The sequence below is a fragment of the Nocardiopsis sp. NPDC050513 genome, assembly GCF_044457925.1.
Lineage (GTDB): Bacteria > Actinomycetota > Actinomycetes > Streptosporangiales > Streptosporangiaceae > Nocardiopsis.
In genome coordinates this window covers 55836-111862 of sequence record NZ_JBITHK010000013.1, presented here as the reverse complement: position 1 = coordinate 111862, position 56027 = coordinate 55836, and the positions used below count along the sequence as shown (strand labels likewise).

At 71.5% G+C, this 56027-nt stretch carries 53 protein-coding genes and 6 tRNA genes (2 of these 59 cut by a window edge); 20 read left to right on the top strand and 39 right to left on the bottom strand.

Annotated elements, in window-relative coordinates; all coding sequences use genetic code 11:
• The 10 genes from ACIBFB_RS21835 to ACIBFB_RS21790 all read right to left on the bottom strand — a co-directional run.
• Positions 1 to 1642, bottom strand: the 5' portion of a protein-coding gene (locus tag ACIBFB_RS21835) for a serine/threonine-protein kinase (RefSeq protein ID WP_397232917.1). 107 nt of this gene lie to the left of the window's left edge; the window shows 1642 of its 1749 coding nt (coding positions 1-1642); the start codon lies at positions 1640 to 1642; the stop codon falls past the left edge of the window.
• 258 nt (positions 1643 to 1900) lie between these two features.
• Complete coding sequence (locus ACIBFB_RS21830) at positions 1901 to 2998, bottom strand: cytochrome P450 (protein WP_397232915.1); 1098 nt, start codon at positions 2996 to 2998, stop codon at positions 1901 to 1903.
• On the bottom strand, positions 2995 to 4281 hold the full coding sequence (locus ACIBFB_RS21825; protein WP_397232913.1) for a cytochrome P450: 1287 nt from the start codon (positions 4279 to 4281) through the stop codon (positions 2995 to 2997). The genes ACIBFB_RS21830 and ACIBFB_RS21825 overlap by 4 nt, the downstream gene beginning before the upstream one ends.
• A gap of 385 nt (positions 4282 to 4666) precedes the next feature.
• Positions 4667 to 6958: a heavy metal translocating P-type ATPase gene (locus ACIBFB_RS21820; protein ID WP_397232911.1), complete on the bottom strand. Its 2292-nt coding sequence runs from the start codon at positions 6956 to 6958 to the stop codon at positions 4667 to 4669.
• 1 nt (position 6959) lies between these two features.
• The gene (locus ACIBFB_RS21815) at positions 6960 to 7166 is read right to left on the bottom strand and encodes a hypothetical protein (RefSeq protein WP_397232909.1); all 207 of its coding nucleotides are present in this window, start codon (positions 7164 to 7166) and stop codon (positions 6960 to 6962) included.
• 1 nt (position 7167) lies between these two features.
• The gene (locus ACIBFB_RS21810; protein ID WP_397232907.1) at positions 7168 to 7383 is read right to left on the bottom strand and encodes a heavy-metal-associated domain-containing protein; all 216 of its coding nucleotides are present in this window, start codon (positions 7381 to 7383) and stop codon (positions 7168 to 7170) included.
• 772 nt (positions 7384 to 8155) lie between these two features.
• Positions 8156 to 8755, bottom strand: a complete 600-nt coding sequence (locus tag ACIBFB_RS21805; protein WP_397232905.1) for a GNAT family N-acetyltransferase — start codon at positions 8753 to 8755, stop codon at positions 8156 to 8158.
• Between the two features lie 216 nt (positions 8756 to 8971).
• A complete protein-coding gene (locus ACIBFB_RS21800) occupies positions 8972 to 10465 on the bottom strand; it encodes an alanine/glycine:cation symporter family protein (RefSeq protein ID WP_397232903.1) in 1494 nt (497 codons plus the stop codon).
• A gap of 167 nt (positions 10466 to 10632) precedes the next feature.
• Entirely contained in the window at positions 10633 to 10920 is a 288-nt protein-coding gene (locus ACIBFB_RS21795) for a GNAT family N-acetyltransferase (protein WP_397232901.1), read from the bottom strand.
• Positions 10921 to 11128: 208 nt separating this feature from the next.
• The gene (locus tag ACIBFB_RS21790; RefSeq protein WP_397233069.1) at positions 11129 to 12067 is read right to left on the bottom strand and encodes a DUF5996 family protein; all 939 of its coding nucleotides are present in this window, start codon (positions 12065 to 12067) and stop codon (positions 11129 to 11131) included.
• Between the two features lie 700 nt (positions 12068 to 12767).
• Here ACIBFB_RS21790 and ACIBFB_RS21785 point away from each other — a divergent pair.
• Positions 12768 to 13973 carry a nitrate/nitrite transporter gene (locus ACIBFB_RS21785; RefSeq protein ID WP_397232899.1) on the top strand — a complete coding sequence of 402 codons (1206 nt, stop codon included), beginning with the start codon at positions 12768 to 12770 and terminating at the stop codon, positions 13971 to 13973.
• Between the two features lie 45 nt (positions 13974 to 14018).
• On the opposite strand, the gene ACIBFB_RS21780 is transcribed toward ACIBFB_RS21785, so the two are convergent.
• Both ACIBFB_RS21780 and ACIBFB_RS21775 read right to left on the bottom strand, forming a co-directional pair.
• Complete coding sequence (locus tag ACIBFB_RS21780) at positions 14019 to 14744, bottom strand: rRNA methyltransferase (RefSeq protein ID WP_397232897.1); 726 nt, start codon at positions 14742 to 14744, stop codon at positions 14019 to 14021.
• Between the two features lie 117 nt (positions 14745 to 14861).
• Positions 14862 to 14936, bottom strand: a tRNA-Asp gene (locus tag ACIBFB_RS21775).
• 96 nt (positions 14937 to 15032) lie between these two features.
• On the opposite strand from ACIBFB_RS21775, the gene ACIBFB_RS21770 reads away from it, so the two are divergent.
• A complete protein-coding gene (locus ACIBFB_RS21770) occupies positions 15033 to 15461 on the top strand; it encodes an RNA-binding S4 domain-containing protein (protein ID WP_397232895.1) in 429 nt (142 codons plus the stop codon).
• Between the two features lie 31 nt (positions 15462 to 15492).
• Here the strand turns inward: ACIBFB_RS21770 and ACIBFB_RS21765 are convergent, their stop codons facing one another.
• The 4 genes from ACIBFB_RS21765 to ACIBFB_RS21750 form a co-directional block, all read right to left on the bottom strand.
• A complete protein-coding gene (locus ACIBFB_RS21765; protein WP_397232893.1) occupies positions 15493 to 16284 on the bottom strand; it encodes an alpha/beta fold hydrolase in 792 nt (263 codons plus the stop codon).
• 83 nt (positions 16285 to 16367) lie between these two features.
• Positions 16368 to 17213 carry an ABC transporter ATP-binding protein gene (locus ACIBFB_RS21760; protein WP_397232891.1) on the bottom strand — a complete coding sequence of 282 codons (846 nt, stop codon included), beginning with the start codon at positions 17211 to 17213 and terminating at the stop codon, positions 16368 to 16370.
• 1 nt (position 17214) lies between these two features.
• Positions 17215 to 18072 carry a FecCD family ABC transporter permease gene (locus ACIBFB_RS21755; protein WP_397232889.1) on the bottom strand — a complete coding sequence of 286 codons (858 nt, stop codon included), beginning with the start codon at positions 18070 to 18072 and terminating at the stop codon, positions 17215 to 17217.
• A gap of 446 nt (positions 18073 to 18518) precedes the next feature.
• Positions 18519 to 19106 (bottom strand): TetR/AcrR family transcriptional regulator, encoded by a 588-nt coding sequence (locus ACIBFB_RS21750; protein WP_397232887.1) that lies wholly within the window; start codon positions 19104 to 19106, stop codon positions 18519 to 18521.
• 453 nt (positions 19107 to 19559) lie between these two features.
• Between ACIBFB_RS21750 and ACIBFB_RS21745 the strand changes: the two genes are divergently transcribed.
• Positions 19560 to 20870, top strand: coding sequence for a lipase family protein (locus ACIBFB_RS21745; protein ID WP_397232885.1), 1311 nt, complete (start codon positions 19560 to 19562; stop codon positions 20868 to 20870).
• A 418-nt stretch (positions 20871 to 21288) separates the two neighbouring features.
• Here the strand turns inward: ACIBFB_RS21745 and ACIBFB_RS21740 are convergent.
• The 4 genes from ACIBFB_RS21740 to ACIBFB_RS21725 all read right to left on the bottom strand — a co-directional run bounded on the left by ACIBFB_RS21740 (position 21289) and on the right by ACIBFB_RS21725 (position 23246).
• Positions 21289 to 21362, bottom strand: a tRNA-Phe gene (locus ACIBFB_RS21740).
• A gap of 28 nt (positions 21363 to 21390) precedes the next feature.
• A tRNA-Asp gene (locus ACIBFB_RS21735) sits at positions 21391 to 21465 on the bottom strand.
• An 89-nt stretch (positions 21466 to 21554) separates the two neighbouring features.
• Positions 21555 to 21627 (bottom strand) — tRNA-Glu (locus ACIBFB_RS21730).
• An 89-nt stretch (positions 21628 to 21716) separates the two neighbouring features.
• Positions 21717 to 23246 carry a metallophosphoesterase gene (locus ACIBFB_RS21725; RefSeq protein ID WP_397232883.1) on the bottom strand — a complete coding sequence of 510 codons (1530 nt, stop codon included), beginning with the start codon at positions 23244 to 23246 and terminating at the stop codon, positions 21717 to 21719.
• 103 nt (positions 23247 to 23349) lie between these two features.
• Between ACIBFB_RS21725 and ACIBFB_RS21720 the strand changes: the two genes are divergently transcribed.
• Positions 23350 to 23691 (top strand): metallopeptidase family protein, encoded by a 342-nt coding sequence (locus ACIBFB_RS21720; protein ID WP_397232881.1) that lies wholly within the window; start codon positions 23350 to 23352, stop codon positions 23689 to 23691.
• A 189-nt stretch (positions 23692 to 23880) separates the two neighbouring features.
• Positions 23881 to 25185, top strand: coding sequence for an MFS transporter (locus ACIBFB_RS21715; RefSeq protein ID WP_397232879.1), 1305 nt, complete (start codon positions 23881 to 23883; stop codon positions 25183 to 25185).
• Between the two features lie 28 nt (positions 25186 to 25213).
• Here the strand turns inward: ACIBFB_RS21715 and ACIBFB_RS21710 are convergent, their stop codons facing one another.
• The gene (locus ACIBFB_RS21710; RefSeq protein WP_397232877.1) at positions 25214 to 26290 is read right to left on the bottom strand and encodes a C45 family autoproteolytic acyltransferase/hydolase; all 1077 of its coding nucleotides are present in this window, start codon (positions 26288 to 26290) and stop codon (positions 25214 to 25216) included.
• A 322-nt stretch (positions 26291 to 26612) separates the two neighbouring features.
• Between ACIBFB_RS21710 and ACIBFB_RS21705 the strand changes: the two genes are divergently transcribed.
• Entirely contained in the window at positions 26613 to 27047 is a 435-nt protein-coding gene (locus ACIBFB_RS21705; protein WP_397232875.1) for a hypothetical protein, read from the top strand.
• Positions 27048 to 27080: 33 nt separating this feature from the next.
• Here ACIBFB_RS21705 and ACIBFB_RS21700 read toward each other — a convergent pair whose 3' ends face one another.
• Together ACIBFB_RS21700 and ACIBFB_RS21695 are read right to left on the bottom strand one after the other, a co-directional pair.
• The gene (locus ACIBFB_RS21700) at positions 27081 to 27857 is read right to left on the bottom strand and encodes an SGNH/GDSL hydrolase family protein (RefSeq protein ID WP_397233067.1); all 777 of its coding nucleotides are present in this window, start codon (positions 27855 to 27857) and stop codon (positions 27081 to 27083) included.
• Between the two features lie 5 nt (positions 27858 to 27862).
• Entirely contained in the window at positions 27863 to 28435 is a 573-nt protein-coding gene (locus ACIBFB_RS21695; RefSeq protein ID WP_397232873.1) for a PadR family transcriptional regulator, read from the bottom strand.
• Positions 28436 to 28541: 106 nt separating this feature from the next.
• On the opposite strand from ACIBFB_RS21695, the gene ACIBFB_RS21690 reads away from it, so the two are divergent.
• Positions 28542 to 28934, top strand: a complete 393-nt coding sequence (locus ACIBFB_RS21690) for a nuclear transport factor 2 family protein (RefSeq protein WP_397232871.1) — start codon at positions 28542 to 28544, stop codon at positions 28932 to 28934.
• Between the two features lie 125 nt (positions 28935 to 29059).
• Positions 29060 to 29542 (top strand): DUF1269 domain-containing protein, encoded by a 483-nt coding sequence (locus ACIBFB_RS21685; protein ID WP_397233065.1) that lies wholly within the window; start codon positions 29060 to 29062, stop codon positions 29540 to 29542.
• Positions 29543 to 29692: 150 nt separating this feature from the next.
• On the opposite strand, the gene ACIBFB_RS21680 is transcribed toward ACIBFB_RS21685, so the two are convergent.
• A complete protein-coding gene (locus ACIBFB_RS21680) occupies positions 29693 to 35146 on the bottom strand; it encodes a carboxyl transferase domain-containing protein (RefSeq protein ID WP_397232869.1) in 5454 nt (1817 codons plus the stop codon).
• A 426-nt stretch (positions 35147 to 35572) separates the two neighbouring features.
• On the opposite strand from ACIBFB_RS21680, the gene ACIBFB_RS21675 reads away from it, so the two are divergent.
• The 3 genes from ACIBFB_RS21675 (at position 35573) to ACIBFB_RS21665 (ending at position 40799) form a co-directional block, all read left to right on the top strand.
• Positions 35573 to 37468, top strand: coding sequence for an alkyl/aryl-sulfatase (locus tag ACIBFB_RS21675; RefSeq protein WP_397232867.1), 1896 nt, complete (start codon positions 35573 to 35575; stop codon positions 37466 to 37468).
• Between the two features lie 203 nt (positions 37469 to 37671).
• Positions 37672 to 39348 carry an FAD-dependent oxidoreductase gene (locus ACIBFB_RS21670; RefSeq protein ID WP_397232865.1) on the top strand — a complete coding sequence of 559 codons (1677 nt, stop codon included), beginning with the start codon at positions 37672 to 37674 and terminating at the stop codon, positions 39346 to 39348.
• On the top strand, positions 39345 to 40799 hold the full coding sequence (locus tag ACIBFB_RS21665) for an ATP-binding protein (RefSeq protein ID WP_397232863.1): 1455 nt from the start codon (positions 39345 to 39347) through the stop codon (positions 40797 to 40799). The genes ACIBFB_RS21670 and ACIBFB_RS21665 overlap by 4 nt, the downstream gene beginning before the upstream one ends.
• Positions 40800 to 40996: 197 nt before the next feature.
• Here the strand turns inward: ACIBFB_RS21665 and ACIBFB_RS21660 are convergent.
• Both ACIBFB_RS21660 and ACIBFB_RS21655 read right to left on the bottom strand, forming a co-directional pair.
• Positions 40997 to 41094, bottom strand: a tRNA-Ser gene (locus ACIBFB_RS21660).
• 371 nt (positions 41095 to 41465) lie between these two features.
• Entirely contained in the window at positions 41466 to 42308 is an 843-nt protein-coding gene (locus ACIBFB_RS21655; protein WP_397232861.1) for an NmrA family NAD(P)-binding protein, read from the bottom strand.
• A 64-nt stretch (positions 42309 to 42372) separates the two neighbouring features.
• Here ACIBFB_RS21655 and ACIBFB_RS21650 point away from each other — a divergent pair, with 64 nt between their 5' ends.
• Positions 42373 to 42714 carry a winged helix-turn-helix transcriptional regulator gene (locus ACIBFB_RS21650; protein ID WP_397232859.1) on the top strand — a complete coding sequence of 114 codons (342 nt, stop codon included), beginning with the start codon at positions 42373 to 42375 and terminating at the stop codon, positions 42712 to 42714.
• A 28-nt stretch (positions 42715 to 42742) separates the two neighbouring features.
• Here ACIBFB_RS21650 and ACIBFB_RS21645 read toward each other — a convergent pair whose 3' ends face one another.
• Positions 42743 to 43624 (bottom strand): SPL family radical SAM protein, encoded by an 882-nt coding sequence (locus ACIBFB_RS21645; protein ID WP_397232857.1) that lies wholly within the window; start codon positions 43622 to 43624, stop codon positions 42743 to 42745.
• A gap of 298 nt (positions 43625 to 43922) precedes the next feature.
• On the opposite strand from ACIBFB_RS21645, the gene ACIBFB_RS21640 reads away from it, so the two are divergent.
• The 4 genes from ACIBFB_RS21640 to ACIBFB_RS21625 all read left to right on the top strand — a co-directional run bounded on the left by ACIBFB_RS21640 (position 43923) and on the right by ACIBFB_RS21625 (position 46067).
• Positions 43923 to 44303, top strand: coding sequence for a VOC family protein (locus tag ACIBFB_RS21640; RefSeq protein WP_397232855.1), 381 nt, complete (start codon positions 43923 to 43925; stop codon positions 44301 to 44303).
• A 49-nt stretch (positions 44304 to 44352) separates the two neighbouring features.
• Positions 44353 to 45135 (top strand): MBL fold metallo-hydrolase, encoded by a 783-nt coding sequence (locus tag ACIBFB_RS21635; protein WP_397232853.1) that lies wholly within the window; start codon positions 44353 to 44355, stop codon positions 45133 to 45135.
• A 38-nt stretch (positions 45136 to 45173) separates the two neighbouring features.
• On the top strand, positions 45174 to 45566 hold the full coding sequence (locus tag ACIBFB_RS21630) for a nuclear transport factor 2 family protein (RefSeq protein WP_397232851.1): 393 nt from the start codon (positions 45174 to 45176) through the stop codon (positions 45564 to 45566).
• A gap of 75 nt (positions 45567 to 45641) precedes the next feature.
• Positions 45642 to 46067 carry a PPOX class F420-dependent oxidoreductase gene (locus tag ACIBFB_RS21625; RefSeq protein ID WP_397232849.1) on the top strand — a complete coding sequence of 142 codons (426 nt, stop codon included), beginning with the start codon at positions 45642 to 45644 and terminating at the stop codon, positions 46065 to 46067.
• Positions 46068 to 46084: 17 nt separating this feature from the next.
• Here the strand turns inward: ACIBFB_RS21625 and ACIBFB_RS21620 are convergent, their stop codons facing one another.
• The 10 genes from ACIBFB_RS21620 to ACIBFB_RS21575 form a co-directional block, all read right to left on the bottom strand.
• Complete coding sequence (locus ACIBFB_RS21620; RefSeq protein ID WP_397232847.1) at positions 46085 to 46585, bottom strand: MarR family winged helix-turn-helix transcriptional regulator; 501 nt, start codon at positions 46583 to 46585, stop codon at positions 46085 to 46087.
• 129 nt (positions 46586 to 46714) lie between these two features.
• On the bottom strand, positions 46715 to 47320 hold the full coding sequence (gene cyaB, locus ACIBFB_RS21615) for a class IV adenylate cyclase (protein ID WP_397232845.1): 606 nt from the start codon (positions 47318 to 47320) through the stop codon (positions 46715 to 46717).
• Between the two features lie 43 nt (positions 47321 to 47363).
• A complete protein-coding gene (locus ACIBFB_RS21610; protein ID WP_397232843.1) occupies positions 47364 to 47819 on the bottom strand; it encodes an NUDIX hydrolase in 456 nt (151 codons plus the stop codon).
• Between the two features lie 72 nt (positions 47820 to 47891).
• Entirely contained in the window at positions 47892 to 48071 is a 180-nt protein-coding gene (locus ACIBFB_RS21605) for a DUF397 domain-containing protein (protein WP_397232841.1), read from the bottom strand.
• A 170-nt stretch (positions 48072 to 48241) separates the two neighbouring features.
• Positions 48242 to 49078, bottom strand: a complete 837-nt coding sequence (locus ACIBFB_RS21600) for a phosphotransferase (protein ID WP_397232839.1) — start codon at positions 49076 to 49078, stop codon at positions 48242 to 48244.
• Positions 49053 to 49964 carry an aldo/keto reductase gene (locus ACIBFB_RS21595; RefSeq protein WP_397232837.1) on the bottom strand — a complete coding sequence of 304 codons (912 nt, stop codon included), beginning with the start codon at positions 49962 to 49964 and terminating at the stop codon, positions 49053 to 49055. The genes ACIBFB_RS21600 and ACIBFB_RS21595 overlap by 26 nt, the downstream gene beginning before the upstream one ends.
• A complete protein-coding gene (locus ACIBFB_RS21590; protein ID WP_397232835.1) occupies positions 49961 to 51145 on the bottom strand; it encodes a cupin domain-containing protein in 1185 nt (394 codons plus the stop codon). Before ACIBFB_RS21590 ends, ACIBFB_RS21595 begins: the two co-directional genes overlap by 4 nt.
• A 19-nt stretch (positions 51146 to 51164) precedes the next feature.
• Positions 51165 to 51323, bottom strand: coding sequence for a hypothetical protein (locus ACIBFB_RS21585; protein WP_397232833.1), 159 nt, complete (start codon positions 51321 to 51323; stop codon positions 51165 to 51167).
• A 137-nt stretch (positions 51324 to 51460) separates the two neighbouring features.
• A complete protein-coding gene (locus tag ACIBFB_RS21580; protein ID WP_397232831.1) occupies positions 51461 to 51877 on the bottom strand; it encodes an ATP-binding protein in 417 nt (138 codons plus the stop codon).
• Positions 51874 to 52137 (bottom strand): hypothetical protein, encoded by a 264-nt coding sequence (locus tag ACIBFB_RS21575; RefSeq protein WP_397232829.1) that lies wholly within the window; start codon positions 52135 to 52137, stop codon positions 51874 to 51876. Before ACIBFB_RS21575 ends, ACIBFB_RS21580 begins: the two co-directional genes overlap by 4 nt.
• A 224-nt stretch (positions 52138 to 52361) precedes the next feature.
• Between ACIBFB_RS21575 and ACIBFB_RS21570 the strand changes: the two genes are divergently transcribed.
• The 3 genes from ACIBFB_RS21570 to ACIBFB_RS21560 all read left to right on the top strand — a co-directional run bounded on the left by ACIBFB_RS21570 (position 52362) and on the right by ACIBFB_RS21560 (position 53680).
• Positions 52362 to 53186, top strand: a complete 825-nt coding sequence (locus tag ACIBFB_RS21570; RefSeq protein ID WP_397232827.1) for a Scr1 family TA system antitoxin-like transcriptional regulator — start codon at positions 52362 to 52364, stop codon at positions 53184 to 53186.
• Positions 53183 to 53359, top strand: coding sequence for a DUF397 domain-containing protein (locus tag ACIBFB_RS21565; protein WP_397232825.1), 177 nt, complete (start codon positions 53183 to 53185; stop codon positions 53357 to 53359). The genes ACIBFB_RS21570 and ACIBFB_RS21565 overlap by 4 nt, the downstream gene beginning before the upstream one ends.
• Before the next feature lie 117 nt (positions 53360 to 53476).
• Positions 53477 to 53680, top strand: a complete 204-nt coding sequence (locus tag ACIBFB_RS21560; RefSeq protein ID WP_397232823.1) for a DUF397 domain-containing protein — start codon at positions 53477 to 53479, stop codon at positions 53678 to 53680.
• A gap of 347 nt (positions 53681 to 54027) precedes the next feature.
• On the opposite strand, the gene ACIBFB_RS21555 is transcribed toward ACIBFB_RS21560, so the two are convergent.
• Positions 54028 to 54100 (bottom strand) — tRNA-Lys (locus tag ACIBFB_RS21555).
• Between the two features lie 176 nt (positions 54101 to 54276).
• The gene (locus ACIBFB_RS21550) at positions 54277 to 55407 is read right to left on the bottom strand and encodes an undecaprenyl-diphosphate phosphatase (protein ID WP_397232821.1); all 1131 of its coding nucleotides are present in this window, start codon (positions 55405 to 55407) and stop codon (positions 54277 to 54279) included.
• A gap of 269 nt (positions 55408 to 55676) precedes the next feature.
• On the opposite strand from ACIBFB_RS21550, the gene ACIBFB_RS21545 reads away from it, so the two are divergent.
• Positions 55677 to 56027 carry the 5' portion of a PPOX class F420-dependent oxidoreductase gene (locus ACIBFB_RS21545; protein WP_397232819.1) on the top strand. The gene runs 42 nt beyond the window's last position, so the window shows 351 of its 393 coding nt (coding positions 1-351); its start codon is at positions 55677 to 55679; the stop codon falls past the right edge of the window.

Here is a 56027-nt window from a genome sequence, read left to right as displayed (position 1 = left end):
TGTGGAAGCCCCGGTTGACGGCGTGCATCCGCCCGCCGCTGCCGTCGTAGGTGAACTCCCAGTCGGCGGCGCTGACGTAGGCGTCGGCCCAGTCGGCCTCGACGTCATCGATGCCCGTGAGCGTGTATCCGGGGAAGTTCCGCCTGCCGACGGGCTCGAAGTCGCGCCAGTCGTCGCCGGCGTCCGGGTTCGGGTCGTCGGTCTGGTCCACCTGGAGGTACCCGCCGTCGGGGTTGCGGAAGAAGACGCTGGAGCCCTGCCGTTCGATCGTCCAGTTCTCGGGGACGTCGACGGAGAAGCCCGTGGAGTCCTCGTGGCGCACGAGGAAGTCCCACTCGTCCTCCTCGGCGTCCGCCTCGTCGTCCCCGCTCTCCTCGTCCTCGCCCTGGGCGGCGGCCTCGTCCGGGGCCCCGGCGTCCGGGTCCTGGGGCTCCACGGTGGCGCCGACGTCCGTGTCGTCGACCGAGCCCTCGGCCAGCCCGGCCGGGTCCTGCGGGCGGTTCATACTGATCAGGACGCTGGCGACCCCGCCGCCGAGCAGGACCACGAGCACGGCGGCGACGACGAGCACGCGCCTGCCCCATCCGGCGCCCGCCGCTGGCGCGCCCCCGGCGGGCCGCGCCTCCGGTGCGGGGACCTGCGCGGAGGACGCGGACCGGTCGGCGGCCCAGGCGACACCCGACGCGTCGCCGGCGGCTCCGGGACCGTCTGCGGTGACGGGGTCCGCGGAGTCCGTGCTCCGCGCCGTCCCCGGCTCCTCCGTGGGACGGGTGGTCGCCAGGGCGGCCGCGCCCCCGAACGCGGCGGCCTCCTCGGTGTCGCGGATCTCCCGCAGGAGGGCGCGCGCCTCGGCGATGGAGAGCCGGTCCTCCGGCTCCTTCGCGCACAGCCCCTCCAGCACCGGGCGGAGCGGGCCGGCGTTCACCGGTTCGGGCAGGTCCTGGGTGCAGATGGCGGTGAGCGTCGCCATCGGCGTGGGCCGGTCGAACGGCAGCGACCCCTCCACCGCCTGGAAGAGGGTGACGCCGAGGGCCCAGGCATCCGAGGCGGGGCTGGCCTGGAACCCCTGCGCGACCTCCGGGGCGAGGTAGCTGGGCGAGCCGATGAGCAGGCCGGTGCTGGTCAGGTGGGTGGAACCGTCCAGGTGGGCGATGCCGAAGTCGGTGAGGACCGCGCGGTCGTCCCCGGCGATGAGCACGTTGCCGGGCTTGATGTCCCGGTGGACGATGCCCCGGCCGTGCGCCTCGGTCAGTCCCGCGCCCATCTGCTCGCCGATGTCGGCGACCCTCCGCACGGAGAGCGTCCCCTCGGACCGGATGAGGTCGCCCAGGGACGGCCCCTGGACCAACTCCATGACGATCCAGGGACGGCCGTCCTCCTCGGCCACGTCGAACACCGTGATGATCGACGGATGGCTCAGCTGCGCGGCGCTGCGGGCCTCGCGGAGCATGCGGGTGCGCAGCACCTCCACCTCCTGCGCGGGGAGGCCGGGGGGCGTCGTCAGTTCCTTGACGGCGACCGGACGGTCCAGGAGGGTGTCGGTGCCCCGCCAGACCCGGCCCATGCCGCCCTCGCCGATGATCTCGTCCAGGCGGTACCGGTTGACCAGGGCACGGCCGGGTTCGGCCGCTGAGCTGTTCATCGTGGCGCGATTCCTCTGAAGGACGAGGGGAGAGGGACAGGGGGACCGCGGAGGCGGGGCGCGGCGAACGTCGGGGGACCCCATGAGTCTAGAGACCCCCGCAGGCGTCGACACCGGCGGCGACGGCTCTCCGAGGGCCACCCCACCGACCGGACGAGGAGGGCACCCCCTCTGAAATGCGACGATCCCGCAGGAAGCGGGGCGAAACCCAATTCCGCGGGATCGTGACGGCCGGGCGTGTCCCACCCTGCGCCACCCTCAGCGCAGGCGCACCGGGAGTTCCTCGACACCGGCGACGACGATCGACGGCAGCGGCCGCAACCGCTCCGGCGGCACGGCCAGGTCGAGCTTCGGGAACCGCTCGAACAGGCGCGGCAGGACCTCGACGGCCTCCATCCGGGCCAGGCTCGCCCCCAGGCAGTAGTGGCGGCCGTGGGAGAAGGCCAGGTGGGAGGTGTCCTCACGGGTGATGTCGAACTCCCCCGCCGTGGGCCCGTAGCGCTCCTCGTCCCGGCCGGCGGCGCCGTATCCGAGCAGCAGCGGTTCGCCCGCGGGGACGCGCACCCCGGCCAGGTCGAGCTCGCGCGTGGTGTAGCGCATGGGGATGTACTCACCCGGCCCGTCCCAGCGCAGGACCTCCTCGACCGCGGTGGACCAAGCCGCGCGGCCGTCCATGAGCAGGTCGAGCTGGTCACGGTGGGTGACCAGGGCGCGCACGGCGTTCGCGATGAGGTTCATCGTGGTCTCGTAGCCCGCGCTGATGATGAGCAGCAGGCTCCACATGAGTTCGCTCTCGCTGAGGCGGTCGTCCTCGTCGCGGGCGGCGATCAGCGCGGTGGTGAGGTCGTCGCCGGGTGCCTCGCGCTTGGCCGCGATCAGCCCCGTGAGGACCTCGACGATCTCCCCGAACGCCGCCATCGCGCCCTCCGGCGTGACGCTCTGGTCGAAGAACTGGCCGACCAGGCGGTCGAGCGTCGGCCGGATCGGCTGGTCGAGACCGAACAGGTCGCTGATCACCGTCATCGGCAGCGGCTGGGCGACCAGCGCCCGCAGGTCCACGACGCCGTCCTCGTCCGCCTCGGCCGCGGTCTCCAACCCGTCCAGCAGACCGTCGATGATGGCGACGACGTTCCCGCGCAGCAGCTCGATCCGGCGCGGCGTGAACGCCTTGGAGACGAGCTTGCGCAGCCGGGTGTGCTCGTCGCCGTCGCTGGTCAGCATGTTCTCGGCGATGATCCACGTGATGAGCGGCCAGTCCGGCGGGACGTCACCCGCGTTGAACGCCCGCCAGTGCCGCTTGTCCTTCTGGACGTGCGGGCTGGCGAGGGCCTCGCTGACCGCCGCGTGGCTGGTCACGATCCACGCAGCAACCTCACCAGGAAGTTCGACAGGGACGACAGGCCCGATCGAGCGGAGGTGGGCGGCTTGGGATCGGAGGTTTCCGGGAGCGAGTCGGACGGGCTCCATGAGGGTCCTTCCACATCGGTGGGGGGCAGGGGCGACTGCGGTGTGAACCGGACGGGCAGCTGGAGCGGGATACAGGACAGCGCGGTGATCTGCCAGCGCAGGTCCTCGCGCGGCACCGCCAGACGCAGTCCGGGGAGTCGGGCGAGCAGGGCGCGAAGCGCGATGCTGGTGATGGAGGTGGCCTCGTCCCGGTTCGGACAGCGGTGCGGCCCGGCGCCCCAGGCGACGTGGGCCCGGTTGGGCGCCTCCTCCAGGCGCTCCGCGTTCTCCTGGCGGTAGAAGTGGTTGGCGGCGGCGAAGCTGAGCATGACCGGCTGGCCGGCCCGGATCGTCCGGCCCCCGTCGAGGGGCACGTCGATGCGCGGGTAGATCACCGGGTAGTTGATGATCGGCGGTTCCAGCCACAGGACGCGGTCGACGAGGTCGGACAGGGCCGCGTCGGAGGGAATCCGGTCACCGGTGGCGACGGGGTCGGCGAGGGCGGACCGGACGGCGGCGCCGATGAGGTTGGCGGTGGGCTCGTTGGCGGCGCCGACGATGAGGAGCATCTGCATGATGACCTCCTCGTCGGTGAGCCCGGCGCGGTGCTGGATGAGGCGTGTGGTGACGTCGTCGCCCGGCTCGCGGTGCTTGGCGCCGACGACCTCGGACAGGGCCCGTTCGGCCTCGGCGTTGGAGCGTTCGGCGTCCACGCCCAGCCACAGGTTGCGCATGGCGGTGGCGAAGCGCACGCCCTGGTCCTCGTCGAAGCCGAAGAGTTCGTTGATGACCAGCATCGGGAGCACGCGGGCGTACTCGTTGAGCAGGTCGGCCTCGCCGCGCTCGCAGAACTGGTCGATGAGGCCGTCGGCGTAGCGGCGGGTGACCTCGCGCAGGTGCTCCTCGGTGACGGCGCCGAGGCTGTCGCTGATCGCGCGGCGGTAGCGTTGGTGCTCGGACCCGTCGGTGAAGAGGGCGTTCGTGCGGGGAGCCATCATCGGCAGCAGCGGGGAGTCGGGGTCGACGCGCCCCTCGCGGTAGTCCCGCCAGATCCGTGAGTCGTGGGTGAAGGCCGTGGTGTCGCGCGACCAGGCGATCAGGGTCTCGTAGTCGGTGACCAGCCACCCGTCGACGCCCGGTTCGAGTTCGACCGGTACCACGGGGCCGTGCTCGGCGCGCAGCTTCGCGTACACGGCATACGGGTCGGGGTGCGGTTCACTCTGCTGGAACGTGGCGTGCGGGCATCCAGATGTCACGGGGGCCTCGTGGGAGGGGAGGAGGGGAAGGGTGGCGCGCGGGGCGTGCGGGGCGGGTCTGGGTGCGGTTCCGTCCTTCGGGTCGCGAGGGCACGGCGGGGAGGTACCGCGCGGATCGGTACCGGAACCCACGCGGGGTTCCGCGCAAACCCTAGCGGGCGGGAATGCGGAACGCGAGACCCGATTCACACCGAGTTATCCAGGTCTGCATGACCATCAGGGGTTTCGTCCGGTTATTCATGCTGGCCGCGGGCACGCGGCCGCCCCGGGACGCGGATCCCGGGGCGGTTCTGGGCGCGGCGGCGGGCTGGCCGGGGCCGGGTCAGGCGGCCCGGACGTGGTCGGAGAGCGGCTGGAACCGGCGCAGGCGCTGGCTGTTGGTCACCACGAACACGCTCGACAGCGCCATCGCGGCCCCCGCCAGCATCGGGTTGAGCAGGCCGAGCGCGGCCAGGGGCAGTGCCGCCGAGTTGTAGGCGAAGGCCCAGAACAGGTTGCCCCGGATGGTCGCCAAGGTCCGACGCGAGAGCCGGACCGCGTCCGCGGCGGCGCGCAGGTCCCCGCGCACCAGGGTCAGATCGCTGGCCTCGATCGCGACGTCCGTGCCGGTGCCCATGGACAGTCCCAGGTCGGCCTGGGCCAGCGCGGCGGCGTCGTTGACCCCGTCGCCGACCATCGCCACGGTGCGCCCCTCGTCCTGGAGCCGCCGGACGACGTCCGCCTTGTCCTCGGGCAGGACCTCGGCGATCACCTCGTCGACGCCGACCTCGGCGGCCACGGCGCGGGCCACGGCCTCGTTGTCACCGGTGAGCAGGATCGGGGTGAGCCCGAGGTGGCGGAACTGCCGGACCGCCTCGGCACTGGTGGGCTTGACCGTGTCGGCCACGACCAGGACCCCGCGGGCACGGCCGTCCCAGCCGACCGCGACGGCGGTGCGGCCCTTCGACTCGGCGGCGGCGAGCGCGGCGGCCAGGCTCTCGGGCAGGGACTGCGACCACTCCTCCAGCAGGGACGCCCGGCCGACCAGGACGGCGTGCCCGTCGACGATTCCCTGGACTCCCCTGCCCTCGATGTTGGCGAAGTCCTCCGGTGTCGGGAGGGCGCCGACCCGCGCGGCGGCGCCCTTGGCGACGGCGCGGGCGATGGGGTGCTCGGAGGCGTTCTCCAGGGCCCCGGCCAGGCGCAGGAGTTCGTCCTCGTCCTCGCCGTCGGCGGCGGTGACGCCCGCGAGGGCCATCCTTCCGGTGGTGACGGTGCCGGTCTTGTCCAGGACGACGGTGTCGACGCGGCGCGTGCTCTCCAGGACCTCGGGGCCCTTGATGAGGATGCCGAGCTGGGCGCCCCGACCGGTGCCGACCATCAGCGCCATCGGTGTGGCCAGGCCGAGCGCGCACGGGCAGGCGATGATGAGGACGGCGACGGCGGCGGTGAAGGCGGCGGACACCGACCCGCCGGTGCCGATCCAGAAGCCGAGGGTGCCGACGGCGATCACGATCGCGATCGGGACGAAGACCCCGGAGACGCGGTCGGCGAGCCGCTGGACGGCGGCCTTGCCGTTCTGGGCGTCCTCGACCAGGCGCGCCATCTGGGCGAGCTGGGTGTCGGATCCGACCCGCGAGGCCCGGACGACCAGGCGGCCGCCCGCGTTCACGGTGGCCCCGACCACGGCGGTCCCGGGCGAGACCTCGACCGGGACGGACTCTCCGGTGAGCATGCTCATGTCGACGGCGGAGGTGCCCTCCTCGACGGTGCCGTCGGTGGCGATCTTCTCGCCGGGACGGACGACGAAGCGGTCGCCGACGGCGAGCCGGTCGACGGGGACGAGCTCCTCGACCGCGGCGGAGCCCTCGCCGCGCAGGACGGTCACGTCCTTGGCCCCGAGTTCGAGCAGGGCGCGCAGGGCGGCCCCGGCGCGGCGCTTGGACCGGGCCTCGAAGAACTTGCCGAGGAGGATGAAGGAGGTGACCCCGGCCGCGACCTCCAGGTAGATGTTGCCGGAGCCGTCGGTGCGGGTGATGGTGAACTCGAAGGGGTGGACCGTACCGGGGGTTCCGGCGGTTCCGAGGAAGAGGGCGTACAGGGACCACAGGAACGCGGCGGTCACCCCGAGGGAGACCAGCGTGTCCATGGTCGCCGTACCCAGCCTGAGGTTCTTCCACGCCGAGACGTGGAACGGCAGCGCGCCCCAGACGACGACGGGGGCGGCCAGGGCGAGGGACGCCCACTGCCAGTAGGTGAACTGCAGGGCGGGGATCATCGCCATCGCGATGACCGGCGCGGAGAGCAGCAGGGAGACCAGCGCCCGGTTCCGCAGGCCCCGCGCGGGGTCCTCCGGCTCGGCCGCGGTCGCCTCCGGCCCGGCCTCGGGCCGGGGGAGGGTGGCGGTGTAGCCCGCCTTCTCGACCTGGGCGACGAGCTCCTCGACCGCGACAGGGGCGCCGTCGAAGGAGACCCGCGCCTTCTCCGTCGCGAAGTTGACGCTGACCGTGACGCCGTCGATCCGGTTGAGCCGCTTCTCGACGCGGTTGGCGCACGCGGCGCAGGTCATGCCGCCGATGGCGAGCTCGACCGGGGCCGCGCCGGTCTGTCGCTCCCGGGTGTCGCTGGTACTCAATTCACCGCTCCAACCGCTGCTCGTGGTCCGTCTGGGAGGCGTCGCCGCCGTGCTCGGGGCCGGTGTCGCCGCCGGGGGTGCCCGCGGTGCCCTGCTGGGCGGCGCCCTCCGGGAGGAGGGGGCCGACCACGGAGCCGACCCCGAACATCGCGGCGAACACGGCCACGAGCCCCAGCGCGAAGAGCCCGAGTCTCGTGGTCACGCCCATGTCAGCTGCGCACCTCGTATCCCGCCTCGTCGATGGCGGCGCGGACCTCGGCGTCCTTGACCGGCCCCTCGCTGGTGACCGTGACCCGCTTGGCCTCGAGGTCGACCCTGACGTCGCTGACGCCCGCGACACCCGTGACCTCCTGGGTGATGGCGTTGACGCAGTGCCCGCAGCTCATGCCGTCGACGTCGTAGACAGCGGTGGTCATGGTGGCCATGTCGTCTCCTGAGTACGCGTGTACCTCGGCGGCCCGGTGCCGGACCGCTCCAACTGCGGCCAACTATACCCCCAGGGGGTATAGCTTCGTCAAGCACCCGGACACGCCCGTCCGACGCTCCTCCGAGATTACCCCAGGGGGGTACCAATCCACGGTAGGGGAGATCAGCCAGAGCCCCGCACGGCACTCCGGCCACGGCCGCGCGCACGCTCCCACCGGCCACGCGATCGCCCGCACACGAGCCGACCGCCCCGGCCGTCCACAGGCCGACGACCCGCCCTGGCGCCGCCCCGCCCTCGCACGGTCTACTCGTTACAGGGGGCCGTGACCCGCCGGCCGCCTCGTGCTGCCCGCATCTCGCCCAAGGGCCGGATCCACGCGTCGGCCCGGACCTCCGGGCCGGACCCGTGCGCCAGGCCTCCAGGCCGGTCCGCCATGGCGGACCGCCGGACGAGGCCGCCAGGGCGCGCACGTCACGTACCCCGCCAGATCCACCCCGATCGGGCGATACCCTCCCCCGGTTCCCCGTCGACCTCCCGCACCCGCGTTTCGGACGACCTCATCCCACCGATTCGGTACGGCGCGCCTTTCCGACCGGGCCGCCCACCGCCCACGCCCGCACGCGCGAGCCCCGGCCGGAGGAAGAAGGGGTGCGTGGTGCACGGGATCACCCCCTACCCGCGCACGGGCTTGGACCCGGCGCCGCCCGCCGCGCGCGATCCGGCACGGCGGGCACAGCCGTCCGCACGGCCCCGCCCCGCGCGACCCGACGTCAGTCGGACTTCAACGCCAGCCGCGCCACCACACGCTCGCTGTTGTGGTGCGGGGCCAGGGAGAACCCCGCGCGTTGGTACATCTCGACCGTCCCCGTGTACACCTCCGCGCTCGGCGCCCGGCCGCCCGCCGTGTCCACGGGGTAGGCCTCCAGCACCCGGGCGCCGTTGGCCCGCGCGTACTCGATGGCCCCGTCCAGCAGGCGGCTGCCGAGCCCCCGGCGTCGGCGCCTGGGCGGGAGCCAGAAGCAGACGAGCGCCCAGACGCCCGGCTCGTTGGGGTCGGCGGGCCGCAGCGACCGCGACCGCGAGAGCCGGATGAAGTCCTCCCGGGGCGCCACCGACACCCAGCCGCACGGTCCGTCACCGTCGTAGGCGATCAGCCCGGGGACCCGGCCGTCCAACGTCAGCCGCCGCAACTCCTCCTTGTTGTCCACCCCTCGCAGGGAACGCTCGCACGAGGTGCTCGCCGTGTGGTCCTTGGCCCGCCTGCGGAAGAAGGTGCACCAGCAGTGCCCGTAGGCCCCGGTCGGTCCGAACAGGTTCTCCAGGTCCTCCCACCGCTCGGCGGTGGCGGGCTCGATTGAGACGATGGACATCGGACTCCCTCGACGAGACACACGGGCCGCCACAACTGTGATGCAGAACACTAGCGCCTCATCTCCGTGGCCGAAAGCACACGGATGTCCGGAAACTACGGGATTTTCGCGTTCACCGTGAAAAAGATGCCTTGCCCGCACACACGCCGGGGGCGGTGTTCCGGCCGTCAGCCGTCGCACCGCCCCCGGGGGACTCCGTCCGCCTGTCCGGCGGGCCTAACCCCGCGCCCGGGACCCGGAGGCGACCTCCTCCTCCGACTCCCAGCACTCGATCCCCCGCAGGCCGGGCATCCGGTCCCGGGTGAACACCGGGTCCCGGCCCTCCCTCCGCTGCTGGTTGTAGTCCTTCAGCAGCCGGAACGCGATCCCCGCGAGGGGCGTGATCGCCAGCAGGTTGATCAGTGCCATCGCGCCCATCGTGGTGTCGGCGAGCGTCCAGACCAGGTCGATCGACCCCAGCGCCCCCAGGAAGGTCGCCAGCAGGAACGCGGACTTGTACCCGATCAGCGCACCGCTGCTCCTGGTCAGGTACTCGACGTTCGACTCGCCGTAGTAGTAGTTGCCGAGCACCGACGTGAACGCGACCAGCAGGATGATCGCGGTCATCAGGTGCAGCGCCCACGGCCCGAGCGACGTCATGACCGCCTGCTGCGCCAGGTCGCCCGCCAGACCGCTGTCGACCGACCCGTCGGAGGCGAGGAGGATGATGAAGGCGGTCACCGTGCACAGCAGCAGGGTGTCGAAGTACACGCCGAGCGTCTGCACCAGACCCTGCTTGACCGGGTGAGTCACCGAGGCGCTGGCCGCCGCCACCGGCGCCGACCCCAGACCGGCCTCGTTGGAGAACATGCCCCGGCGCACGCCCTGGATGATCACCGTTCCGAGGGTCGCGGCGCCGAACTCCCGCAGACCGAACGCGTGCTCGAGGATCAGCGCGAGCACGCTGGGGAGCACCTGCCAGTTCATCGCCATGATGATCAGGCCGAGGACGACGTACAGGGCGGCGAAGGACGGGATGAGCGCCTGGGCGGTGTGCGCGATCCGGCGGACGCCGCCGAAGATCACCAGGCCGGTGACCACGACGAGCACGACGCCGACGGCCGCCGACAGCCACGCGCCCGAGCCGAGGCCCAGGGTCTCGGAGGAGTTGGCGATCGCACCGGCGATGGTGTTGCTCTGCACGGCGTTGAACACCATCGGGAAGGTCAGGATGAGGATGACCGCGAACAGCGCCCCCAGCCACCTCTGGCCGAGCGCCCGCTCCATGTAGTACGCGGGGCCGCCGCGGTACCCGGAGCGGTCGCGCACCTTGTACAGCTGGGCGAGCGTCGCCTCCACGAAGCTGGCCGCGCCGACGACCGTCGCCATCGTCCACATCCAGAACACCGCGCCCGGCCCGCCGAGCGCGATGGCGACCGACACGCCGACGATGTTCCCGGTGCCGACGCGCCCGGCGGCCGAGATCATGAACGCCTGGAGCGACGACACGGCCTTCTTCCCGTCGGGCGCCTGCTCGGGCGTGCCCCTCAGGGCCCGGAACATCTCGGGCAGCATCCGGATCTGGACCAGGCCGGAGCCGAAGGTGAAGTACAGGCTCACGACGACGAGGAGGGGGATCACGCCCCAGGCCCACAGGATGTCGTTGTTGAAGTCCCCGATGGCACCGGTCACGCGCTCGTTGAGGGTGGGGTCTGCGTCTGCGGCTGACACGACGGGCGAGCTCCTTCGCTCGGGGGTACGGGTCGTTGCCGTATACCCCCGGCCCCGGGCGATTCACCCGTCGCGGCACACCTTCGCCGGAAGGTGACGCTTCCGACGCGGAAGTGTTTCCCGGCGCACGCCGGAGGAACGCGGACCCGTCGCTCAGCTGGCGCCCCTCACGCCCCCTGGACCAGGTCGCCGTAGGCCGGGTGCCGCTTCAGGAAGGCCCGGACGAACGGGCAGATCGGAACGACCTTCAGGTCGCGGGCGCGGATGTCGTCGAGGGACTCGCGCACGAGCGCGCTGGCCACGCCCCGCCCCTCGAACGCGGACTCCACCTCCACGTGGGGAAGGGCGAGCACGCCCTCCTCGATCAGGTGGTAGGCGGAGAAGCCCACCACCCGCCCGTCGGCGCTCACCTCGTACCTCGACCGCTCCGGCGCGTCGACGACGGTCAGATCCATGCCACTCCCCCGCTCCGGGTGCCCTCCGCGGGCGCTGCGTGCGCGTCGCGAACCGCGACGTTCCGGAGCCCATTCCCCCAGAAACTCCGCGCACACGAAGGAACGGGATTTTACTCCTGGAAGTTCCCCCCTTGACCCTTGCCGCCCGCCCGGGCGGCCCGTCGACCGGGCGTCCGGCGCCCCTCGTCCGAACGGGCGCGCCGCGGGGTCAGCGCCGGGTGGGGTACGGGTCGGTGATCCCGCCGGGACTCGCCAGCGCGTCGAGGTCCCACCCGGCCAGCTCCGCCCCCGCGCGGTAGGCGCTCTCCAGGAACTCCAGGACCGTGGCATGGGGGTCGGGCGCCTTGCGCGCGTCCGCGTACCGCAGCAGCGCGAGGTGCCCCTGACCGCTCTCCACCCACTCGGCCGACGTGGGAGAGAGGCGGCGTTCGGTCAGGCCCCGGGGTTCGGGCACGGTGTAGGAGTAGAAGCACGGTTCGGGGATGGAGTCGTCGCCGAACCAGAACCCGAAGCTCACCGCCTCCCGCGAGTACGCCTCGCGGATCAGCGGTCCGGCCTCCCGGGGCTGCGGGACCGGATGCGGCGAGAACCGGGTGACCGCGATGTCGAACGTGTGCCAGAAGTGGTGCACGGGGCTGGTCTTGCCGGAGAACCCCGCCGAGAACTCCTCCAGGATCAGGTTGACCTGGCTGAGGATCTGCCAGTACCGCGTGGCGTGCGCGGGGTCGTAGGCGGCGTGCTCGTGGTCGTCCACGAACGGGCGGTCGGAGTCGGGCAGGTCGAACGGGTGCGCCTCCGGGATGCTCCCGTCCACGCCGAGGCTGTCCAGGGCGGACTGGAACCGCAGGTAGAACGAGGCGACGCTGTTGCCCTGGAGCGGGAAGGACACCCGCGCGCCCTCGATGTTGGACGCGACCAACTGGTGGCGGACGAAGTCGAAGTCGACGCTGAACACCGGGTTCCCGTCCACCAGGCCCATCGGGCGCGTGGTGATCCCGGTCCCGGTCAGGTGGAAGGGCACGTGCCACCAGTGGTTGCGGCGCGGACTGTGGCGCAGGCGCGTCTTCCCGACGATCTGCTCGAAACGGTGCAGCGTCTGCTTGGTGTCCTGCCAGACCTCAAGCGGGAAGGGCGGGAACAGCTCCATCATGCCGGGTCTCCTGGGTGGTGCCGGTGGGGCGGGTTCGGGCTGGGAACGGACGGAACGTATCAGCGCGAACCGCGCGCCAGGCCGTTGGCTCCCTCGTCCCCCTCGCCGTCGTTCGTGCCCGCGGACACGCGCGTCTGCGCGTCGTCCCCGTTCCGGGGCCGCGGAACGACCGGGCGCGCGCCGCGTTCGCCGCGCACACGGAAATAGATATCGCGAGTGTAGGGTGCGCCACGCGGACAACCGCGCGACCCGTGTTCCGGGTGGTCCGGGACGATCGACGGATAATCGGCCGCGCGCGTTTCGTGGATGACGATTCCGTCCTCGACCCCCACCCCGCGCGAACACGGCCCGCAGGGGTTCACGCCGTGCGCGGAACGGTACGCACGGCCGCGTGAACGCCGCCCCTGCCATCGCACGCCATTGCTCTGAACAGCACCGACGCTCTCATCGTGATCCGCCGGGTCGGCGTCGGACCGGTGCTCGCCCCCGTCCGCGACCTCGTCCTGGGAAACTCCGCCTTGACCTCGTGCCGCCATCGCCACAACACTCCGTTTGCCTTTTCCCGGCCCGGCGGGTTCCGGCCCGGCACCCGCCACATTCCGTTAATGAATATGCCTGCTCCGGCCCGGATGTCACGTATCCCACTCCGATTTCGGCGACAATCGTCGCGAATCGACGACGAGGGGGAGTTGTCCACATGCGCACGCATGCCGCGGGACGCACGACACGGATCGGAACCGCGGGCGGCAACCTCGCCCTGGCCACCGCGGCGTTCACCCTGACCCTCTGGGCGTGGAACCTCATCGCGCCGTTGTCGCGCTCCTACGCCGGCGCCCTCGGTCTCACGGGCGCCCAGACCACCGTCCTGGTGGCGCTGCCCGCCCTGTCGGGGGCGGTCGCGCTCGTGGTGGTCGGTGTGCTGACCGACCGCCTCGGCGGCCGGGTGTCGCTCGCGGCCGTGTGTGCGGCGACCGCCGTCCCGACGTTCCTGCTCGGGGTGGCGTCGACCTCCTACGGGCTGCTCGTGCTGTGGGCGCTGCTGCTGGGGGTGGCGGGCGCCTCGTTCGCCGCGGGGCTCCCGTTCGTCGCCTCCTGGTACCCGTCGGGGCGGCGCGGGTTCGCCACGGGGGTGTTCGGCGCGGGCATGTTCGGCATGGGACTGTCCACGTACCTCACGCCGCGCCTGGTGACGGCGGTCGGGGCCGCTGGCACGCACCTGGCGCTGTGCGCGGCCCTGGTCGCGATGGGCGTCGTGACCTGGGTGTTCGGCCGTGACGCGCCCGGGTGGCGGCCTCCGCCCGGCGCCCCGCGGATCCGGGTGCGCGACGCGTTCGGGCTCGCCGTGGCGTGGCGGGCGGCACTGCTGTACGCGGTGGCCTTCGGCGGCGTCGTCGCCTTCACCACCGCCCTGCCGACGGCGCTCACCACGGACCACGCGTACACGGCGGCCGAGGCCGCGTCGCGCACGACCGGGTTCGCGGTCGTGGCGATGCTGGCCCGTGCGTGCGGCGGACTGCTCTCGGACCGGATCGGTGCGGCGCGGGTGTGCGTGGCCTCGTTCGCGGGGACGGGCGTGTTCGCCGTCGCGCTGGCTCTGCACCCGCTCGCCGGGTTCCTGGCCGGAGCGGCGTTCACCCTGGTCGCGGCCTCTCTCGGGCTGGGCACCGGCGGTGTGATGGCACTGGTGGCCGAGGCGGTGGATCCGCGGCAGGTGGGGACCGTGAGCGGCATGGCGGGGGCGGGCGGCGCGCTGGGCGGGCTCCTGCCGCCGGTGCTGCTGACCGTGGTCCACCGGGCGACGGGCGAGTACACGCTGGGGTTCGTCCTCCTCGCGGTCACCGCGCTCGCGTTGGCCGTCTACGCCGCGCGGACCGTACGGGCGCGCAGCTCGCCGGGTGGCTGACCGGACGCCCGGCCGCTCCGGGGCGCGACCGGCCCCGACCGCGGTCTACGGCGCCGCGTCGCGGGCGCGCACGAGGACCGCCGACCGGTTGCCGACCCGCACGCGTTCCAGGGCCCGTACGCCCTCCGGCAGCACGATCCGACGGGCGCGCGCCGCCACGACCACCACGGCCCGCTCGGGCAGGACACGGCCGAGCGACGCCAGCAGGCCGCCCACCGGGTCCTCCCCCGGCACGGCCCCGGACCACCGCGTCATCTCGCCGTAGGGCACGTCCGTCACGACCAGGTCGGCGTCGACCTGCTCGTCAAGGCCGAACACGTCGGCCACCGCCGCGTCGTGCGGAAGGTCCCCGCCCATCGCGGCCAGCCCGGCGGCCAGGTCCGCGGCGGCTTCCGCCCGCTCCACGAACGCCACACGTCCGAAGTCCCTGGCCGACCGGCGCAGCTCGGCCTCCCGTCCGGCGAGACCCGACGCGGTGAGCAGCTCCAGGTTGCGCGCCGCCAGGTCGACCGCGTCGGCGTCCACGTCCGACGCCCGCACGTGGGAGACGCGGTCGCGGTGCAGCAGCCCCAGCACCGTGACCAGGTAGCCGCCGCCGCAGCAGGGGTCCCACAGGCGTACCGGGGTGTCGTGTACGTGGGCCAGCGCTCGTTGGAAGAGTTCGCTGGCCAGCCGCACGGGGAAGCCCGGATACCCGGGCGCGGAGCGCAGCACCTGCCCGCTCGCCAGCGCCGAGTGGTCCGCCCGTTCGACGGCGTACCGGTAGCCCAAGGTCCCGTCATCCTCCCGTGCCCGATGCCGTCGCCTCTGAGGGGGACCTTCCCCGTCAGGCGGGTTCCACCCCACAACGACAGGAGCCCGGCACCTCGCGGTGCCGGGCTCCGGCTGCGGTCCTGACGGGATTTGAACCCGCGGCCTCCACCTTGACAGGGTGGCGAGCACTCCTAACTGCTCCACAGGACCTCGTTGCAGGAACAACTCTAGCGCGACTTCGGAGTACTTCGTACCGCCGCCCGCCTAGAGTGGTGGACGACGTCCCCGACACCGAGAGGAGACGGCGTGAGCGAGCCGTCGGCCCCCCTGCCGTCCGGACCGGAGTCGACCCGGGTGGACCGCTGGCTCTGGGCCGTGCGCCTCACCAAGACCAGGTCGGACGCCGCCCAGGCCTGCCGTGGCGGACACGTGCGCGTCAACGGCCGTCCGGCGAAGGCGGCCACCGCGGTGAAGGCCGGAGACGAGGTGCGCGTCCGGCTGCACGGAACGACGCGGCTCGTCGACGTGAGCCACGTCATCGTCAAGCGGGTCGGCGCGCCCCTCGCGACGCGGTGCTACGTCGACCGGTCGCCCACCCCGCCGCCCCAGGCGACGGGACCCGTCATCCGGCGCGACCGGGGCGCGGGCCGCCCGACCAAGCGCGACCGGCGCCAGCTCGACAGGCTGCGCGCCGACCAGTGGCCGCCCGCCGAAGCCGGACCGGGACCGGCCTGAGCCGCGCCGGAGCCGACCGGTCCGTCAGGTGTCAGCGGGGCAGCGGGTGCTCCGCCAGGAAGTCGAGGACCTCCCGGGTGGCCTTGGGCTCGACCTCGTGCAGGTAGCCGTGGCGGACACCGGGCAGGACCGACAGCCGGGCGCCGGGGACGCGTTCGGCGACCAGCGCCGCGTTGCCCACCGGGGTGAGCTCGTCGTCCTCGCCGTGCACGACGAGGGTCGGGGCGGCGATGGCGGGCAGCAGGTCCCATCCGTCGTGGCGCAGACTCGCCTCGTAGTGTCGCCGTTGGGCTCGGAGGGGGTTGTGCGGCACGATCGTTGCGACCTGGTCCGGGTGCGCGTCGGCCCAGGCGGGTGTGTAGAACAGGTGCGCGACGAGCCCGCGCCCCTCCTCGGTGTTGGCCCTGCGCAGGGCCAGCGAGGCCTCGACGGGGCGTTCGATCTCGTGCCCGCCTCCCGGGGCGGTCGAGCCGAGCACGAGTGCGCCGACCCGTTCGGGGGCCGTGGCCGCGAGCGTCTGCGCGACCTTGCCGCCCATGGAGAAGCCGTAGACGTGGGCGCGCGCGACGCCGAGGTGGTCCAGGACCGCGAGGGCGTCGCGCGCCAGGAGGTCCGTCGTGTAGGCGGAGTCGACCGGGGCGTCGCTGCCCCCGGTGCCCCGCAGGTCCATCCGCACGACCCGGTGGTGGCGGGCCAGCTCCTCGGCGACGCCGTTCCACATCGTGTGGTCGAGGGACTGGCCGTGGACGAGGAGGAGGGGTTCGCCCTCACCGAGGGTGTCGTACCAGATCCGGGTGCCGTCGGCGGCGGTCGCGTGGCTCACGTGGCCGGACACTACCCGAGTTGCGGACCGAGCGCCGCGGCCCGGGTCACACCGTGCCCGGTCCGGCCGACGGATCGGTCCGCTCAACCCGGCAGGTGATCGGGGTTGCGCACGAGCGGGGACAGGCTGGGCGTCCCGGTGACCGGGTCCGGGTACACCCTCGCCGACAGCCCGAACACGTCCTGGACCAGCTCCTCGGTGACCACCTCCCGGGGCCGCCCGGCGGCGTACACCCGCCCCTCCCGCATCGCCACCAGGTGGTCGGAGTAGCGCGAGGCCAGGTTGAGGTCGTGCAGGACCATGACGACCGTGGTGCCCTGGGTCCGGTTCAGCTCCAGCAGCAGGTCCAGCACCTCGACCTGGTGGGCGATGTCGAGGAAGGTCGTCGGCTCGTCGAGCAGCAGCAGGTCGGTGCGCTGGGCGAGGGTCATCGCGATCCACACCCGCTGCCGCTGCCCCCCGGACAGCTCGTCGACCGACCGCTCCGCCAGCTCCAGCGTGTCCGTCGCCGTCAGGGCCTCCCGCACCGCCCGGTCGTCCTCCGCCGTCCAGCGGCGGAACCACCCCTGGTGCGGGTAGCGCCCGCGGCCCACGAGGTCGGCGACCGTGATCCCCTCCGGCGCGACCGGGTTCTGCGGCAGCAGACCGATGATCCTGGCCACGTCGCGGGTGGCGATCCCGTGGATGTCCGCCCCGTTGAGCAGCACCCTCCCCGATCGCGGGGCGAGCAGCCTGGCCAGACCGCGCAGCAGGGTGGACTTGCCGCAGCCGTTCGCCCCGACGATGGAGGTGACCACGCCGGGCGGCACGCTGACCGTGAGGTCGTGCACGACCGGTTCCTCCCCGTACCCGAGGGTCAGCCCCTCGGTCTCCAGGGAGGAGAAGGCGAGCACGGAGTTCCCCGCCCGCCCGGTGTCGGCCAGAGTCATGTCAACCACCTGCCCCGGACCGGTTGGTCCGCATGAGGAGCCAGAGAGGGTACGGAGCGCCCACGACACCGGTCACCACGTCCACGGGGAGAGTGGTCTCGGGGATCGTGAACTGCGCGATGAGTTCGGACGCGAGCATGGTCACTGCGCCGACCAGTGTCGCGGGGACCAGGCCCAGCCGGCCCGCGCCGACGGTGCGCCGGGCGATCGGCGCGCTGACCAGGGCGACGAAGGCGACCGGACCGGTCACCGCCACCGCCGAGGCGGCCAGAGCCACCGACACCGACGACAGCCACAGCCGGGAGCGTTCCACGGGCACTCCCAGGGCGGCGGCCGGGTCGTCGCCGAGTTCGAGCGAACGCAGCCGCCCGCCCGACACGGCCAACGCGGGCACGAGCATCCCGGCGCAGCCCAGCAACGGGTTCGGCGTCGGCCAGTCCGCGCGCGCCAGACTACCCGTGATCCAGGTCAGCGCCACCTGCGTGTCACGGACGTCGTTCTGGGTGAGGCCCCAGGACACGACGCTCGTGGCCAGCGCCGCCACTCCGATGCCGGTGAGCGGGAACCGGTACCCGACCACGCCGCCGCGCCAGGCGAGGAGGTGGATCACGGCCGCCGCGCCGAGGCCGCCCGTGCCGACGAACGCGGTCAGCGCCGGCCCGCTGATGCCCAGGCAGACGACGCCGACCACCCCGGCGGCGCTGGCTCCGTGCGTGATGCCGATGATGTCCGGGCTGACAAGCGGGTTGCGCACCAGGCTCTGGAACGGCGCCCCGGACAGGCGCAGCTCCACGAGGACGAAACAAGCGACCTGGTCGGCGCGGCCCAGGAAGAGGTCGCCGGGCTCGGGGAGGGACACGGAGGCGCGTCCCAGGGGAAGATCCCGTTCCCGTCGCCGCCGTAGTCGTTGCGGGGCATGGCGACCGGCACAACGTCGAGGGCGGGCACGACGTCCTGGGCGGACCAGCCCCACGTGACCACGCGTTCGGGCTGCTCGGGGATGACCGCCTCGCCCAGCGCGCCGTCGATGGTGACGGGGAACGCGCCGTCGCCGCCGCCCTGTGCGGTGCCCTCGGGCTCACCGCCGGAGCAGGCCGCCAGGACGGCGGTCAGGGTGAGTCCCGCCGCGGCGTACCGTGCGGGTCTGGGCACGCGTACTGCGGACACGCGCGAGGGCTCCTCCGGGTCTGGTCGCGACCTCCGCCGATGAGCACAGGTAGGCAAGGCTGACAAAACCTTGACCCGGACCTGTCCATGCCCCCGCGCCTCCGGCGGCACGTCCCCGCCGGTCGCGGCGGGAGGCCGTCAGGAGGAACCGCCGGGTGCGGGCAGGATGCGCTCGACCGCGGCGTCGACCAGGGCTCGGGCCCGGTCCTCGGAGATGACCTCGGGCAGGGTGAGCCGCTCCAGGATCAACCAGTTCAGCGCCAGGTAGAGCAGGACGACGGAGGTGTCGTCGCCAGGGAAGCCGACACGGGTGTGAAAGTCGATGTTGGCATCGAGGTCCGCGCGGACCCGCTCGGTGAGCAGGCGGCGCAGCTCGGGGCGGCGGGTGGCCTCCAGGCGCAACTCGATCTGGGCGAGGAAGCCGGAGCGGAACTCGCTGACGCGGCCCACGATCTCGTGCATGAGCTCAGCGACCCGGGCGCGGTCGTGCGGGCCCTTCTCCGCCACGGCGACGAGGTCGGCGCCAGGCTCCAACCGCTCGTAGAACCGGTGGCCGACCTGGGTGAGCAGGTCGTCGCGGTTGGCGAAGTAGTTGGAGGCCGTTCCGCCGGGTACGGCCGCCTCCTTGTCCACGGCGCGGAAGGTCAGGCCGCGCGCGCCCTCGCGGGCGAGCACCTCGATGGCCGCGTCGAGCAGGGCGCCCCGGCGCTCGGGATTCTGCCGCATGGGATGGTGCTCCGTTCGGTGTCGATATCACTCTGGACGTAGTACTACAGTTCGACCACTCCAAGCAGAGTACGAAACATGAACCCGAGGGGTCCGGTCGTCGGGGAGTTCCCGGACACCCCGCTGACCCACGCCCGCGAACAGCCGGGAGTGGACGCCCGCGACCCGGACTTCGCCGCCACGGGCGGGGCGACCCGCGCCCCCGCTCTGGAGACCGGCACCCACGGTCCTACCACCCCGAAGTCATCACTATGGGCAATGAGTCAACTCCATTGAGTCACAGACAGACCGGTGGAAGCACCGATGCGCGGGCGCGATCGTCCGCTCCAGGATGTTGAGCACACCGGTGTGCCCCGAGACATGACGAGGGCGTCCGGTGAAGCCGTGCCGTTCCGAGACCGGGCGCGGCGACGTCCCCAGGCGCGAACCCCCGACCCCTCAGGAGTCATGTCCGTGTCCAGATCACCGCGCGCCCGGCGGCACCGTCTGACCGCCGCGACCGCCGCAGCCTGCACGGCCGCCGCGCTGACCGCCGCCACCGCACTGTGGAACCACGACGGAGGCGCCGCCGGGGCCCAGCTGACCTCGACCCAGGAGACCGCGACCCTTTCCACCTGGGCGGACATCGAGCAGCCCGAAGAGGCCACCGCCGTCGAGGACGACTTCTTCCAGCCGCCGGACCCGCTCCCCGCGGGCGAGCCCGGTGACATCATCCGCGCCGAGCCCGCCGACGCGTTCACCGACGCGCTGCGCGTCGGCCGCTTCCCCGCCGACGTGTGGCGGGTGATGTACCTGTCCACGGACGCGCTCGGCGAGCCGATGGCGGTCACCGCCACCGTCATGGCGCCGACCGCGCCCTGGGAGGGCGGGGGAGAACGGCCGCTGGTCGCCTACGCGATCGGCACCCACGGCATCGGCGACCACTGCGCCCCGTCGAACGGACTGGAGCAGGGCCTGGAGTACGAGGCCTCGCTCATGGAGCGGTACGTCGACGACGGATACGCACTGGTCGTCACCGACTACGAGGGCTTCGGGACGCCGGGCGACCACACCTTCATGGTCGGCCGCTCCCAGGGCCCGGCCGTCCTCGACTCTCTGCGCGCCGCCACCCGGCTCGACGAGGCCGGGATCTCCCCCGACGCCCCGATGGGCGTCAACGGGTTCTCCCAGGGCGGCGGGTCCGCCGTGTGGGCGGCCCAGCTCCACCCGGAGTACGCACCGGAACTGCCGCTGGTCGGCGTCGCCGCCGGCGCCGTGCCCGCGGACCTGCACCAGGTCGCCGAGTTCCTGGACGGCGGCACCTACTTCTCGCTCATGAGTCTCGCCGCGATCGGCCTCAGCTCCGCCTACCCGGAGCTGCCCCTGGAGGAGAGGATGACCGACGATGGGGCGGAGCTGATGGACACCCTGCGCGATTCCTGCACCGTCGACGCCATTCCGCACGGGATGTTCAGGACCATGGACGGCATCACCACCGCCGAACTGCTGAACAGTCCCGAGTGGCAGGCGCGCCTGGCCGAGAACCTGCCCGGGGGGACGGCCCCGACCGTGCCGCTGTTCATGTACCACTCGGCCCTGGACGACGCGATCCCGATGGGACAGGCCGAGGAGCTGCGCGACACCTACTGTGCCGCCGGCGCCAACGTGCAGTGGCGTAGGACCTACTCCGGATCCCACGTCATGAGCCTGTTCATCGACCACGACAGGGCCCACGACTGGATGGCCGACCGGTTCGCCGGCGAACCGACGAACAGCACCTGCTGAGGTCCGGGGGCGCCGGCGCGCGCCGGCGCCCCCGCGGAGATCGGTCGGACGTTCAGCTTCCCGAAGGTGTTCGGCGCGGGCGGGGACTGGCCGATGGGCAGGCCGACGAGGTGACTGGCCGCCAGGGAGCGATGTACTACGCGGCGCTCCGCCCCGAGGAGGCACGTGGAGGCACGTGGAGGAGGTCACCCCCGACGCCGGGCCCGAGTTCACCGACGACGGCACCAGGCGCGACACCCGTCGCGGTCCGAAGCAGCGCCAGATCGAGGAGGCCCTATACCGCTCCTGAACGTGGCCGCGCATTGGCCGCAGGCACCCACCGTGAGCCGCCACGGTCCACCGGCAACCACCGACACAGCAAAGCGCCCCGCTGCCTGCCTTCCCAGGTGGCGGGGCGTTTTCGTGTGTCTGCTACAGGTGGCTAGGGGCGGGGTCGAACCGCCGACCTTCCGCTTTTCAGGCGGACGCTCGTACCAACTGAGCTACCTAGCCATGCGCGCCGATCACCCGGCGGCATCTGCGGTCCTGACGGGATTTGAACCCGCGGCCTCCACCTTGACAGGGTGGCGAGCACTCCTAACTGCTCCACAGGACCTTGTTCGCTTGTCACGCCGGGTGCGTAGCCCCGGCGCGTCGCTGCGGTACTCATTCTGCCAGACGTCCGGCAGTGGTCTGACCGCGTCGTACCCCCAACGGGATTCGAACCCGCGCTACCGCCTTGAAAGGGCGGCGTCCTAGGCCGCTAGACGATGGGGGCCCGTGTGACAGGTCAAGCATAGGGGAGATTCCCACCAACTCCAAAGCGATTCGCCCACCCTTGACGGCCCCGCGCCACCTGCGCGAACGTCATCCCTCGGCCTCGCTCTCCGACGCGTCGGGCCCCTCGTCCGGCTCGCTCCCGCGCTCTCCCACCGGGCGGCCTGGCTCCGGTTCGATGTGCCGCTCGACCTGCGCGGACGTCAGGCCGATCCCCCCGAGGTCGATGTCGTCGCGCGCCTGGAGGCGACCGGTCTCCGCGTCCAGGTACAGCACCGAGGCCTGGTACGGGATCGGACGCCCCGAACCGTGATCAAGGCCACCCAGCCCCGCGCCGCCCGTGGAGCCCTGGACGAGGAACCGCGTCCCCTCCGCGCCCAACCGCGTCGACCGCTGGTGCTCGTCCCCCGTGAGCACGAGCGGCACCACCCCGTCGAAGGCCTCCGCCTGTGCGCGTGTGTGCAGCACGGCCACGTCCACCTCCTCGCCGGACCCGGCCACCGACTCCGCCTGCTCCCCGCCCAGGTCGGCGATCTCCCCGAGCCCGGGGTTCAGCCTGGTCGCGTCCGGGGTGAACCGCGGATCGCCCGCGCCGAAGAAGGTCAGGCCCGCCACCTCGTGCACGTCGCCGTCGAGCACCACGGCGTTCGGCTGGGCGGCGACCGCCCGCTGGGTTCCCATGGAGTCGTGCTGGCCGCGTACCCACACGTACGGGACCTCCAGGTCGGCGATCTCGTCGGCGAAGGCGTCCTCCGCCGCGCTCCCCCGGTCGGTCAGGTCGCCCGAGTCCACGACCACGTCGATCGCGTACTGCTGGGTCAGCGTGCCGATGATCGCCCACGACGCCGGGTTGAGGTGGATGTCGGACACGTGCAGCACCCGGATCACCGACTCGTCCTCCTCGTACACCGGGAGGGTCGAGGTCGCCTCATAGAGCATCGACACGTTGCCCACCAGCCCTGCGAGCTGCTCCTGGTACTGCGTGAACCGGCTGACGACGGCCTCGGCGCTGCCCACCACCTGCGGCGCGCCCGCGATCAGCCCCGTGTACCGGGGCTCGGCGATCGCGCTGGGGTTGAACGTGGCCGCCGCGACCGCCCCGGACGCGACGAGGGCGACCAGCGACACGGCCGCACTGCCCACGGCCCTCCACACGTTCCGGAACAGCAGCAGCCCCATGACCAGCGCGCCCAGCGCCGCGACCAGCAGAGCGCGGACCGCCAGCGCGATCACACCCGCGCGCAGGTCCGCGCCGATGCCCGCGGCCATCCGGTTGATCGACTCGGGGTCGGTGAACATCTCCTCGGCCGCGGCGAGCCGGATGTCGGAGATCGTCGCCTCCAGCCGCAGCGGGGCCCGGTGCGTGTCGAAGGTCAGCTGGCCGAAGGGCGCGACGTCGACGACGGTCTCGCCGCGCCACTGGGGAGCCAGGGCGAGCGTGACGTCCGCGGGGCCGATCGGGGTGACGACGTGGCCGCCGAGCGCAAGCCCCAGCCAGCCCCCGACGAAGCCCGCGGCGACCACGCACGCCCAACGCCACGCACGCCCGGACCGCGCCCGGGCGAGGGCGCCCCGGAAGTCGTACGCGCGGACCGCTCCCCAAGACAACACATCCCCCATGATGCCGCCCCGGGGAGCCGTTCCCAATGTTTCCTCCCGTCCAGAGTGTTATGTCTCCCCCGGATCGCTTCCGGCCCCGCCGGGCAGGCAGCACAATGTCTGTGTGGTGGAACTGACGCGCGCACGCTTCGAGGAACTGGTCGCCGACGCCCTGGACGAGATACCCCCGCACCTGGCGCGGCTCATGGACAACGTGGTCATCACAGTCGAGGACGAGTCGCCCGACGGGCTGCTCGGGCTCTACGAGGGCGTCCCCCTGACCGAGCGGGGCGACACCTACTTCGGCGTGCTGCCGGACCAGATCTTCATTTACCGGCGTGACATCTGCGCGATCTGCCAGACACCGGAAGAGGTCGTCGAGGAGGTACGCGTAACCGTCATTCACGAAATCGCGCATCATTTCGGGATCGACGACTCCCGACTCGACGAGCTCGGCTGGGCCTGAATTCTCCGGAACCGGGGCCCAGGGCACACGCCGGACCAGGGCGTACGCACTTCGCGACAGTAACCCAGCGCAACGAATCAGACACGAAATCCCCAAAGGTGGTTGCGACAACACCTCCAATCAGGAACGGTTGGTCACCGGGACGCGACACAGCGTGAATTCAACCCTGTAAAAATGAGGGAGCGCCGGGTGACAAATCCGAGCCTCGACAAATCGCCTGACCACGGGGGCCACGAACCCTCCAGCACCTCGAACGACACCTGGCGGAGCAGCTACCGCGAGGTCATGCGCATCGGCGAGTTCCGCTCCATCTGGCTCGCCCACGCCCTCTCGATGATCGGCACCAACGTGCTGAACATCGCCACCAGCATCCTCGTCTACCAGCTCACCGAGTCCGCGTTCGCGACCGGCGTCACGCTCGCGGTCACCTTCCTGCCCCCGTTCATCGCCGGTCCGCTGCTGTCCGGGCTGGCCGATCTTCTCCCACGCCGCCAGGTCATGGTGGCGTGCGACCTGATCCGCGCGCTCGTCGTGCTCCTCATCGCCGTTCCGGGCATGCCGGTCTGGGCGATCTGGGCGCTGCTGTTCTGCTCGGTGCTGCCCTCGATCCCGTTCGCCGCCGCGCGCGCGGCCCTGATGACCGAGATCGTCCAGGGCGAACGCTACGTGGCCAGCACGGCGATCATCCAGCTCACCTCGCAGGTGGGCATGTTGACCGGCCTGGTGGCGGGTGGCGTCGTCGTGGGGCTCATCGGCCCGCACGTGGCCGTGGCCGCCAACGGCGCCGTCTTCGTCCTGTCCGCCGTGATCGTCCTGGCCGGTGTCCGGTCCCGCCCCGCCGCCCGCACCGACGACCAGGACCGCCCGGGTTTCCTCGCGATGACCCGCGACGGCGCCAAGCTCGTCTTCGGGGACTCACGGCTGCGCACGCTCGCCCTGCTCGGCTGGCTCGCCGGCCTGTACTCGATCCCCTACGGCCTCGCCAAGCCGATCACCACGGAGATCGGCGCGGGGGACGCGGCGACCGGGTTCATCATGGCGGGTTCCTCGGTCGGCGCGCTGATCGGCGGGCTCGTCCTCACCCGGCTGGTGCCGCCGCCCACCCGGATGCGGCTGCTGGGCCCGCTGGCCGTGCTCACCTCGGTCCCGTTGCTGCTGTGGCTGTTCCACCCGCCGCTGTGGCTGATGGTCACCGCGCTCGCCCTGGTGGGGGTCGCCGGTTCCTACCAGTTCGTCGCCAACGCGGCGTTCGTCCTGTGCGTGCCCAAGGAGGGGCGGGCACTGGCCTTCGGGCTGGTCGCGGCCGGGCTCCAGGTCGCCCAGGGTCTGGGCATCCTCGTCGCCGGGTTCTGCGCGGAGTTCTTCAGCACCGGCTCCGTGATCGTGGTGGCGGGCGGTCTGGGGGTCCTGGCCGCCGCCGTCCTCTCCGTGCCGTGGGCCCGGGCGGCCGGGCCCACGATCGAGCGGATGAACGAGACGGAGCGGACCACCTAGGTCCACCCGGCGATCCGGCTCCGGCGGTTCAGTGGTGGAGCCACTCCTCCCGGCGCAGCGTGCAGGGGTTGCCGCCCTGGAACGCCAGGCGGTGGCGCTCCAGGTCGAGCCCGACCGTCATCAGCGTCCGCCAGCGCGCGTCCGGCGTGTCGCCGGCCTCGGGGTGGCGGCACAGGGCCGCCCCGTCCCCGCGGTGGTGCGCCAGGGCGGCGGCGCGATCCGCCACGTCGGCGCCGGCCAACCCGTCGGCGAGCCGCGCCAGTGCCGCCTGCCGGTCGTAGGTGTCCTGGTCGTCGACGCCCAGCGCCTCGCCCTCGGCCAGAGCCGGGTCGAGGAAGTGGTTGGTGTGCCACAGGAACCCGTCCGGCCGCACCGGCAGAACCGCGACCCCGGCGGGTGAGACCTCGAACGTCGCCGCCTCGGAGCGGTCGCCGTCGTGGGCGACCACGGTCAGCGCCACCGACGCGGTCACCGGCGCGGAGCGGATGACGCGCCCGGCCTCGGCCACCGAACCCGCCTCCTCCAGGACGCGGCGGGCGACGACGTGCACCGGCACGCCGTCGACGCCCCCGTCCGCGCGGTGCTTGAGCAGGTTGAAGTGCAGGCCCAGTCCGGCGCTGTTCACGCCGATCTTGGCGAGCACCCCGAACTCGGTGAACGTCGAGACCGTGTGGCCGGGGCGGGGCCGGTAGCTCCACACCAGCCGCCCGTCCTCCATCCCGTCGATCCAGTCCCACGTCTGGACGGTGCGCGGCAGCCCCTCTCCGGGCAGGTACACCGACACCGAGCACTCGCCGGGCGGTGCGGGGCGGACGTGCGCGAGGACCTCCGACCGGGCGTTCAGCGCGCCCGCCTGCCAGGGCTCCAGTCCGGCCCCCTCCGCGATCCCGTGGATCTCCTCCGCCAGACGGGGCGCCCACGCGGCCACCCGGTCGAGGGCGCCGTGACCGACGTCCCGCACGAGCCGGGCGGCCAGACCCAGGTCGGCGAAGTGCCGCTCGTACCGGTCCCACGTGGCCCGGACCCGTTCGCCCCAGGTGCTCCCGAGCGTGCGCCCGCGCGCCGTGTGGCCCCCGTCCGGTGAGGTGAACACACTGACACTCATGAAGCGCCTCCGTCCGGCGCGGCCGACGTCGTCGGACGCGCGGTGGCGGCGAGCGGCGGGCGGGGGTCGGACGGGCGTGGTGTCATCGGTTCTCCGGGTTCGGTCGACGCGGCCGGGGCAGCCGGAGCGGCCGGAGCGCTCACGAGGCCCCTCCACGATAGGCCGACCACGGGTGGAGGGCGTGGGCGAGGGAACGGGCGCCACTGTGGCCTCCGCCTTCACCGGATCCCGGAGGAGGGGCGCCCTCCCGTGTGTGCGAGAGTGACCGCACCGCCGGACGGGTCGCCCCGGCCCGGCTCACGACCAGTGACGAAGGAACACCGTGAACGGACTGCGCCGCCGACGCCTCATGGCCAGGCTCGAGCCCATCCTCGAACCCGGAGAGCGGGTGGAGGTGACGACCATCGTCAACCTGGCCACCGTCTCCGTGGGCCGGACGGCGGCGTTCGCCGCGGCGTCGGCGGTCTTCAGCGGCGGCGCCATGGCGGTGGTCCCGGTGCCGACGCCCATGTACCTGGCGATGACCGACCGGCGGTTCCTCGTGTTCCGGGCCGACCCGGTGTTCCCCGCGCCCAGGGAGCACGTGACGACCATCCCGCGCGCGGGACTCGTGCGCTCGGAGATCCGGGAGCGCGTGCTCAACTCCTCGTTCGTCGTCTCGTCGCCGAGCGACGAGCAGGGGTTGCGCGTCGTCTTCCCGTTGCTGGGGCGCGGTGACCGCGACACGGTCGCGGCGGCCGTCCCCGTGGCGGGCTGAGCGCCGCGCGAACGGTCGGGCGGCCGGCGGCGGTCACGGGCGCGCGGGGCGGACCGGCTCCAGCCGGGGCCGCTTCGCCGTCCGGCCGTCGCCCGACGAGCGTCCGCGCAGGCGGCGCAGCAGCCAGGGCCCGAGGAAGGCCGTCGCCCAGGTGAGCTCGGCCGCGGCCCGCCTCCAGGGAGGCACGGGCGCGAGCGGGGGGAGCGGGTCGGACCAGGAGGCGTCACCGCCCGGAACACCGAGCGTGTGGGCGACCGCCGCCGCGATCCTCGTGTGCCCGAGCGGCGTGGCGTGGATGCGGTCGGCGCTCCACAACCGGGGATCCGTGGTCACCGGGTGGGGGAAGGTGTCGACCACCACGGCGCCGTGGAGCCGGGCCATGGCGCGGACGCGGTCGTTGAGGTCCAGGACCCGCGGGCGCAGGCGTCCCACCAGCGGGGCGATCCGTGCGATGTCGGGGAAGGTGAAGGTGACCACGGTCGCGCCCGAGGCGGTGAACGCGGCCAGCATCGCCTCCAGGTCGGCGGCCGTGGCGTCCGCGTCGAACCCTGGCCTGACCAGGTCGTTCATGCCCGCCATGACGGTCACCAGGTCCGGTTCCAGGGCGAGCGCGGGGGCGGTCTGCTCGGCGCGGATCCGCGCGGTCAGCCGCCCGCGCACGGCGAGGTTGGCGTAGCGGAACCCGCGTTCACGGGCGGCGAGCGTCTCGGCGAGCCGGTCGGCCCAGCCCCGGTATCCGGCGGTCTCGTCGCCGTCGTTCAGTCCCTCGGTCTGGCTGTCGCCGACCGCGACGTAGCGCAGGTACCCCACCCGGCTCACACATCCGCGGCGCGCACGGCGGCGCGCCGGTCGAGGACGGCCAGGACCCGCTCGCCCCAGCGCAGGTTCTCCCGCTCGAACTCCAGGCCGCGCATGAGGGTCAGGTAGGGACCGATCCGCTCCGCGTGCTGGAGGTACTCCTCCTCGTCCCGGCCGTCCAGGAGGCGGTCGCGCAGCCTCTCGTAGCGCGCGATCTTCGCCCGGGCCCAGTCAGCGCGCTCCCGGACCGACTCCCTGACCGCCGCCGCGTCCCCGACGTCCAGCGCCTGCACCTGGACCAGGAGATCCTCCCGCGCCACGCCGGGCCTCGGCGGCGCGGCGGTGAAGTCGCGCAGCGCCCGGCGCCCGGCCCCGGTCAACGAGAACAGCCGCTTGTTCGGGCGCTTCCGCTGGTACACGACGCGCGCCTCGACCAGTCCCTCGGACTCCATCCGGTCCAGCTCCCGGTAGATCTGCTGGGGTGTGGCCATCCAGAAGTTGGCCACCGAGGCGTCGAACCCCTTGGCCAGGTCGTATCCGGACGCCTCACCCTCCAGGAGCGCGGCCATCACCGCGTCGCGCAATGCCATGGTCCCAGAGCCAACCACGCGGATCATTCCATTTCAAGACTAGTCAACTATGTGACTATCCAGTAGCCTCCGACACACCTATTCAACGAGTTGCATAGGAGGACACATGCAACGGTTCCGCGAGGCGGTCGAGGCCGGGGACGCGACCGCGATCGAGGCGCTGCTCGCCGAGGACGTCGTGTTCACCAGCCCGGTGGTCTTCAGGCCCTACCCGGGCAAGGCGATCACGGCGGCGATCCTGCGCGGGGTCATGCGGGTCTTCGAGGACTTCCGCTACGTGCGGGAGTTCACGGGGGCCGACGCCCGCGACCACGCGCTCGTGTTCGAGGCGACGGTGGACGGCCGCCAGGTCCACGGCTGCGACTTCCTGCGCGTCGACGACGAGGGCCTGATCGCCGAGCTCACCGTCATGGTGCGGCCGCTGTCCGGCGCCAGGGCGCTCGCCGAGGCCATGGGCGCGCAGTTCGAGCGGATCGAACGGGAGGCGGCCGACGGCTGAGCGGCGCGGACCTCCGGCCGCCGCTCCGTGACCCCCGCTTTCCCGGGCGATGGCACTACCGCGAACTCCCCCGGGAAACACTCTGTGTCACCACACAAGGACACATCGCAATCATGGGGGAACGGATGGCGCACCTCGTCGTACTCGGCGTGGCCGACACCAAGACCGCTGAGGAGGCCCTGGAGATCGCCGCCGACCTGGGCCGCCAGGAACTGCTGAAGCTGCAGGACGCGGCCTACGTCTACAAGGACGCCAAGGGCCGCCCGCGCATCCACCAGACCGTCAACCTCGCGGGTGCGGGGGCCGTGGGCGGCGCCTTCTGGGGCACGCTCATCGGGCTCCTCTTCCTCGCGCCGCTGCTCGGCATGGCCGTCGGCGCCGCCTCGGGCGCGATCGCGGGCAAGCTCAGCGACGTCGGCATCGACGACGACATGATCAAGCGGATCGGCTCCGAACTCGACCAGGGCCGGGCCGCCGTGTTCCTGCTCGCCCAGTCGGCCACCCGGGACAGGGTCGTCAGCGCGTTCAAGCCCCTGCACCCGACCGTCATCCAGACCAACCTCACCAAGGACGACGAGCAGGAGCTCATCGAGGCCCTGCGCGACTGACACCGCCGCGGAGAGGTCCCCGGCGGGAACCGGCCACCGTCGTCGGCGGCCGGCCCGCCGGGGACCTCATCCTCTGCCCAGAGGACGGGCGCCCGAGGGGAGTTTCGTCCGCGGCTCCGCCCGTCGGGGCGGAGCCGCGGCGAACGCCGCCTACCGCCGGTGCGCCTCCAGGGCCGCGATGACGCGCGGACGCAGTTCGGCGGCGCTGATGACGGCGTCCACCGAGCCGACCTCGACCGCGCGGTGGATGTCGTGCACGCCGTCGAACTCCGCCGCCACCTCGCCGAGCTTCTCCGCACGGACCGACACGCGGAGCTCGTCGAGTTCCGCGGTCAGCGCGGCGCGCTCGGTGCCCGATGCGGCGGCGACGCGCGCTTCCAGGTCCCGTACGCGCGGGTCGGCCGCGGTCCGGGCGTTGACGTCGGCGGAGAACACCACCGCGGCGGCGGGGGCGCCGCCCAGCACGGAGGCGTAGGAGCCCTCCAGCGCGAGCACCGTCATGTTCGGGTTCAGCGCCTTCGAGAACACCACGAACGCGCCGCCGTGGTACCGCGAGATCACGCAGAACACGATGGGCCCCTGGAAGTTCACGATCGCGCGCCCGATCTCGGCGCCGTACTCCAGCTGGAGCTTGCGCATCGACTCCGGCGAGCCGTCGAAGCCCGACAGGTTCGCCAGCACCACCAGCGGCCGGTTGCCGCTGGCCGCGTTGATCGCCCGCGCGGCCTTCTTCGACGAGCGCGGGAACAGCGTGCCCGCGGTGTAGGTGTCCGGACCGTCGGTGGGCGGGAAGCCGTGCCGCTGCACCGACCGCGACTCGATGCCGAGCAGGCAGACCGGCATGCCGCCGAGGTGCACGTCCTGCACCGCCGCCGTGTCCGCGTCGGCCATGCCGGCCCAGCGCTCCAGCACCGCGTGGTCCTGGTCGGAGAGCGCCCGCATCACGGTGCGGATGTCGAACGGCTTCTTGCGGTCCGGGTTGGCCCCGGCGGAGAAGATCTCGCCGACCGTGGTGAAGTCGCTTCCCTCCACGGAGTGCGGGAAGTCGGAGACGTCGCGGTCGACGGGGTCGGTGGTCGTGGCCCGCCGCGGCGCGTCCTCGCCCGGCGCGACGTAGGCGTGGTCGTAGTGCGACATCAGCACGTCCCGCGCGGCGAGCAGGTCCGGCGCCCAGTACTGCGCCTGCCCGTTCGGGCCCATGACCCGGTCGTAGCCGCCGATGCCGAAGTTGTCCTCGGCCGAGACGCCGCCGGAGAAGTCGAGCGACTGCTTGCCGGTGAGGACCATCGCCGAGTCCGGCGTCATCACCAGGATGCCCTTGGTGTGCATGAGCATCGTCGCCTCGGCGTTCCAGTACGGCTGCGCGCCGACGTTGATGCCCGCGACCACGATGTTGATCTCGCCGCCGTCCTGGGTGAACTCGACGATCCGCTTGAGCGCCGCGGCCACCCAGTCCATGTTCTCGGTGCCCGACTCCATGGAGATCCGGGCGCCGGCGGACAGCGCGTACCACTCCAGCGGCACGCCCATCCGCTCGGCCAGGTCCAGCGCGGCGACCACGCGGCGGCACTCCGGCTCCGAGAGCGCGCCGAGCGACTTCGTCGGGTCGCCGAGCAGCACCACCCGGGTGACGCCCTGCGGGTGCCGTTCGGTCGGCGTGGAGACCACGCCCGCGACGATGCCCGCGGTGTTGCGGCCCTTGGGCCGGTCGACGGGCACGAGCGCGTGGTTCTCGTCGAGGTCGTGCTCGACGAAGTCGCCGAGCAGCCCGGTGAGCTCGTACGGGTAGACGGTGTTCCGGCTGCTCGCGCGCAGCACCTTCTGGCGGTAGTCGTCGACCGGCTCTACGGGCTCGTCCGACGGCTCGCCGAGGGTCAGCTCGGAGCCGCCGGTGGCGTCGAAGGCGATGCGCACGGCGACCTTGGCCAGCTCACCGGTCTCCGGGTCGCGCTGGCGCGCGATGAACAGGATCTCCTCCAGTCCGGCGCCCGCGGTCGTCGGACGCACGCGCCCGGCGATCATCTCCAGCTCCTCGCGGGTGATGCCGACCGGCGGCCAGACGTAGACCACGATCCGGTTGGTGTTGAACCGCTTCCGCGACGGCCGCCGCGACTGCGCCCGGCGGATCGAGTCCAGGCACGCGGCGACGGTGTCCTCGGCCGTCGGCAGCGAGACCAGCCTGCCGTCGTGCTCGCGCAGCTCGGTCAGGTCGCGCACCTGCGCGAACGCGATGAGTCGGTCGTCCGACGGGTTCTCCTTGGCCACGCACTGGAAGAGGTAGACCTCCTCGTCCGAGGACGGCAGCCGCGTGAGGTCGAACTTCCTCAGCCGCTCCATCTGCATCCGCTGCGCGATGTACGGGTGCAGGCCGCGGATCAGCCGGTCCTCGGCCAGCCCGGTCGGCGACGGGCGGAACGTGAAGTGGTGGTGCATGACGGCGCCGTCGCGGCCCGCCACGGTCGCGGTGAGCCTGCGGACCTGGTCCGGCAGCGGGTGCACGCTGAACACCTCGTGCAGCGCGGCCGCCATCGCGTCGAAGTCCTCGGGCTGCTTCTCCCAGGAGAGGTAGATGTCGGCGTCGACGGCCTCCCCGCCGTTCGCCAGCTCCGCGAGCCCGCGCAGCGCGACGCCCAGCTCCTCGAAGGCCACCGCCGCGGAGACCACGCTCGACTCCGCGCGCTCGGCGACCACGAACGCGCACCCCGCGACCTCCCGGGTGCGGACGTCCGTCAGGCCCTTGTTGCCGTAGTACCGGCGGGTCAGCACCTCCAGCATGACCGTGTTGTCCACGTCGGCGCGGCCCAGCCGCTGGCCGAGCAGGCGCACCAGCGGCTCGGTGCTGCGCACCATCTCGGCGACGCGCTCGGCGCGGTCCGAGGCGTCCGGGTGCGCGTCCAGGTGGCGCAGGTGCCTGCGGACGTTGGCGTAGACGCGGGCGCGGTTGCGGCGCAGCAGCGGCTGCGCGAACCACGCGAACACCACGCCGCGCGCGAGGTCGGCGACCGCGGGGAAGCGGACCTGGGTCGCGGCCACCAGCCGCTCCAGGGTGAGGCCGACGCGTTCGCGCAACGACTCGTCCGGCGGCGACTCGTTCAGCCAGGCGCGCAGCAGCGCCGTGACGACGGCCACGTCGGCCGAGACCCGCTGCTGGGCGAGGAAGACGCGGAACACCGCGGCCTCGAGGCCGGGCGTGCGCTCCAGGTCGGCGACGCCGTAGTGTCCGAGCGCCGTGGCGAGCTTGGCCTGGAACGCCTCCGGCAGACCGGCCCGCTCGACGTCGAGGCTCTGCAGGTAGGTGTGGAAGTACTCACGGGCGCTGTGCACGCGGGTGTCGCCGCCGTCTTCGCCCGCCGGGCGGTTGCGGCTCAGCTCGGCCAGGTCGGCGAACACGTCGACGAGTGCGAGCTCCTCGGCGAGCGGCCGACGGCCCTCCTCGATCGACGCGCGGCGCGCGGCGAGGTAGTCGTCGAGCACACGGCGCTCGTCGTGCGGGTCGACGTCGAAGCCGAGCAGCAGGCCGCGCAGGTCCTCCTGGCCGCGCGCGGTGCGCTCGCGCGCCGGGACGGTCGCGGGGGCCGCGGGCAGGTCCAGCTCGACGGAGGCGGACTCCGAGGCGTCCTCGGCGTCGTCGTCGGCGATCGGCTCCAGCCGCAGCAGGGCGGCGCCGGTCTCGACCTGGCTGCCCACGGACACGGCGCACTCCTTCAGCCGTGCCCGGAACGGTGCGCGCAGCACCGTCTCCATCTTCATGCTCTCCAGCACCAGGACCGGAGCGCCCGCCTCGACCTCGGCGCCGGCCTCCAGGGGCGTGGCGACGACCAGCGCGGGCGCGGGCGAGCGGACGACGCCGCCCTCGTCGCGGCTGACCCGGTGCGCCACGCCGTCCACCTCGACCAGGTGGATCGGGCCGTGCGTGCCGATGATCAGGCGGTACGACGCTCCGTTGACGATGATGCGGCCGGTGTGCTCGTCGAAGCGGTCGAGCTCGACGTCGGCGGTGCGGACGTCCTCGCCCGCCTCGACGCCGACGCGGAAGCGGTGGGCGCCGATCCGGGCGACGCGGACGCGATAGCCGACACCGCGCAGCTTGAGGTCCAGGGGACGGCCGCTCTCGTGCTGCACCTGCGGCCGGCCGCCGAACGCGGTCGACAGCAGGCGCTGGCGCTCGGCGCGTTCCTCCTCCTCGTACGCCTCGATGGCGGCGGCCGCCAGGGCGACCGCGGAGTGCCGGTGCGCGACGAGGCCGCCCTCGGCGCGGACGCGGTCGATCCAGCCGGTGTCGGCGCTGGCGTCGATCACCTCGGGCCGGTCGAGCAGGTCGAGCACGAAGCTCTTGTTGGTCGCGCCGCCCTCGATGATCACGGTGGTGCGCGCCATCGCCCGGCGCAGGCGGCCGAGCGCCTCGTCGCGGTCGCGGCCGTAGGCGATGATCTTCGCGATCATGGAGTCGAAGTCGGCGGGGATGGTGTCGCCCTCGCTGACGCCGGTGTCCACGCGGATGCCCGGCCCGGCGGGCAGGTCGAGCCGCGCGATGCGGCCGGGGGAGGGGGCGAAGTCGCGGTCGGGGTCCTCGGCGTTGAGCCTGGCCTCGATGGCGTGGCCGCGCTCCGCCGGGGGCTCGCCCTCCAGCCTGCCGCCGGAGGCCACGTGCAGTTGGGCCCTGACGAGGTCGAACCCGGTGGTGGACTCGGTGATCGGGTGCTCGACCTGGAGGCGGGTGTTGACCTCCAGGAAGGCGAACATGCGGTCGCCGGGGTGGTAGAGGAACTCGACGGTCGCGGCGCCGCGGTAGCCGACCGCGACGGCGAGCCGCTCGGCCGAGGCCTTGAGTTCGGCGGTCTGCTCGGGGCCGAGGACCGGCGAGGAGGACTCCTCGATGATCTTCTGGTTGCGGCGCTGCACCGAGCAGTCGCGGACGCCGAGCGCCCACGCGGTCTCGCCGTCCGCGATCACCTGGACCTCGACGTGGCGGGCGTTGGTGACCAGGCGCTCCAGGAAGACGATGCCGCTGCCGAACGCCCGCGCGGCCTCCTGGCTGGTGCGCTCGTAGGCGTCGGCCAGCTCGGCCTCGTGGTTGATCACGCGGATGCCGCGCCCTCCGCCGCCCGCGGTGGCCTTGAGCATGAGCGGGTAGCCGATGCCGGCCGCCGCCTCCAGCGCGGCGTCCAGGGTCTCGACCGCGCCGCGGCTCCACGGAGCGACGGGGACGCCGACCTCCTCGGCGATCAGCTTCGCGCCGATCTTGTCGCCGAGTCTGCGCATGGCGTCGGCGCTGGGTCCGACGAAGGTGACGCCGATCCGCTCGCACAGCTCGGCGAAGGCCGGGTCCTCCGCCACGAAGCCCCAGCCGACCCACGCGGCGTCGGCCCCGGTCTCCACCAGGGCGCGCTCCAGCGCCTTCATGTCGAGGTACGGGCGCGCGGACGCGGGACCGAGGTCGTAGGCGATGTCGGCCTCGCGCACGAACGTGGCTGTGCGGTCGACATCGGTGTACAGGGCGACGGTCTCGATCCGTGTACCTGTCTCCGCGGCGATGTCCCGTACGGCGTGGATGAGCCGCATGGCGGCCTCACCACGATTGACGATGGCGACACGACTGAACACGCGTTTGGGCCCTTCCGTTGATCATCGTTGCGCGCGCCGCGACACGACGGGCAGTGCCATCCTGCCGACCGCGGCCCGACAGCGCCATGTCGCCGACCGAGGACTCTGCGCGGCATCTTTGTGGAGAACGTCCAAAAGCCGTCGGCGGCCCCCGACGGCATCGGGCGGAGGCGCCTCCCCGGGCGTTCCGCCCCGCGCAGTGTACGGGGTCGGCGGGACGAGGGCATCCGTGATCATCCAGGTCAGGGCGGTCGGACCGGGGCCGTGACGGCATCGGCGGAGGCCGTGTCCCGTCCGGTCGCCGCCGTGTTCTCCGAGGTGTTGACCGGCCCTTGGCGCTGGACCCGAGCGGCCGGGGGTAGGTGGTGTTCCGCATCTCACACCGGGCCGGCGGCCGACTCCGGCCACGCACGACGGGAGGACCACGTGGCGCACAGGACCAGGACGGGCGGAACCGGAGCCGGCGTCCCGCGACCGACGGCGGCGGCCGACGACACGGACCGCGCGGGGCCGCCGTTCGCCGACACAGCGGACTTCGACGACGCCCGCCGAGGATTCCTCGCACCCGTGCCGCGCACCGTGACCGACGCGCGGGGAAGGACGGTGTGGGACCTGGGCCGGTACGACTTCCTGGCGGAGGCGGACGACGCCGCCCCCGGCACGGTGCACCCCCATCTGTGGCGCCAGGGCAGGCTGACCGCGATCAGCGGCCTGTTCGAGGTGACCGGGGGCGTCCACCAGGTACGCGGCATGGACCTGTCCAACATGACGCTCATCGAGGGACGCGACGGCGTGATCGTCGTGGACCCGTTGATGTCGTCCGAGGTGGCCGCGGCGGGTCTGGCGCTGTACCGCGAGCACGTCGCGGACCGCCCCGTGAGCGCCGTGATCCACACGCACACGCACGTCGACCACTTCGGCGGGGTGCTGGGCGTGGTCGACCCCGGCGACGTCGCGTCCGGCGGGGTCGCGATCGTGGCGCCGGAGCACTTCATGGAACACGCCGTCTCGGAGAACGTGCTCGCGGGTCCGGCGATGGTCCGGCGCGGCAGGTACTTCGCCGCGGACGCCGTCGAGCCGGGACCGGCGGGGCGGGTCGGCGTCGGGCTCGGCCTCGACTTCTCCTCCGGCCAGGTCGGGCTGCTCGCGCCCACGCTCGACGTCACCCGTACGGGCCAGGAGGAGGTCCTGGACGGGGTCCGGTTCGTCTTCCACATGACCCCGGGGACCGAGGCTCCGGCGGAGATGAACTTCCACCTCCCCGGCTCCCGCGCGCTGTGCATGGCGGAGAACGCCTGCCACACCCTGCACAACCTGGGCACCCTGCGCGGGGCCCAGGTCAGGGACGCCCGCCGGTGGTCGCGCTACCTCAACGAGGCGATCGAACTGTTCGCGGACCGCTCCGACGTCGTCTTCTCCTCCCACCACTGGCCCACCTGGGGCGCGGAGGACATCCGCGACTTCCTGTCCCAGCAGAGGGACGTCTACGCCTACCTGCACGACCAGACCGTGCGGCTGATGAACCTCGGCTGGACCGGCAGTGAGATCGCCGAGGACCTGCCCATGCCGCCCGGGCTGGAACGGGCGTGGCACGCGCGCGGCTACTACGGGTCGGTCTCGCACGACGTCAAGGCGATCTACCAGCGCTACATGGGGTGGTTCGACGGCAACCCCGCCCACCTGTGGCAGCACCCGCCCCAGGCCCAGGGCAGGCTCTACGCCCGCGCCATGGGCGGAGTCGACGCGCTGGTGGAGCGGGCGCGCGAGTTCTCCGACGAGGGGGAGCTCCGGTTCGCCGCCGAGCTGGCCTCGCACGCCGTCTTCGCCGATCCCGACCGCGAGGACGCCAGGGAGCTGCTGGCCGACGTGCTCACCCGGCTGGGCCACGGGGCCGAGTGCGCGACGTGGCGCAACTTCTACCTCAGCGGGGCCGGGGAACTGCGGAACGGGGTGGCGCCCAGGCGGATCCCGCCCGCCGAGGGCATCGTCCGGGCACTCGACGTCACCCAGATCCTGGACTCGGTCGCCGTGCGGATCAACGGGCCCCGGGCCTGGGAGGAGGAGCTGTGCGTCGATCTGCGGATGGCCGACACCGGTGAGCGGTACCGGGCACAGCTCTCGAACGGGGCGCTGATACACCATCCGGACCCGAAGGGAGGCGGCGCCGACCTGACGCTCACGCTGACCAGGACGCAGCTGCTGTCGGTGCTCAGGGAGGGAGACCTGGAGGGGGTGGAACACCGGGGTGACCTGGGCGCGCTCCAACGGCTGGCCGCTCTGGTGGACGGGACCGATCCGGACTTCCCGATCGTCACGCCCTGAGTCAGGGCCCCGAGAACGGAAAACACCTTCCGCGCGGGGCGAGACGCGCGTCATACTCGTCGGGCGACACGGTGCCGTGGCGCGCATCGGGCGACGGCGGCGCCGTGTCGTGGGACACGCCGCGGACTGCACGGCCCCCGTGCGGTGTTACAGGGCACGGCGCGGTGTCGCGGAACACCGCGAGGACCGGACGAGGGAGACGCATGGCGCAGTCGGCGGGATCGGGGCGAACCGTCATCCTGACCGTGGACGACGACCCGGGGGTGTCGCGGGCCGTCGCCCGCGACCTGCGGCGTCGCTACGGAGACGCGTACCGGATCGTGCGGGCCGAGTCCGGGGAGGCCGCCCTGGAGGCGCTGCGCGAGCTCAAGCTCCGCGGCGACCAGGTGGCGGTGGTCCTGGCCGACTACCGCATGCCGCGCATGAACGGCATCGAGTTCCTCGAACGGGCCATCGACGTCTATCCGGGAGCGCGGCGGGTCCTGCTGACCGCGTACGCGGACACCAACGCCGCGATCGACGCGATCAACCTCGTCGACCTCGACCACTACCTCCTCAAGCCCTGGGACCCGCCCGAGGAGAAGCTGTACCCCGTCATGGACGACCTGCTGGAGGCCTGGCGCAACGACGGCCAGCGGCCGGTGGACACGACCAGGGTCGTCGGCCACCGGTGGTCGGCGCGGTCGTCGGACGTGCGGGAGTTCCTGGCCCGCAACCAGGTGCCCTACCGCTGGTACTCGTCGGACGAGCCGGAGGGCAGGCGGCTGCTGAGCGCCGCCGGGCACGGCACGGAGCGGCTTCCGCTGGTGATCGCCCCGGACGGGACGGCTCTGGCGGAACCCGAGGACACCGAGCTCGCCGCGCTCGTGGGACTGGCCACGACACCGGCGGAGGAGTTCTACGACCTCGTGGTGATCGGCGGCGGCCCCGCCGGGCTCGGCGCGGCCGTCTACGGCGCGTCCGAGGGGCTGCGGACCGTCCTGGTGGAGCGCTCCGCCACCGGCGGGCAGGCCGGGCAGAGCTCGCGGATCGAGAACTACCTCGGCTTCCCCGACGGCGTGTCCGGCTCGCAGCTCACCGACCGGGCCAGACGGCAGGCCACGAAGTTCGGCGCGGAGATCCTGAGCGCGCGCGAGGTGTCGGGTCTGGAGGTGAACGGGGGCTCGCGCACCGTGCGCTTCTCGGACGGCTCCGCGGTCGCGGCGCACAGCGTCCTGCTGGCCACGGGCGTGTCCTACCGGCAGCTGGACGCGCCGGGGCTCACCGAGCTGACCGGGCGCGGGGTCTTCTACGGCTCAGCGCTCACCGAGGCCCCCTCCTGCCACGGCCACGACGTGTACATCGTCGGCGGCGCCAACTCCGCCGGACAGGCCGCCATGTACCTGTCGCGGGGCGCGAAGTCGGTCACCCTCGTGGTGCGCGGGCCCTCGCTGGAGGCGTCGATGTCGCACTACCTCATCCAGCAGATCGAGGGCGCGCCGAACATCCGCGTCCGCACCGGGACGGTCGTCGACGCGGCGCACGGGACGGACCACCTGGAGCGGCTCACCCTGCGCGACGTCAAGAGCGGCTCCACCGAGGTCGTCGACACGCAGTGGCTGTTCGCGTTCATCGGCGCGGCCCCGCGCACCGACTGGCTGGAGGGCACCGTCGCCAAGGACGAGCGCGGGTTCATCCTGGCCGGGCCGGATCTGAGCGCGGACGGCCGGCCGCCGGGGGGCTGGCGGCTGGACCGGCCGCCGTACCACCTGGAGACCAGCGTGCCGGGGGTGTTCGTGGCGGGTGACGCCCGCGCGGAGTCAGCCAAGCGGGTCGCCTCCGCCGTCGGCGAGGGCGCCATGGCCGTGATGCTCGTCCACCGCTACCTGGAGCAGTCATGACCGAGCAGCCGACGCGGTGCGACGAGGAGGAGCTGAGCACGCTCTTCCTGTTCGAGAAGCTGTCCGACGAGCAACTGGGGCGGCTGTGCCGCGAGGGCCGGGTGGAGGTGTTCGAGCCGGGCCCCGTCTACCGCGAGGGCGACCCGGCCACCTGCTTCTACGTGCTCCTGGAGGGCACGGTCGTCCTGTCGCGCCGGGTCGGACCCGACGACGTGGAGACCGTGCGCACTTCGCACCGGGGGGCGTACGCGGGCTCCATGCAGGCCTACCTCAGCGGCGCCGAGGACCAGCGCTACCGGGGCTCCCTGCGCGTCACGGAGCCCTCGCGGTTCTTCGTCCTGCCCGCCGAGACCTTCGCCGAGATCATGCGCGACTGGTTCCCGATGGCCGTCCACCTGCTGGAGGGGATGTTCTACGGAACCCAGAACTCCCAGCAGAAGGTCAACGAGCGGGAACGGCTCCTGGCGCTGGGCTCCCTGTCCGCGGGGCTGACACACGAGCTCAACAACCCCGCGGCCGCCGCCGTGCGGGCCACCTCGGCGCTGCGTGAGCGGGTGGCCGGGATGCGCCACAAGCTGGCGAAGCTCACGGCGGGCCCGTACTCGCGCGAGACGCTCGACGTGCTCGTCGACATCCAGGAACGCACCGCGGAACGGGTGTCGAAGGCCGAGGCGCTCAGCGCCCTGGAGGCCGCCGACCGGGAGGACGCCCTCGCCGACTGGCTCGACGAGCGCGGGATCACGGGCGGGTGGGACCTGGCGGCGACGTTCGTGCAGGCCGGACTCGACGCCGACTGGTTGGACCAGGTGGCGGCCGCCATAGACGAACAGGCCCTGGAGGGCGCCGTCCGCTGGCTCGGCTACACCGTGGAGACCGAGCTCCTGATGAACGAGATCGAGGACTCCACCGCCCGCATCTCACACCTGGTGGACACCGCCAAGCAGTACTCACAGCTCGACCGCGCGCCCTTCCAGGTGACCGACGTGCACGAACTGCTGGACAGCACGCTCGTGATGCTCTCCGGGAAGATCGGCTCCGGCGTCCGGGTGGTCAAGGACTACGACCGGGCCCTGCCCAGGATCCCGGCGTACCCGGGCGAGCTGAACCAGGTGTGGACCAACCTGATCGACAACGCCGTCTCGGCGATGGACGGCGAGGGAACGCTGACCGTGCGCACCGAACGCGACGGCGAGCAGCTGCTGGTCGAGTTCGGGGACACCGGGACGGGTGTGGACCCCGAGATCCGCGACCGGATCTTCGTCCCGTTCTTCACCACCAAGCCGGTGGGCGAGGGAACGGGGCTCGGACTCGATATCTCGTGGCGGATCGTCGTGAACAAGCACCACGGGAGCCTCCAGGTGCAGTCCGTTCCGGGCGACACGCGCTTCCAGGTGCGCCTGCCGCTGACGGCGCCGAACGAGACGGAGGCGGAGGCGGCCACCCAGGGGTAGGGCGCTCCCGTGCTCAGGGGCGCGGTTCCACCAGGAGGAGGGCGGCCCCGGCGGGGATGTCGTTCGGGGTTGCCCGGCCAGGTGGGAGGCGCGGCCAGGGCTGGGGAGGGGGCTTCGGGCGGGCGACCGGCCCCGCACACGCGAAAACCCCGGGTCGAGCAGCGCGTGTTTCCGCTCTGACCTGGGGTTTCTCGAGGTAGGCCCCCAGGGGCTCGAACCCTGAACCCACGGATTAAAAGTCCGCTCCCGTCAATTCGATACGCCCCTCTATGCCCCCATAGCTGCCCCACCACCCCGCAGCACCGACACCACACAGGACCACCCCACACCACCGGAGACCACCCCGTCCCCCAGCACCGGAGCAACCACCGAGCAACCGCCCCACCTCGCGAGCCACGGACCGAATCCGTCAGCCCCTCGGCGCGGCGGCGGGTAGGGGTCACGGACCCCCAAGGGTGGGTGCGGTGTCCGCCGGACAGCTCCGACACGTGCTTGTACTGGGCCTTCCCGCCGGGTTCCCTGGCAAGTTCAGCGTGTCGAAGTGCGGTACGTGGTCCTTGGTATGTGTCGGCAGTGGTTCCGGAGGACCCGGTCGGCCGCCCGCGCGGGAGGGCGGCCGACCGGGTCCTGTTCATCCGATTCGGTCCTGGCCGACGGTGGTAGCGGTCAGAGACCGATGTCGGCCAGCCACTGCCCGGTGGTGCGAGGGGTGACGCCGAGCAGCTTCTGGGCGGAGTTCTCAGGCGAGATGGAGCGGTCCGCGAGCGTGCGCATGGCCGTGTAGGCCCCGGCCACGTCGGCGGCGGGTTCCTCGCCGATGAACGGAGCGACGGAGGCGCGGAACTGCTCGGGGGTGATCGGTTCGAAGACCACCTGCTTGCCGAAGTGGACGCCGAACACCTCCGCCAGATCCGGTCCGGTGATCGCCGGGTACTGGCCGACGGAGACCGTGCCAGTGACGTCCGGGCGCTCGAACAGGGCAACGGCGGCGTCGGCGATGTCCAGGTGCGAGGCCCAGGAGGCGGGGAAGTCGGCTCGGATCGGGTAGGGCAGCATGCTCCGTTCGCGGACCGTGTCCATGACGAACGGCATGAGCAGGTTCTCCAGGTAGAACGTGGGCTCGATCACCGCGTGGGACACCCCGGCCTCCGTCAGGCCGGCGGCCAGCACCGCGGCCGCGCCGCCGGTGTCGGGGTCGATCGGGGCACCGCTGGTGGAGAACACCACACGGGCCGGGCGGGCTTCGCGGACGGCGGCGAGGATGTTGCGCGCATAGGTCCGGCGGTCCTCTTCGGAGACCACCGGCAGGTGGACGAACACCCCGTCGGCACCGCGGTAGGCCTGGGTCAGGTCGTCGACGGAGTCGTATCCGGCGACCACCACGTGCGCGCCGTCCACGACGGCGTCCGGGTTGCGGGTCAGAGCGGTCACGGACTTGCCCGCGGCTGCGAGAGCTGCGACGACGGGGGCACCCTGGGCGCCGGTGGCGCCATGGATCACGTAGGTCATGGCTTCATTAGTGCATACGATGCACTGGTTACATCAACTGCACTAATAGGGTACGGTGAAAAATGTGACCGATCCCTGTCTTCCCGAGTGCGGTGTCGCCCGGTTCCTCGCCCTGCTCAACGGACCCTGGGCCACGCTGATCGTGCGCGAGCTGCTGCACGGCCCCCACCGCTTCACCCAGCTGCGCGAGGCGCTGCCCGGCATCAGCCCGCACACCCTGACCAGCAGGCTGCGCCAGTTCGAGCGGCACGGCATCGTCACCCGCACGGCCCACGCGGAGATCCCGCCGCGGGTGGAGTACGAGCTGACCCCTCTCGGCGAGGGGCTGCGCGATGTCCTGGAGGCCATGGGCACCTGGGCCATGGCGGTGCCCGACCCCGGCTCCCAGGCCACCACCGCCTCCTGACCCCAGCCCCGGACCAGCAGCGGCGTGGTCACGGCGAGGACGCCAGTCTCTGCCTCAGGGCGTCGTTGTCGTCGTGGTGGACCACCTCTTCGAAGCGCAGTCGCATCCCGTGCTCGGCCAGCAGGTCGGCGACGATCGCGTCGAGCCGTTCGCGGTGCTCTTTGGTCCGCGCCTGGAGATAGGCCTCGCGGACCTCTTCGGGTTCGTCGGCGAGCACCTGGTCCATGCGCTCGCGGATGTATCGCTTGAGGTTGATGTGCTCCATGAACACCTCGTTCACGCCCGCGTCGGCGAGGCGGCCGAAGAGGTCGTCCAGGAGTTCGGGCCGGGTGGCGAAGTGGGGCAGGAGCGGCCCGACGAAGGCGTAGGTGGGGATACCGGCCTCCCTCAGTTCGGCCAGGGTGCGCAGGCGGCGGGAGGCGAGCGGGGCGCGCACTTCCAGCCAGCGGCTGACCTTGTCGTCGGCGGTGGTGACGGTCATGCCGACCTCGGCGCGGGGCAGGCCGGCGAGCAGGTCGATGTCGCGAGTGACGACGGGCGACTTGGTGAGGATGCGGACCAGGCCGGGGTAGGCGACGGTGTCGAGCTCGTTCAGGATGCCGCGGGTGAGGCGGTACTTCGTCTCGTGGCCCTGGTAGGGGTCGGTGACCGAGCTGAGCAGGATCGTGCCTTGGCGCTTGTGCTCGGGCATCTTCGCCAGCTCCGTGCGGGCGAGTTCGACCGCGTTCTTCTTCACGTACAGGTAGTCGCCCCACTCCTGGACCGATCGGCCGAACTGGCGCCCGGCGAAGCTGGCGAAGCAGTAGGCGCAGCCCAGTACGCAGCCGGTGTAGGGGTTGATGACGTAGTCGTTCGACGGGGTCTTCGACTTCTGGATCAGGGTCTTGGCCTCGATCTCGACCGGTTCCATGGCCGACGTCCTTCCTGGTGACCCGCCGTTCGCGTTCGGGGCGGCGGGTTCTGTGTGCTGTCTGCGGGGCGGCTGCACGCCGCCGCACCCGATTACAGGGAACAATAATCCCAGGAAGTTGATTCCATGGAATGAAAGTGGTTTGCTGGAGCACCGGCCACCCCCGGGGGGGGTCTTTGACCGCCGCCGCCATAGGCCCGACCTGCGAAGTCTCCCGCAGGACGGTCACGGTTCCCCGGACACGGCCTGCCCACAGAGTCGTCGTTGCCCCGCCATGGGGGCGCAAGGAGTGAGTGCCATGACCGGTCCCGCCTTCAACTCGGTCGCCTGGTTCGAGTTCGGCACCGGCCAGCCGGACAAGGTCAAGGAGTTCTACGGCGAGCTGTTCGACTGGAAGTACGTCCTCAACACCAACACCCCGGGTGTGACCTACCACGCGGTGATGCCGCCGGGCGCCCAGCAGCCGGCGGGCGGGGTGTGGGAGTCAGAAGGGAAGTTCCCCGACTACGCGATCTTCTACGTCCTGGTCCAGGACGTCGCCGCGACCGTCGAACGCGCCGAAGAGCTGGGCGCCGAGGTGCTCATGGCACCGGTCTCCGACGCTGCGGGCCTCACCTTCGCCCGGCTGCGGGATACCGCGGGCCACCACTTCGGCGTGTTCTCCGCCCCCGCCCCCTGACCGGCTCCCCCAGACCACGTCCTCACCATCCACCACCTGGAGGTTTTCAATGTCAGGTGCCGACACCACCGGCGAGAAGATCCCCGTCCGCGTCTACGGCGGCCCGACCGCGCTCATCGAGTACGGCCGCCTCCGGTTCGTCACCGACCCCACCTTCGACCCGCCCGGCGAGTACCCCATGCCCCTACCCGGCGACCACAAGCTCGTCAAGACCGAACCGTCACCGGTCACCGCCGCCGACCTGGGCCGCGTCGACGCCGTCCTGCTCTCCCACGACGGACACGACGACAACCTCGACGACACCGGCCGGGCCCTCCTGCCCGAAGTACCGGTCGTCTTCACCACGGTCAGCGGCGCGACCCGCCTGGGCGGCAACGCCCACGGCCTCGCCTTCTGGCAGACCGCCGAGCTCCAGCGCCCCGACGGCGGCACCGTCACCGTCACCGGGCTGCCCGCCCGCCACGGCCCCGAGGGCTGCGAGCCGATCTCCGGCGACGTCGTCGGCTTCATGCTCACCTCCGACGACCTGCCCCCGGTCTATGTCAGCGGCGACAACGCCAACCTGGGGCATGTCAAGGAGATCGCCGGGAAGTTCGCCCCGGTGGACACCGCGATCCTCTTCCTGGGCGGCGCCCGCATGGACTTCGCCTTCGACGGCGCCCTGCTCACCCTCGACAGCGCCCTGGGCGCCGAGGCCGCCGGGATACTCGGCGCGCGCCGGGTCGTCCCCGCCCACTACGACAGCTGGGCCCACTTCACCGAAGGCCGAAGCGAGATCGAGGCAGCGTTCGACAAAGCCGGCCTCGCCGACCGCCTCGACTTCGCCCGATAGCCACCGAACCGCACAGAACACGCACAGGGGAAGGCATCATGACCACCACGAACACCGACATCGCCCGCACCTACTTCCAGGCCGTACAGACGGGGGACATGGCCGCCCTCGGCGGACTCCTCGACGAGGCGGTCGTCTGGCACCAGCCCGGCGCCAACCGGTTCTCCGGCGAGCACCAGGGCCGCGACGCCGTCTTCCAGCTGCTGGGCCGGATGATGGAGGCCAGCCAGGGCACCTTCGCCATCGACACGGTCCACACGCTCATGGCCAACGGCGACCTGGTCGCCGCCACCATCGGCTTCAGCGGCCGCCGCGACGACGCGTCGATGAGCATGGACGGCGTCGACCTCCTGCGCATCACGGACGGCAAGATCACCGAGGTGTGGCTCTTCTCCGCAGACCCGGCAGCCGAAGACGCCTTCTGGGGATGACCGCCCCGGGTGTCCGGGGCCGGGCCGGCCCCGGACACCCGCGAGTCGACCCGCACGAACGCGAAAGGCACCCGCATGCGAAAGATGACCGAGCAGCAGTGGCGGGCGTTCGTCACGCACGGCACCCGCACCGGCAAACTGTCGACCGTCCGCGCCGACGGCAGCCCCCACCTGACCCCTGTCTGGTTCCTCCTGGACGGCGACGACATCGTGCTCACCACCGAGAAGGACGGCGTCAAGGGCCGCAACCTCGCCCGCGACGGACGGTTCGTCCTCTGTGTCGACGAGGACCGGCCCCCCTACGCGTTCGTCCTGCTCCGAGGACGCGCCGAGATCTCCGAGGATCCCGACGACATGCTGCGGTGGGGCGGTCTGCTGGGCGCCCGCTACATGGGCCCGGACCGCACCGAGGAGTACGCCGCACGCAACGGCGGACCCGGCAACATCCTCGTCCGCGGCCGCATCGGCAAGGTCATCGCCTTCGACGGCATCGCGGACTGAGCCGGGCAGGCCCTTTCTCACACCGTCAACCGGACGGGCCGCTTCCCGGCGGGCGCCGAGGTCCTCCCGGCGGCCTTGCGCTCCGTATCCAGGGCCCGTCCGGCCGCCCTCAGTGTGCTCAGGACGGCCGTCACCTCGCGCACGGACTTGCCGGGGATCACCGTGCCGATCCGCAGTTCCAGCTCCTCCTCGAAGACCGCCAGAGCCCCTTCCGTCAGTCGCCGCCCCTCGGTCGTCAGTTCGACGATCGAGGAGCGGCGGTCGTCGGGGTTGGCGCGCCGCTGGCACAGGCCCGCCTTTTCCAGGCGGTCGACCACCTTGCTCGCACCGCCCACGGTGATCGAGAACTCCTCCACGATGTCCTGGATCCGCACCCCGGGCCGGCACAGGAGCAGGTGCAGCACCTCGAACGAGGTCAGAGGCAGACCGTACTCGGCCTGCAACCGGCCCTCGATGCCGTTCCACAGCTCGATCTCCAGCGAGACCAGTTCCCGGTACAGCCGTTTCAGGTCGGACATCACTCATCTTCCGAAGAATTATCTTCCATGGATTATTTATCGTACGGCATTTCAACTCCCAGCCGGGCGAATCCGGCAATCAGCCCCCTCGGCATGTGCCGGGGTTCGTAGAGCCGAGCATCCGGACTCTCAAGCCGAGCGATAGGCAATTACCGCATCGGTGTACTGCTCGGTGGTGAAAGCGTCCTCGCCGATACCCAACTCGGCCAGGACGCCCCGTACGGCAGTCAGTCCTTCGGAAAGGTCGGCCTCTTCGACGAGGGTCTCGACCTCGATGAAGGCCCCCTCCAGCTCGGGGACCGTCACCACGGTGGCCAGGCACTCCCGCCCGGTGGTGGTGGTCAGGGGGAAGTCGGTGCAGTACTTGGTGAGTGCCACCAAGTGCTCATAGCCGAGGCCGACCAGGATGTTGTCCAAGGCCTGGGCGGATTCGGCACGGGTCTCGTGCTCGGGTTTGGAGCCGGTCTCCTCGTCCACCACCGGGGCCTTGTAGGTGAACACCACTCGCTCCGAACCACTGCGCTCGATTACCCGCACCCGCAACTCCCGCCCCTGAGCGGTCAGCGAGCGGTCCGGGAGGTCGTAGTAGATGTCCCGGTACACGGCCTCCTCGCCCAGAGCACGCTCACGTAGCGCGGCCAGCACCTGCTCCGGGTCGTCCACCCGTGCCTTCACCTCGGCCTCGATCACCGGCGACATCCCTTCATGAGCATCACAGGAGGCGTCGCGCTCCACGCTGGAGACCTTCACCGCGCATGAATTCGCGGGCCGGAAAAGATCATCTGGTCGGGGCCAGGTGGTGGCCGTCGTGGCTGCGGACGTGGGAGGTGTTCGGGTCCAGGGCGTCGAGGAGGCGGATCGCGTAGACCTCGCCCATGCGCTCGGACAGCTCGTCGGGGGTGAGCCAGGCGACCTCGGTCGATTCTGGGGAGGGGCGTTCGGTGCCGCCGGAGGGTTTGCAGCGGAAGACCAGGGCGACGACGCCGCGAGTGGTGTTCTTGTAGACGCCGGTGAGCCGGTCCACCTCGACGTGGATGCCGGTCTCCTCCCAGACCTCGCGGCACACGCCGTCCTCCGGGGTTTCCGCGAGTTCCAGGACCCCGCCAGGGAGCTCCCAGCGACCGTTGTCAGCACGGCGGATCACCAGAAACCGGCCGTCCTCGTCAAGGACGGCTCCGGCGACGGACACCGAGTGCAGCGGCGTTGACGGCCTGTCTTCGGCGCTATTGCTCATACTCAGGAGCCTATGACGCACAGCGGAACCAGGCCGGGCGTTACAGGAGCGCGCCCCAGTCGGCACTGGCGGTCAGTCGGTGTGCAGGCCTCTGAGGAAGTGGGCCCACGCTCCTGGGGTGAAGTCCAGCGGCTGCATGCGGAGGTTCTGGTTGTCGCGCACGCGCGTCACCAGGCCTTCGGAGACCTCCACGCAGGTCCCGGCCTCGTTGCTGTGGCTGGACTTGTGCCAGGGGGTGCTCTGGGTACTCATGTGGGGAACCTTCCTCAGTCGAGTTCGGCGATCCGGGGCCGAATCAGGTCGCGGAACCGCTCCGGGGACAGCGCGTCGGATCGGCGATGGTGGGACCTCGGTTTCTCGTGCCGGTTGTGATGGAGACTCTGGTGTGTGCCGAGTTTCGGACCACTCTCAACTGCTACCGGTCAGGAGATGAGAAGCTCTTCAGCCAGACGTTGGGCACGCGGTTGGAGGCGGGCATGGAGGGGGTCGCGGTCGGCGGCCTGGATGATCTCGGCGCAGATCACCCACTGCGCGAGCCGACCGGACGGGGTGTCGAGCATGTCGGCGAACACCTCGTGCACCCGCGCCGCCGTCTGAGGTTCGGTGAGGGCGTAGGCGTGCAGGACCGCGGCGTCGTACCCGGCCGGGGCGCTGCCCCAGCCTTCCCAGTCGATGATCTGGAGCGGGTCGGTGGTGAGGTTGGCCCAGTGCAGGTCCCCGTGGGAGGTCTCCCACCGCTCCACGGTCAGATCCCGGCCCTGGAGGGCAGGGATGAACCGGGGGATGCGGTCGATGTAGTCCTGCGTCACCACCCGGCGTCCCGATGGGGTCGGCGCCCGGTGCAGGTGATCCAGCGCGGTGCGCAGGTCGTTCCACCACCGGTCGGTGACCCAGATCGGGGTGTCCAGGTTCGGGGTCAGGGAAACAGCCTCTCCTTGGAGGCGCTCCCACAGGTGGACCTGGAACACCAGGCCGTTCTCGTCGTTCCCGGTGAGGTCGCCGAGTAGTGCAGGCCGGGGGATCTCCTCCGGCAGGAGGACGTCGGCCAGGTTCGTCCCCTCCCAGATCTTGCCGCCCGCCCGAGGCACCACCGTGACCCGCAGCCACCCCTGGACGTCTTTGACGATGACCGGGCCGCCGAGGGTCCTGCCGCCCATCCCCGCACGCAGCCGCCCTCCAGGGTCGGGAGTGGCGGCGAGTTCGCGGGCAGCCCGATGCCAGGGCCCGGTCAGGTCAGGGAACGGGTTGGAGGAGGTCACAGAGGTCCTTGAGTCGAAGCGGCGACAGACGTGGGCCGGTGACCGTCTCGGCGGCTTGGCGCCAGTGGTTCGTGTTGGTGGTGCTGAGCAGGACCCCGGTGAGCCCGGGGGTGGCGGCCGCGACCAGCAACGCCGCTCGCGCCGGATCGGTGCCAGTGGCGATGTAGTCGGCCAGGTGGTCGTTGATGCGGGCGGGTAGTTCTCCGCCGTGCAGCGGCGCCGATCCCCACACCTCCCATCCTGCATCGCGCGCCGCGATGATGGGTCCGGTTCCGGCAAGGGCGTGGCGAATCGGATCGATCTGCACCATGGACACCGGCAACTGCACCGCTGCCAGTCCGGTGCGAGGGCCGCCTGCCGCTTCTTCGGCGAGGCACGCCAGTTCGGGGACGGTGAACGCGCTGTCCCGGAACCCGGACCAGGTGGCGACCCCGTACCCCAATAGCAGGCCCTCGGTTCGGGCCTCCTCCAGGGCGGTAAAGGCTTCCCGAATCCGGGCGTGCAATCCCTGTCGGTCGCCGTTGTGGTGGTGGTCGGGGTTGTGCAGGTACACCAGGTCCAGCATGGGGCGCTGGAGTTCGGCTCGGCTCATCCCTACCTGGTGGCGCGCATAGGCCGGGGCGATGCTGTGCCGGGTGGCGGCCTCGTCCTCGGTGAGCACCCCGCCGACCAGGGCTGCGCAAGCCTGGCCGGTGGTCATGTGCCCGACCTTGGTCGCGATCCGCACCCTGGGGTGCTCTTTGAGGATCGGGGCCAGGGCCGCCTGGTGGGTGCCCTTGCCGTAAGCGGGGGCGGTGTCGATGAGGGGGCATCCGGCCGCAGCCGCGATGGCCGCCGAGGTGACCACGTCGCGACTGCGGTAGGTGCCCAGGCCCAGCAGGGTCATCCCGCCTCGCCCTCCCACACCAGGGCCCCGTCCTCCAGCAGTCTGCGCAGCAGGTCGACCAGGGCGTCCCGCGGAACGGCGGGGACGAGCTGGGCCAGTTCCTTGACCGTGGCCGTGCCGGTGTCGGCCAGGTACGTGAACACCGGAGCGGCTGCGGGGGCGATGCGCCAGCGGCGTCCCTGCGCGGCGTAGACGGCCTCGCCCCGGCCGGTGGTGAGGGTTCCGCGCAAGGTGGCCAGACGCAACAGAGAGGTGTCGGTGAGGTGCCCCGTCACGGCGGCGGGGAGGCTGAAGGCCGTCCGGGCCGTGGCAGTCTCGTTGCCGCTCCGCCAGTACTCCGCCACCACGACCGGGTTCTGAAGACGGGCGGTGAGCAGTTCGCTCATCCGGTAGGACCAGTCCGCGAACACGGCCGGGTCCCGCGGCACGTCGGTACGGACCTGTTCGTGTTCGACCATGCGGGAGGTGAGCCAGGTCAGGAAGTCGGCCCCGGTGGTGGTGTTCAGCCCGCAGGTCAGGTGCAGGCTGGGTTCACCCTCGGAGGCGGCGACCGCGTGCCAGCAGCCGCGGGGGACGTGGAGGATGTCGCCGGGTTCCATGACGAACTCATCGATCGGGTCGGTGGGCGGGTCCTCGTCGAACTCGACGTCGTGGTGCAGGGGTGCGGTGCGGGTGGTGCCGTAGATGCGCCACCGCTTGCGGCCCAAGACTTGGAGCACGATGACGTCGTGGTCGTCCCAGTGCACACCGAACCCCTCCTTGGGGGTCCAGCTCGCGTAGGCGTTGGTCTGGATGCCGGTGCCCAGCCAGGCCTCCATGCCCGCGACGAGGTCGCCGATGGGCGGATGCATCTCATCGATAGCGTCCACCACCAGGGTGGCGCCCTCACGGAGTTGGCGGTGGAGCAGGTGGGGAACGGGGGCATTCCAGTCGGGCATGCGCCGGTACCGGCGCCGCTGGGCGTAGCGGCCGACGTCGATTGTCTCTCCGGCCGAGAGCCGAACCCGGGGGTTGTTGATGCGGTGGGTGGCCAGGAGCCGGTTCAGGTCCTGCCAGGTGAGCAGGTCGGCGAAGACGTCCGGGTTGCCTGCGGGGGCGGGGTAGCGCTGGTGGTGGCGGCCGAGGACCTGGGCGGGGAAGGTGTCCCCGCCCAGGCGGCCGCTGATCAGATCAGCGGACAAGGGGGCTCCTCAGGGGTTCCTAGTGGAAGCCGTCGTTGGTGTCGGAGCGGCCGGTGCCGCCGCCGTCGGAGGGCTGGTCGCCGCGCGAGCGCAGGGCGGCGATCTCCTCGACCGCGATGAGCAGGCCGTTGTCGGGGGCCGTCCGCGGGGCGGGGGCCTGGGTGGTGTCCGTTGCCATCAGGGGTTCACTCCTTGGATGAGGGTTCGGTGCCTGCCGGGTCGGTAGCGCCGAAAGGGGGTGCTCGGGCCATGGCCATGGGTGACGGCTTTCTCATCGCGGGAGGTCTCGTGGACTCCGGTGGCGGTTGCCCCGGCTCACCGTGCGATCTCCGCGTACACCCCGGTCCCGACCGTCAGCACTCCCCACTCCAGGCACAGGGCCTCGACCAGGAGGAGGCCACGACCGTGGGTCGATGAGGCGTTCCGGGGGCGCATCCTGGGGGTGCGGCCGGGTTTGGGGCCGGCGTCCTTGACCGCGACCCTGATGCGGTCCTGGTGGACATAGAGGCGGAGGGTGACGTTCTCGCCGGGCAGGCCGCTGCGGGTGTGAGTGAGAGCGTTCGTGACCAGCTCCGATGTCACGAGGGGCAGCATGTCGGGGACCGCGATGTCCCAGGTGCGAAGGGTGGACACGACCCAGGTGCGGGCGAGCGCGACCGTGGTGAGGGTTTCTCCCGGGAAGGTGCGCCGCGCCTGGTGGAGCGCCTGCCGAACCGGAGCCGTCGCGGTCACCGCCCTGCCCGCTCTCGGTATGCGGACTCGGCAGCCAGCGAGAGTTCGAGAGCGGCCACGGTCGGTGCGAAGAGCGCGGCCCGGAAACCGCAGGCGATCTCCTCGGCGGTGAGCGGTGCCCGGTCGTAGGCGACCCACTGCCTTTCGGGAATGGCGCGGGGCAGAAGGCGCACCACCCACCCGGGGTAGTGGAGGCCGACGATGTGGGTCAACGTGCGCAGCCCTGGAGGGACGGCGTCCAGGACGGTAGAATTCGGCATGTTCTCACCTCTGGTGTAGGGGTGAGGGCCGTACCCGGGGCTGGTCGCACAGCTGCCGGGGTTCTTATTGCACCCTCACCGAGAAGCGATTCCGTGGCGCTTTCGTGCCACTCGGTACGCACACCCTCGCTGACCAGCACCGCAGCGTCCAGAGACGTGCCATTTCTGGAGAGCGAATCGAAGAACCACTATCAAGGTGATGCTTTCCGTGGTTATCTGTTTCCATGGCAGGGAAACGCGTCAATGTCGACCGAGTAGCACTGGAGCAATTTGCAACTGAACTGACCCGCTTGAGAACTAAATACGATTTGTCGCAAAGATCCCTCGGGAAGCTCACGCGAGTCTCTGGCCAGCAGGTAGGCGCGATCGAACGCTGCCAGAGAAGCCCCTCCAAAGAGTTCGCGGAGATGGCCGACGAAGCACTAGGTGCCAACGGAGCGCTACTGAACCTGTGGCCATCAGGTCGCAGCGCCCCGTCGCGGTGGCTTCAGAAGTATGTGGACCTGGAATTGAAAGCGCAGGTGATCCAGCAGTTTCAGGTTCAGGTGGTACCTGCGCTGCTGCAAACAGAAGACTACGCTCGTGCGACCTTGGAGGCGGCGTACCCGCCCAGCCCTCCCGCGAAGGTCGCCGAGTTGCTCAACTCACGGCTTCAGAGGCAGAAGCTGCTGGACAAGGAGACACCCCCGATCGTCCAGTACGTGGTCGATGAGGCCGCTCTGCACCGGGTGATCGGTGGACCCGACACCATGAGGGCACAGTTCCTGCACATGCTCGATGTCATCGCGGTTCGGCCGTTCGTTACGCTGCAAGTCCTGCCCTTCAGGCGGGGAGCCCGGGCAGCACTGGAAGGCACCTTCACACTGCTCGGCATGACGCTGGTGGAATACCTGGCGTATGGCGAGACTGCTGGTCGTGGCAACATCTACACCGAGCCAGAGATCGTCGCGGTGAACATGCACCGGTTCGGGGCGCTCAGGTCATTCGCGCTGGACCCGGACGAGAGTGCACAGATGATCCGATCACTCGCGGAAAAGGAACCGTCATGAACTCCCCTCAGCACCCCTGGCACAAGTCGAGCTACAGCAGCAGCACCGGTGAGTGCGTTGAGGTCTCCGAGGGGCGGGAGACCCTCATGCGCGACACACGGAACCGAGAGCTTGGACAAGTCTCCGTGTCGGCTGCGGAGTGGTCGGCGTTGATCAACGCCATCACCAAGTAGGGCTTCGACCTGACGAGGGTAGGTCCCGCACCAAGCGCGGTGGTGCGGGACCGATCCGTATCCGAACCGTCTCGGGCCGTCCAGTGCGAGCCTGGGTCTTCAAAAGGGGTTGGAGCGATGAACAAATCACCGGTGTCGCCTGGCACGGACTGGCACAAGAGCAACTACAGCAACGGGGGCACCAACTGCGTCGAGGCGCGTGAGGGCTCGCAGGGAGCCGACCTGCGCGACTCGCAGAACCCCCTCCTGGGTCACCTGAGTTTCGCCTCCCCGGAGTGGGCCGGGCTCCTCCAGGGCATCAAGACCGGCCTCCTGGCCTGACCCACCGCACACTCACCACCAAGCCCCGGAACCACCGCTTCCGAGGCTCCTCCGCCCTTGCTCCCCTTTCACGCGGTGGCACCTCTGACCTGCGGGGATGGAGTAACGGATTATGCGTCCGCTGGAAGTGGGCGTCCGCCAACGGATTTCCGGAGGAGCGGAGCGAAAGCTCCCGGATCATCCGGGTTTGGAAGGCGCTGAACAGGGGTGTTGCTCCGGGTTGCTCGGCGAGGTGGGAGACACGGCGAAGACAATGGAGCACGTTCGGAGCAATCGGCGGTTGCCGGAGACGAGAAAAACCCAGGACAGGCGCCTTGAAAAGGGCCTCTGACCTGGGGTTTTGTGGGTAGGCCCCCAGGGGCTCGAACCCTGAACCCACGGATTAAAAGTCCGTTGCTCTGCCAATTGAGCTAGGGGCCCGCGATCCGCCTCGGAGCCACGGTCCGGGCGTTCGCCGCAGACTACTCTACCCCAGCAGCACGGGATCCGGGCGGCTGGACCGATCGGCGCGACGGGGGCCGCCCGGCGCCTCCAGCGGCGGGCGGCCCCCGTTCGGGCGGGGCGTCCGTGGCGCCCGGGCGCCACGCGCGCGGAGGTCACCCGACGGTCTCGTACCGCTCCATGGGGTCGTACTGCTCGCCGGTCACCGGGTTGGTGGCCAGCCCGCTGACAGGGTCGTAGTTGACGTCCATCCCGAGTTCGGGGTCGTAGTACAGCCCCGTGCCCGGGTTGCGCGGCAGACCCACCTCGGGGTCGATCTCCCACCCGGTCGTCGGGTCGACGCTCGGGATCTCGGGGGACGGCTCCTCCGAGGGTTCCGGGGAGGGCGTGGCCTCGGGCGTCTCCTCCGCCGGAGCCGTCTCCTCCGCGTGGACCTCGCCGCGGCCGGGCTGCGACTCGGCCCCGCCCTGCGGGTTGAGCACGCCGAAGCTGACCAGGGTCAGGATGAGGATGCCCAGCCCCACGCGGTAGTAGACGAACGGCATGAAGCTGTGCGTGGAGATGAACTTCATCAGCCAGGCGATCACGGCGAACCCGGAGACACCCGCGATCACGGTGCCCACGATGGTGGCCGTCCACCCCGCGTACTCGTTGCCGCCGATGTCGGTGAGCTTGTACACGCCCGCGCCGAACACGGCGGGCAGCGCGAGCAGGAAGGAGTACTCGGCGGCGTCCTTGCGGTTGAAGCCCAGGAGCATCCCGCCGGTGATGGTTCCGCCGGACCGCGACACGCCCGGGATGAGCGCGAGGGCCTGGAAGAGTCCGAAGGTCAGGCCCCGGCTGACGGTGAGGTCCTCCAGGCTGCGGTGCTTGCGCGAGTAGCGGTCCACGACGCCGAGGACGACGCCGAAGACGATGAGGGTGAGCGCGATCAGGCGCAGGTCGCGGAAGACGCTGTCGATCTGCTCCTCGAAGAGCAGGCCGAGGACGACGATGGGGACCGAGCCGATGATGACGTACCAGCCCATGCGCGCGTTGATGTCTCCGCGCAGCTCCCGGTCGACCAGGGACCTGAACCACGTGGACAGGATCGCCCAGATGCGTTTCCTGAAGTAGATCACCACCGCGATCTCGGTGCCGATCTGGCTGACCGCGGTGAAGGCGGCGCCCGGATCGTGCCAGCCGAAGAGCGCCGAGACCACGCGCAGGTGGCCGCTGGAGGAGATGGGCAGGAACTCGGTGAGCCCTTGGACCAGGCCGAGGACGATTGCTTCGAAGAGGGACACGGAGGGGTCTGCTCCTGGGTGTATCTGCTCCGGTCCGGGTCGCTGGTGGCAACGTCGAAGGGGCCGGGCGCGTTCGGTGGGACAAGGGGGACAACGGGCAGCTTACTGAGGTTCCCGGTCCACATGTCGACACGTGCGCCCACCCGGACCCGTTCGGGTCGCGACCGCCGCGCCCGCGGGGGGCACGCCGAGCCGTCCGCCTTCTTTGCGCTCCCCCCGCCGATTGGTCTACTCGGAGTCGTCAACCCAGCCGACGAGGAGAGCACACCATGGCAGTCGTCCCCGAGGACCGGCAGGACATCCTCACCAAGCGCGCGTTCGGGCACGTGGCCACCATCGGCCCGCAGGGCGAGCCCCACTCGAGCCCCGTCTGGATTGACTGGGACGGGGAGTTCCTGAAGTTCAGCCAGACCAGGTCCCGGCAGAAGCTCCGCAACCTCGACCGCGACAACCGGGTCGCGGTCTCCGTCGTCGATCCCGACAACCCGTACCGCTACGTCGAGGTGCGCGGGGTCGTGGACCGGGTGGAGGACGACGCCGACCTGGCCTTCATCAACGCGATGGCCCAGAAGTACCTCGACAAGGCGGTCTACCCCTGGCACCGGCCCACCGACGAGAGG

Bases quoted from the DNA above. Each gene is read 5' to 3' on its own strand.
- ACIBFB_RS21645 (WP_397232857.1), bottom strand. From the start codon at position 43,624: ATGGAACCGGTCGAGATCGAGGCCAAGACCCTGATCCAGAAGTCGAAG.
- ACIBFB_RS21785 (WP_397232899.1), top strand. From the start codon at position 12,768: ATGCGCACGCATGCCGCGGGACGCACGACACGGATCGGAACCGCGGGC.
- ACIBFB_RS21585 (WP_397232833.1), bottom strand. From the start codon at position 51,323: ATGGCAACGGACACCACCCAGGCCCCCGCCCCGCGGACGGCCCCCGAC.
- ACIBFB_RS21710 (WP_397232877.1), bottom strand. From the start codon at position 26,290: ATGAGTGTCAGTGTGTTCACCTCACCGGACGGGGGCCACACGGCGCGC.
- ACIBFB_RS21725 (WP_397232883.1), bottom strand. From the start codon at position 23,246: ATGGGGGATGTGTTGTCTTGGGGAGCGGTCCGCGCGTACGACTTCCGG.
- ACIBFB_RS21595 (WP_397232837.1), bottom strand. From the start codon at position 49,964: ATGACCCTGCTGGGCCTGGGCACCTACCGCAGTCGCGACGTGGTCACC.
- ACIBFB_RS21620 (WP_397232847.1), bottom strand. From the start codon at position 46,585: ATGTCCGACCTGAAACGGCTGTACCGGGAACTGGTCTCGCTGGAGATC.
- ACIBFB_RS21655 (WP_397232861.1), bottom strand. From the start codon at position 42,308: ATGACCTACGTGATCCATGGCGCCACCGGCGCCCAGGGTGCCCCCGTC.
- ACIBFB_RS21640 (WP_397232855.1), top strand. From the start codon at position 43,923: ATGACCGGTCCCGCCTTCAACTCGGTCGCCTGGTTCGAGTTCGGCACC.
- ACIBFB_RS21565 (WP_397232825.1), top strand. From the start codon at position 53,183: ATGAACTCCCCTCAGCACCCCTGGCACAAGTCGAGCTACAGCAGCAGC.
- ACIBFB_RS21760 (WP_397232891.1), bottom strand. From the start codon at position 17,213: ATGACTCTGGCCGACACCGGGCGGGCGGGGAACTCCGTGCTCGCCTTC.
- ACIBFB_RS21750 (WP_397232887.1), bottom strand. From the start codon at position 19,106: ATGCGGCAGAATCCCGAGCGCCGGGGCGCCCTGCTCGACGCGGCCATC.
- ACIBFB_RS21810 (WP_397232907.1), bottom strand. From the start codon at position 7,383: ATGGCCACCATGACCACCGCTGTCTACGACGTCGACGGCATGAGCTGC.
- ACIBFB_RS21670 (WP_397232865.1), top strand. From the start codon at position 37,672: ATGGCGCAGTCGGCGGGATCGGGGCGAACCGTCATCCTGACCGTGGAC.
- ACIBFB_RS21815 (WP_397232909.1), bottom strand. From the start codon at position 7,166: ATGGGCGTGACCACGAGACTCGGGCTCTTCGCGCTGGGGCTCGTGGCC.
- ACIBFB_RS21560 (WP_397232823.1), top strand. From the start codon at position 53,477: ATGAACAAATCACCGGTGTCGCCTGGCACGGACTGGCACAAGAGCAAC.
- ACIBFB_RS21695 (WP_397232873.1), bottom strand. From the start codon at position 28,435: ATGGCATTGCGCGACGCGGTGATGGCCGCGCTCCTGGAGGGTGAGGCG.
- ACIBFB_RS21610 (WP_397232843.1), bottom strand. From the start codon at position 47,819: ATGAGCAATAGCGCCGAAGACAGGCCGTCAACGCCGCTGCACTCGGTG.
- ACIBFB_RS21685 (WP_397233065.1), top strand. From the start codon at position 29,060: ATGGCGCACCTCGTCGTACTCGGCGTGGCCGACACCAAGACCGCTGAG.
- ACIBFB_RS21790 (WP_397233069.1), bottom strand. From the start codon at position 12,067: ATGGAGCTGTTCCCGCCCTTCCCGCTTGAGGTCTGGCAGGACACCAAG.
- ACIBFB_RS21690 (WP_397232871.1), top strand. From the start codon at position 28,542: ATGCAACGGTTCCGCGAGGCGGTCGAGGCCGGGGACGCGACCGCGATC.
- ACIBFB_RS21630 (WP_397232851.1), top strand. From the start codon at position 45,174: ATGACCACCACGAACACCGACATCGCCCGCACCTACTTCCAGGCCGTA.
- ACIBFB_RS21575 (WP_397232829.1), bottom strand. From the start codon at position 52,137: ATGCCGAATTCTACCGTCCTGGACGCCGTCCCTCCAGGGCTGCGCACG.
- ACIBFB_RS21625 (WP_397232849.1), top strand. From the start codon at position 45,642: ATGCGAAAGATGACCGAGCAGCAGTGGCGGGCGTTCGTCACGCACGGC.
- ACIBFB_RS21605 (WP_397232841.1), bottom strand. From the start codon at position 48,071: ATGAGTACCCAGAGCACCCCCTGGCACAAGTCCAGCCACAGCAACGAG.
- ACIBFB_RS21635 (WP_397232853.1), top strand. From the start codon at position 44,353: ATGTCAGGTGCCGACACCACCGGCGAGAAGATCCCCGTCCGCGTCTAC.
- ACIBFB_RS21805 (WP_397232905.1), bottom strand. From the start codon at position 8,755: ATGTCCATCGTCTCAATCGAGCCCGCCACCGCCGAGCGGTGGGAGGAC.
- ACIBFB_RS21665 (WP_397232863.1), top strand. From the start codon at position 39,345: ATGACCGAGCAGCCGACGCGGTGCGACGAGGAGGAGCTGAGCACGCTC.
- ACIBFB_RS21570 (WP_397232827.1), top strand. From the start codon at position 52,362: ATGGCAGGGAAACGCGTCAATGTCGACCGAGTAGCACTGGAGCAATTT.
- ACIBFB_RS21795 (WP_397232901.1), bottom strand. From the start codon at position 10,920: ATGGATCTGACCGTCGTCGACGCGCCGGAGCGGTCGAGGTACGAGGTG.